We start from the raw sequence: 57,093 nt of genomic DNA on the forward strand, positions 1-57,093 counted from the left end.
AAATATAAAACACTAACCAGATACAAGTCAAGAAAAAACTCGCCCAATGGGCGAATCCCAATACCCCAAAACTTCCTGAAAACCCTACAGTTTCTGAAACCCGCGTGGGCTTAGAGCGGAGTTATGGTGAAACCAAGCGCCGCTAGATCTAATTCTCTCTAACGAATCCGCGCCCTTCCAATTGTTTGGCGCAAAGCTCAACCGTGGTGGCCAAGGCTTCAACGTTTTTGGATGTCGGCGCTTCGCGCGCACTGCAGGTTCTAAATTCCCGTGTAATCGGGTGCACCAAAGAGATCGACAGCGGTCGACTCTGACTGCAAGCAAGCAATAACAAAGACGCGCCAAACCATCGCGCTAAGATTGCCGGCAAGCCGCTCTTGTGACACCGCGAGCGGGTAGCGCTACGCAAAATTCACCAATGAATTCATGGAGCCGCGCCAGAAGAGGTAGCAAAGATCGCCCATGTCGTGTAACTTGCCTCAGTGCGCGGGCAGGTGCAACTGCCCGCTGCAAGAAAAAAATACCATACGCCCCCGTAGCTCAGGTGGATAGAGCACAGGATTCCTAATCCTGGGGCCGTGCGTTCGAATCGCGCCGGGGGCATTTACAAGCACTGCAAAGAAAAAGGGATTGCTCAAATGGCTTTCCCTTTTCTTTTTTAGTTTGCGAAAATCACAACATTGACAACCGCAAGACCGATCAGCAGGCGTTGAGTTTTCATCGGGGTTCTCCCCCCGTGTCTCTTTGGTCTATTTGTCGTTGCAGATCACGCAACCTTCGGCGTGCAGATTGACCTGATGAATTGGGCATTGGCGAAATTCCCTCGGCGGCGCGATCCAACCAGCTCCAGCTCGTGCTGGGCTCGACAAATTTCACTACGTAGCTTTTCACCAGGCGGCGCAAGTCGCGCAGATTGGGTTATCTATTGAATCAGCATTGCGGCACCCACACCAAAAGACGGCGCTCCATGGCCGTACAGCCAACCGACGTGGGTGTTCTCGACACGTTCGCTGCCAAATATTGCCGGCGCTAACCTGAACTTTGTGCGCGGCGACGTGCGTCCGGTTCATGAGCAGATGGTTCAGGCGGCTCGAGACCGCAATGTATGGCTGGTCGGTGGCGGTGAGTTGGTTGGTCAGTTCTACGATGCCGGGTTGCTGGACGAGATCCTTGTCCAAGTGGGGTCAGTGACCCTTGGCGTCGGTAAGCCACTGCTGCCGCGCCGCATCTCCTTCCCTCCCCTATCGTCAACTGCCGTCAACGCCGTCGGCGCGGGGTTTGCCGAGCTCAGGTACGACGTTCCGCGGAAGCGAAATTTGATGAAGTAGAAGTGCGTGAGAACAGGGCAAGCGGGCTATTTTCGTTATCGAAATCGTGCAGCGCCAGGCAAGGATCGCACCACCCTTTTTTCTGCCCGTTTTCTTGACCGTCCACCACTCAGCCGATATGTTGCACCGATATGAAACAGAAGATTCGAGTGACGATTAACGGGCGGCTCTATGAAGAAGAAGTCGAGCCGCGGATTTTGCTGGCGCATTTTCTGCGCGAGCAGATCGGTTTGACCGGTACCCATGTAGGCTGCGTCATCGGCGAGTGCGGCGCTTGTTCGATTCTACTCGATGGCAAGGTCGTCAAGTCTTGCTTGCACTTTGCCGTGCAGGCGGACGGCCGCGAGATTACGACCATTGAAGGTTTGGCCAAAGACGGCGAACTGAACCCAGTGCAGGAGGCCTTCGTCAAGAACTACGCTTTTCAATGCGGCTACTGCACGCCGGGCATGGTGATGACCAGCCATGCGTTGTTAAAAACCAACCCCGATCCTTCGGAAGAAGAAATCCGCAAAGCCTTGGCCGGCAATCTCTGCATGTGCACCGGCTATGTGCAGATCGTCAACGCCGTTAAAGACGCAGCAAAGGGAATGAAGAATGGCTAAGTTCGTAGGCAGCAAGACCCGCAGTCAAGAAGGGCCGCGCCATGTCACCGGGCGCGGGCTTTATACCGACGATTTTCAATTGCCGGGCATGTTGCAGGCGATGATCCTGCGCAGCCCGCACGCGCACGCGAAGATTCTCTCCGTCGACCCCTCCGAGGCGGTCAAGCACCCCAACGTTTTCGCTGTAGTGACGCCCGACGATGTTAAAAAAATGACCAAACCCTTTAAGCCGGGACGCTACGCGGCGGGGTTGAAGAGACCAATTGACGAATACGCCGGCGCCATCGATCGGGCGCGCTATGTCGGTGAGCCGCTCGGCGCTGTCGCAGCGCGCGACCGCGGCACGGCGGAAGACGCGCTGGAATTGATCCAGGTCGAATACGACCCGCTGCGCGCCAACGTCGACGTGCGCGAAGCGATCAAGCCTTCAGCGGCGGCGCTGTTCGACGAGCTCGGCACCAACCTGGCGTGGACCGGTTCGCTGCAATACGGCGACATCGATGCGGCCTTTAAATCGGCCGACCGCGTGGTAAAGGAAAGCTTGAAGATTCACCGCTACAGCTCGACGCCGTTGGAGCCGTTCGTGATCATCGCTTCCTACGACGCTGCCAGCAAGAGGCTCACTGTCTGGGTCACCGCGCAGGTGCCGGAAGTGATTTACGACGGTCTGCGCGAAGCGCTCGGCCTGCAAGACATTCGTGTGATCATTCCCGACGTCGGCGGCGGCTTCGGTCAGAAGATTCATCTTATCCGCAAGTATGTCGTGCTGGTTTCGCTGCTCGCCATCAAATCGGGTCGGCCGGTCAAATGGGTCGAAGACCGCAGCGAACACATGATGGCCGGCGGCCATGCCTGCAATCAAGAAGTCGAAGCCGAAGCGGCGGTGAAAAACGACGGCACGGTGTTGGGCCTCAAGTTTAAAGAATACGACGACGTCGGCGGCACGATTAGCACACTGACAATTCACTTCACTAACAAGCTCAACAATCTCTCGAACACCTACAAAACGCCGGCCATCTACATGGAGGGCAACGCAGTCGTGACCAACAAGTGCCCGGTCATCCCCAACCGCGGCATCGGCAAGCCGGGCATGTGCTGGATCTGGGAACGGATGATGGACCGCGTGGCGCAGGCGCTCAATATGAGCCCGGTGGAAGTGCGGCGCAAGAATCTGATCCAAGCCAATGAAATGCCCTACCAAACCATTAGCGGCAACGTCTACGACAGCGGCGACTATCCCGGTCTGCTGAAAACCCTACTGGAGAAAATCAGCTACGAGAAGTTACTCGAAGAACAAACACAGGCGCGCGCCCAGGGCAAACTCGTCGGCGTCGGCGTCGTCATCGGCGTCGAACCCGGCGGCCGCAACGCGGCGCGCGACATGGCGATATTTCCAGAAATGCAGAACCCGCCGGGCTCCGGCGGCGTCAACGGCGCTAAAATCAAGCTGGAGAAGAACGGCACCCTGACACTGCATCTAGGCTCGCCCAACTGCGGCCAGGCCCATGAGACCACGACGGCTCAAGTAGCGGCTGAGGTTTTGGGTTCAACCCCTGACAAATTCAGCACCAGCATCCCCTTCGACAGCGATCTGTCGGCCTGGGGCGTGGCCGCCGCCAACAGCGGCAACAACTTTCATCTTTACGACATTGGCGCGGTGCATGGCGCGGCGTCAAAGCTGCGCGAGAAGATTCTCAAGCTGGCCGCGTTCAACTTGAAAGCCGATGCCGCCGAGCTGACCATCGAAGACAGCGTCGTCAAAGTGCCGGGCAACACGGCCAAGCAAATCACCTTCGCCGAGCTGGGGCGCATCGCCTACAACAACCAGCACCTGATTCCCGCGGACCTGGAAGCCGGCCTCGAAGCGACCTTCTATTACACGTTTCCCCACGCCAACCCGAACATCGTCCCTGGCGCCGATCGAAAAGTCCGCGCCCAGTTTACCTTCTCCGCCGGCGCCCATGCGGCGATTGTCGAGGTCGACAAGAACACCGGCTCGGTGCACGTCAAGCGCTACATCATCGTTGGCGACAACGGCACGATCATCAATCCGGACGTCGTCAACGGCCAGGTCTATGGCTCGGCGGCGCACGGCATCGCCGTGGCCCTCGGCGAAGGCTTCATGTACAGCCCCGAAGGCCAGCCGCTGACAATTACCTATTTGGATTATGGCAAGTGCTCGACGGCGGAGACGCCCAATGTCGAAGTGGTGCATCAACCGTCGCCCTCACCGTTCACGCCGCTCGGCCAGAAGGCTGCGGGCGAAGGCGCGGCCATCCCCTCCCCCGCGGCCATCGCCAGCGCGGTGGAAGATGCGCTGCGCGACTACAACGTCAAGGTCACCGACCTGCCGCTGACACCGGAGGCGGTGTGGCGCTTGCTCAATCACAACCCGGAGAAAGAGCGGAGGATTTTCTAGTCATGATTCCCGGTTCCTTTGAATATTACGCACCCCGCTCGTTAAGCGACGCTGTGAAATTTCTCGCCGAGCATCGCGACGATGTAAAAATACTTTCCGGCGGCCAGAGTCTTTTGCCATTGATGAAGATGCGGCTGTCGAAGCCGGCCTACATCGTCGACATCGGGCGCATTCCCGATCTCGACAAAATCACCGAGCAGGGCAGCAGCCTGGTCATCGGCGCGCTGGTGACCCACGAACAGATCGAGCATTCCGCGCTGCTCAAACAAAAATGCCCGCTGCTGCCGCAAACCGCGACGACGATTGCCGACGTGCAAGTGCGCAACCGCGGCACCCTCGGCGGCAGCGTCGCCCACGCCGACCCGGCCGGCGATTGGCCGGCGGCTGTTTTGGCGCTCGATGCGGAGGTGCAAATTGCCGGTCCGTCAGGCCAACGGTGGCTCAAGTGCAGCGACTTTTTTCTCGGTCTTTTGATGAGCGTGCTCGAGCCGGATGAAATTGTCACAGCTGTAAGAGTGCCGGTTACCGGCGGCGACAAAACCGCCTATCAAAAAGCCGCGCCACGCTCTTCCGGCTTCGCCGTTGTCGGCGTCGCCGCGCGATTCGCGGTGGACGCTGCCGGAGTTTGCACGCGCGCGGCCATCGGCATCACCGGCGTGACCGACAAAGCCTATCGTCCGCAGCGCACCGAAGAATTGCTCACGGGAAAGAAGCTTGACGCGAACGTCATTCAGCAAGCCGCCGCCGAAGCGACCCGCAACATCGATGTCATCGAGGACATCAACGGCTCGAGCGAATACCGCGGCCATTTGACGCAGGTCTACGTGACCCGCGCGATAGAAGCGGCACTGCACGGCTAACATGTTTCGGACGTGCTGCGCCAAGCAGCGTAGGTGGTGAGATTATGGACTCTTAGGAGCCCTTCGACCAAGCTCAGGGCGAACGGACCGGAGGTCAAAACCCGTCGAGAGCAATCCGTTAAAGCGAGTTTTGCTGACCACCAGGTTGTCCCAGCACGCTTACGATTGTTTGGCCGCCTGCCAAGTATGGCTACTGTCCGCGCGGGTGGCTCGCGAAAAACTCCCAGATTTTTTCATTGACCGCGATCTTATTCGCCCAGATGTGCCCAAGACCGGGAACCTCGACATATTCGACTTCGTGACCTTCGCGTCGATACTTTTCAACATTTTCACGGGCGAAGCTCACCGGGAAGATTTTGTCCGCGGTGCCATGCACAATGAAAACGGGAAATTTTCGCGCCGCTTTCACACCGCCTAAGGTTTGCAGCCCCAAAGGCCCTGAGTGCGATGCGACCGCGGCAATCGTGGTCGAACGCTCGCGGGCCAATAAATGAGCGAAGTACCCGCCGTTCGACATCCCCAGCGCATAGATGCGCTCCGAATCGATGCGGTGGAGCTGCGCCAGGTGTTGCCGCAGGGCGTCGAAGAACGCGATGTCTGCGACTGCCTTGCGCACCGACAGGCCCCAACTACCGCCCACCGCATTGGGATACACGACGATAAACCGGTGGCGCTCAGCCGTTTCATTCAGCTTGCTGTATTTTGGCATCAGGTCTTTGCTGTCGATGGCCATGCCATGGAACGCGAAAACCAGCGGCGCCGGATGCGTGAGATCTACCGATCTCGGGACCACTAGGCGAAATATCCGAGTTGCGCCGCGCACGGTGAGCGACTCATTGGCGAACTCACCGTGCGCGCCGATTTTTAACCCAGCAACACCTAACGCTGGAGGCGTGACAGCAGCGACGAGAAATGCGACTGCCGCAATGGTTGGCAAGCGGTTGCCCAACATCAGCGCGCTTCGATCGGTTCTAAGCCGCTCTTGGCGATCGCCGCGCGCGCATCGGATGAAGCGAAAAAACCCAGCGCTCTGCGGGCGACGGCGGGGTCTTTGCTACTCGCCGCCACACCACCGGAAAACAGCGAGACCTTCTGCACTTCTGCGGGCAGCGGCGTAATATGCGCAATGCCGGGCACCGGCATCAACTCGCTCATTTGCTGAAAGCCGAGCTCTGCTTCCCCGCGTGCCACCACAGCACCGACTCGCTCGCCACCGCCGATTAACTTGCTCTTGCGTAGAACCTGATCGGCGATGCCTAAGCGTTGATACAATTCGGTCGTAAGGTATTCGCCGCTAACGCTCGCCGAGTAGGCGATGGATTGGGCGTTCACGAGCGTGCGTTTGAGCGCCTCAACCGAGCTGAGATCCGGCTTCGCCGTACCGGCGCGCACGGCCATGCCGATGGACGAGCGCGCCAGCGGCGTGTAGCTATCGGCAACAATCAAACCATCGGCGATGAATTGCTTGATCACGCCGTCGGCGACGATGACGACGTCGACGACTTCGCCGCGCTTGAGGCGGTTGGGAATCGACGTCTCGCCCGTGCCGATGGAGGTTGCGGCCGTGACCAGCTTTTTCTGGGTCAAAGCCTCCACCTTGGGGATCAATTCAAGATAGGCTGCGGTAAACGCGCCCGAGGTCATAACAATGAGATCAGCATTCATGGTGACTTATTCTATTCGCCGCTGTCAGGAAGGCAATCGACGAGCGTAAAGATTTCGTCAATGCCTAAGCGAAGGTTTAGTATCGTCGCAAGAAATTTCATCGCAAGGTTCGCCGGTTTCGTGAGCTATCGAAATTCAGCCACTCAACGGATATAAAGAATTGCTTCAACAAACAATCGCATGCATCTCCGCGAACAAATCCCCGGCATTCTCCGCGCCTTGATCGTCGGCATAACTGCCGGCTTTCTGTTCGCCTACCTGCACACGCCAATTCCCTGGATGATTGGGCCGATGATTGCCGTCGCGGCGCTAAACCTCATGGGCGTGCGCATGCATTCACCGCCCTACGCGCGGCAGATGGGCCAGGTGATTCTTGGCTGCGGCGTGGCGCTTTACTTCACGCCGCCGGTGGTCGCCGCCTTGGCGGCCAACTTGCCGGCGATCTTAGCGGCCACCGTGGCGGTTTTCATCGTTGCCATCGTCGGCGCTTTGTCGTTAAGCAAAGCCTCCGGCGTCGATTGGAAATCGACCTACTTCGCCTCGATCCCGGGCGGCGCCATGGCGATGGCAGAGCTGGCCCATCATTACGGCGCGCAGATCTCCCCTGTCGCCATCGCCCACAGCCTGCGCGTATCGGTGGTCGTCATCGTCATTCCGTTCTTGTTGACTTACAGCGGCATCCCACTCGAAGCGGCGGCGTACAAGCCGAACCTGCCGCTAATACCCATGGTCTTGGTAGTATGGTTGCTAGCAAGCGGAATTCTCGGTGAAGTCTCCGAGCGGCTGCACTTTCACAACGGCTGCCTGCTCGTGCCGATATTTTTCGGCGCCGCGTTGAATATGAGCAACGTGACACTCTCCGCCGTGCCGCATTGGCTCACCGATTTCGCTCAGCTCATGTTCGGCTTGGTTCTCGGCGCGCGTTACGAACGGGCGTTTTTCGCGCGGCACAAGATGTTTATTCCGTTTGCGCTGATCAATTCTTTCTTCATGCTGATCGCCTCGGCCATTGCCGGCGCAGCGCTGGCGTGGCTCTTCGGCCTACCGATCGCAACGATGCTCATCGCCACCTCGCCGGGCGGGCTCGCCGAGATGACAATCACCGCGCAAGCGCTGCACATCAGCGTGCCGTTGGTGGTGGCGTTTCACCTATTTCGTGTGGTGGTGGTGAATATGGGAACCCAGCATCTCTACGTCGCCACGGCCTGGGCGATGAACCGCAGCCGCCGCGGCTTAAAAGCAAAAGATTTGTAGGGGCGACCGGCTGGTCGCCGTTTGCCTTTGCCGAACAAAAATCTCGATTCTAATCTCTTCTAAGAGCGGCAACGAGTTTCTCCTTGCGTTTCGCAAATGCTTTGACTCGTTTTATCGCTTCCTCGCCCGCTTTGGACGTTCGATTTTAACCTTCGTCTTTGTGTTTTTCATTTGATTTCCTTTCCCCATAGTATGTAGCAATCCGATCAATCGTCGCAAGAAACATCGATATCCGTTGCGATGTTATTTCAGCAACTCCCGCAACTTATTCACCACCTGGGGATCGGCTTTAAAAAATCCGTTGACGATCCGTTCCAAGTCTTCGCCGGCAACCGGCGTCAACTCAAAGTTGCCTTTCTTGGCCTCCGCGACGAAATCCGGGTCCTTCATCGTATCTTGAAATGCGCGGCGCAAGATTTGCGTGCGATCCTTCGGTGTGGCTGGAGGAAACGAGTAGATGTAGGTGATGGCACCAACGTCGTGAAGCCCCAATTGTAATAACTTCTTGCCCATGTCGGTTTTCGCTAGACTTATCGCCGTGGTCACATCCGGCAACTCCGCGTGCGGCGCGGCAGCATTCTGCAAGACTACTTTGATATCGCCCGCTTCGAGCTCCTTGCGCCAGGTTACTTTCGTCGATGCCCAGGCGAGGCCGCAAATCCCTGACACTTCGTTGGCCGCGACCGCAAGGCGAATCTCCGCCGTACCCTTATAACCGGACACGATCTGCACCGGCACGCCGATCGCTTCTTTGAGTATCGCTACGTTGTCGTAGGCGCTCGACCCTGGCGGCGTTGCGCCCATTTTTACCAGCGTCGGCGAGCTTAGCCATTTCTGCGCGCTGTCGATGCCGCTGGCTTTCGACATCACGCAGGTGTCGTGATTTTTTACCGGCGCGCCGATGTACTCGAACTTGCGCGCGTCAAACTCGACGCCGGGTTTGCCGATCACTTGATGAACGACCAGGTTGCCGATCCAGTTGCCCATGGTCAATCCATCCGGCTTGGCCTGGCGGTACAGATAATTGGTGCCAATCATGAAGGCCGCGCCCGGCATGTTCTCGACGACGAGAGTTGGATTACCCGGAATATGCTTGCCCATATGGCGCGCGATCATTCTCGAATAGGCATCGAAACCGCCGCCCGGCGTGGTCGCGACAACGATGCGAATGGTCTTCCCACGGTAAAAGTCTTGAGCCTGGGCTTGCGCCGTCAGTCCCAGGACCCAAACCAGCCCAATGAGTTTCAAATTCAGAAGTGTCTTGCGTGCCATGGTTCGCTGTTTCTCCTTTGCTAATTTCCTGCCTCTTTTAATGCCTCTTGGATCTGCTGCAACGCACCGGGATCCTCAATGGTAGTAAGATCGCCCGGATCGCGGCCCTCGGCAAGTGCCTGGATCGAGCGCCGCAAGGTTTTGCCGGAGCGTGTTTTCGGCAGCAAGTTGACGAAGTGCACCGCTTTCGGGCGCGCTATGGCGCCCAATTGACGGTCGACAGTTTCTAGTACTTCCATTTCCAGGGCGCGGCGTGCCGTCACGTCGACGAGATGCGAACTGTCTTTCGCGACAGCAAACGCCAACGGCATTTGGCCTTTGAGCGAATCGGCGACGCCGACAACGGCGCACTCCGCGATGTTAGCGTGCCTGTTGACTGCCTCTTCGATCTCGCGCGTGCCAAGCCGGTGGCCGGCGACATTGATCACGTCATCGGTGCGGCCGAGGATGTAGTAGTAGCCATCGCTGTCGCGAATGCCCCAGTCGGACGTGGAGTAAACCTGATACTTTGAAAAAGTCGAAAAGTAAGTTCTGACAAACCGGTCGTCATCGCCCCATACGGTCGAGAGACAACCCGGCGGCAGCGGCGGCACGATGGCAACAACGGCTTTCTCGTTATCAGCCGCGTCGCTGGCGTCACTTTCACGCAGCAGGCGGAGGTCGTAGCCGTAAACCGGGAAACTCGGGCTGCCAAACTTGATCGGCGTTCTTTCTACCCCCGGCATCGCCGACAAGATCGGCCAGCCGGTTTCGGTCTGCCAATAATGATCGATCACCGGCATGTTGAGCGCTTGGGAGATCCAAGCATGAGTCGGCTCATCGAGCGGTTCGCCGGCGAGAAACAAATGGCGCAGTGAGCTCAAATCGTATTTCGTCAGGAACGCTGGATCCTGTTTCTTGAGAACCCGGATCGCCGTCGGCGCAGAGAACATGACGTTGACCTGGTGGTCTTGAACGATCTTCCACCAAATACCGGCATCGGGACGGATCGGCACGCCTTCGTATATGATCGTCGTCAGGCCGGCGATCAGCGGCCCGTAGATAATGTAGGAGTGGCCGACCACCCAGCCAATGTCAGAGGTCGTGAACATGGTCTCCCCTGGGCGACCGTCGTAGATGTGCTGCATCGACGCCGCCAGCGCGACGGCGTAGCCGCCAACGTCGCGCTGCACGCCCTTTGGTTTTCCCGTCGTTCCCGAGGTGTAGAGGATATACGACGGCAGGTTCGATTCGAGCCACGCGCAGGGGACATTGGCGGTGGCATGCTTGGTTGCTAATTCTTGCCAGTCGACATCGCGCTCGGGGTTCATCCTCAGCGCCGTATCCAACCCACGCCGAAAGATAAGAACTTTTTTCGGCGGTTTTTGCGCCAACCTGACGGCTTCGTCCACGAGCGCTTTATAGAGGGTTATCTTGCCCAGGCGGCTGCCGCCATCCGCCGTGATCATGAGTTTGGGCTGCGCGTCATCGATGCGCGCTGCTAGACTCGCCGCGGCAAAGCCGCCGAAGACAACCGAATGGATCGCGCCGATGCGAGCACAGGCGAGCATTGCGAAGCAGGCCTCGGGAACCATCGGCATGTAGATAATCACCCGATCGCCCCGCCTCACGCCCAGCGATAGCATCATTGCCGCCACACGCTGAACTTCGGCGTGCAGTTCTCGATAGGTGAAAGACTTTTCGACATCCAGCTCCGTGGAAATGTAGACCAGCGCCTTTTGCTCGCCGCGCTCAGCTAGGTGACGGTCAATAGAGTTGTAGCAAAGATTGGTTTCGCCGCCGACCAACCATTTTGCGAAAGGCGGGCGAGAGTAGTCTAAGACTTGCGAAAATGGTTTCTGCCAATGGATTAACTTGGCCTGTTCCGCCCAGAACCCTTCGCGATCTTCGACGGAGCGGCGATGAAAGTCTCGAAAACTCGTCATAGCTGCCTCCCAGAAAACATCAGTGTCTCAACTTGAAGCTTTCTTTACCACGTGCAAAGGGAGCGATGAAACGATTTTTTTAACAAAGGGGCACTATGCCCATTGGAGAGGGATAAGCATTGACAGCCAAGAAATCGCCGAGTTATAGGTGCGCATGAAACACAACGCGCCAAATCCTGTTGGCATTGCTCTTACGCACTAGATCGCTGCTTCGCCATGATCGAGGGTTTATGGATACCGTGCCGCGCAAAGGTCCGTTGGCAAGTTATCGGGTCTTGGATTTAGCCGGTCCGCCCGGGCTGCATTGCACCAAGCTGCTCGCTGACATGGGGGCGGACGTTATCAAGATCGAACCGCCCGGCGGTGAAGAATCGCGGCGCATCCCGCCGTTCAAAGACGCCGTGCCCCATGCGGAAACCAGCCTTTATTTTTTGCACTACAACACCAATAAGCGCGGCATCACGCTCGATATCGAAAAGCCTGACGGCATGGCGATCTTGCTCGAGCTTGTGCGCACGGCGGATGTGTTGATTGAAACTTATCCAGCGGCGCAGAGTGAGAAGCTCGGGCTGACTTATGATAATTTAAGCGCGATCAATCCCCGCTTGGTCGTCACCTCCATCACGCCGTTTGGCCGCACCGGTCCGTGGCGTGATTACCAAGGCGACGATCTGACCAGCATCGCCCCGGGCAATTTGCTCTACATCGCTGGCGAACAGGGCAAGGAACCGATTCAACCGGCCGGCGAGCTTGGCTATGGAATGGCCGGGACCTACACGGCGTTTGCTATCGCCACGGCGCTCTACCACCGCGTAAAGAGCGACCGCGGCCAACAGATCGACACGTCGATACACGAATGCGCTGCGCACATCGCCGGCTACGCGATTCCGCACTACAGCGCCAGCGGCATCAAACCCAAGCGCGCCAACCGTGCAAGCCGGGAGGCCGATCTTTACGATCCGTTTGCAGTCAAAGACGGCTACGTGCGGTTTTTCATCGTCGCCCGGGAGCAATGGCGCCGGCTGGTCGATTGGATGGGACGGCCGCCGTCGATCTCCGGTCCGGAGTTCGAGAAGACGGCTTATCGGCGCGCTAACCCGGCGGTCGTACAGGCAGCCATCGCCGAGTTCTGCCGGGGCTTTACCAAAGAAGAAATCTACGAGGAAGGCCAGAAGCGGCGCATCAGCGTCACGCCGATCAATACGGCGGGCGAGTTCGTCGAATGCTCGCAGACCAAGGCCCGTGAGCTCTTCGTTGAAATGGATCATCCCGTGGTCGGCAAATATCCAGAATATGCCGGTGTGCCACGGCTGACGGAATGCCCCGGCGCAATCGCGCGCAGGGCGCCGCTGTTAGGCGAGCACAATCGGGAGATCTATTGTGATGAGCTGGGATTGGCGTGCGACGACCTCGCAGCACTGCGCGCCAGCGGGGTGATTTAGATAAGCATTGCCCACCACGAAGGACACGAAGATCACGAAGGATTAACCGTTTCATACTCTACTCCGAGCTTCGTGTCCTTCGTGCCCTCCTTCGTGGTGAATAAGCATTTAGAGGAAGCACTCATGCACAAATTACCGCTCGACGGCATCCGCGTTATTGAACTCACCACCGGCGCCGCCGGCCCCACCGTGGGGCGCATGCTTTGTGAATTTGGCGCGGAAGTCATCCGCTGCGAGACCCGGCTGCGCGGCGATGGGCATCGCGGCGAAGATCCCAAGCTGTGGAACAAGAAGCCGGACTTTATGAAGCTGCAGCGCGGTAAGAAGTCTTTTACGGTCAACATGCAGACCGACAAGGGCCGCGAGCTGGTCACGCAACTGATTAAAAGGTCGGACGTGCTGATCGAGAACTTTGGTCTTGGCATTCTGGAAAAATGGGGGCTCGCTTATCCGCAGCTCCAGGAGATCAATCCCGCCTGTATTCTGATTCGCGTCAAAGGCATGGGCTGCACCGGGCCCCACGCGACGGATCTGAGCTATGGCCCCAACGTGATCAACAACATGGGCGCGACTTATCTGTGGAACTATCCTGACACCGATACGCCTACGGCAGAAGCCAGAACCCAGCATCCCGATTTCATGGGCGGCATCGCCGGCGCCTTCGGCGTCGTCTGCGCTTTGTTGCAGCGCACGCAGACTGGCCGCGGCGACATGATCGACAACGCGCAGTTGGAAATCGGCGCTTCGCTGCTCGGGCCGAAGTACATGGAATACTCAGTGAACAAACACGACCCCGAGCCGCTTGGAAATCTCAGCCTGGTCGCAGCGCCCTACGGCGCCTATCGGTGCCAGGGCAACGACCGCTGGTGCGCGATTTCGGTTCGCACTGAAGAAGAGTGGAAAAGTTTTGCCGCGCTATTGGCGAGATCCGGCATGGAGTCGAATGACAACTTCGCAACCCACTTGGGGCGCATCCGCAATCGCAAGGAACTCAACGAGTGGGTCACGCGCTGGACCAAAGAGCGCGATGCCTACGAAGTCATGGAGACTCTGCAAGCTGCCGGCGTCCGTGCCGCGGTGGTGCAAGACGTCGAAGACCAGTTCAAGCGCGACAAGCAATACGCCGCCACGGGATTTTTGGTCGAACTGAACGAACCCGAGGCCGGCCCCATCGCCACCGAGAATGTCCCGGTGCGCATGTCGGAGACTCCAGGTGAAGTGCGCGGACTAGCGCCATTGATGGGCGAGCACACCTACGAAATCGCGAGAACGCTGTTGGGGTTGAGTGACTCTGAAATCAAACAACTCGATGAAGAAAAGGTGCTTTACTGATGGCCTCGCTCAACATCGCAAGAATTATCGGCACAGTATTGCTAGTGATAGCCATCCTCGATTTCGCCGCTGCCCAACCAAAAACCTTGAATGACCTGGCGCGCTACACCGGCGCCGACCGCGAGCGCCTGCTCTATCAAGGCGCGCAGAAGGAAGGCAAGCTGGTCTGGTACACCACGCTGACCGTTCACAAAGAGCTGGCCAAAGTTTTTCAGGCCAAGTACAGAGGTGTTGCGGTCGAGGTCTATCGTGGACCGGGCACCACCGTCGCGACCAAGCTCCTGCAGGAGAGCCAAGCCAAGCGCTTCATCGCCGACACGATTGAAACTCCCTTTCCGACGCTGCTTTTCTTGCGCGAGAACAACCTGCTCTTTCCATTCACCTCGCCCCATCTCGCGAAGTACCCCGAGAACGCCAAAGACAACGCATCTAGCGGCATGGTCTACACCGCGCTCTATCGCGAGTCCTACACTGGCGTTGTTTACAATACCAAGCTAATTCGCGACGCCGACGTGCCGAAAAAGTTCGACGACCTGCTAAAGCCGGCGCTCAAGGGCAAAATGGGCCTGCCCAACGCCGAGTCAGCGCTGCGCGGTGTCGGCGCCATCGTTACAGCAAAGGGCGAAAATTTCTTGAAGAGTCTTGCCGGTCAAGGTATCAAGCAATACTCCATGGGTGCGCTTGGCTTGACCGACTTGATCGTCACCGGCGAGCTGCCGCTGATGCTCACCGGCTTCAAAAGCAACGCCGACCTCGCAGCGTCCAAGGGCGCGCCGATTGCCTGGGCACCGATGGAATTAGTCGCCACCAACGCCGGCGGCGCGGCGGTGGTCGCCAACGCGCCGCACCCTCACGCAGCACTGTTGTTTGTCGATGTTCTGATCAGCCCGGAGGGGCAAAAAGTCATGGCCGAACAGTTCGGTTATGGCAGCGCCGCGAAGGAATACGGTTTTAAGAAGTGGTACCCCGAGCAAGGCCTGTCCTATCAGAAATACGAAGAACTGACCGAAAAATGGCAGAAGCAGTTGGCCGAGCTAGTGCGCAAGTAAGGCAAGCGCGCAAAGCGCAGCGCCAGAGAATCGACCAGCGGAAGTCTTACGTAGGCTGAGGATTGACCAGGCCTGCGGCATCATCGAGCGCCCTATGATCGCCGATCAGGACCAGCCTGTCGCCGGCAGCCAAAGTAAACTCCGGGGCGACGCTGACGAACGATTTCCCTTTTCGAACGATCGCGACGAGATTTACGCCGCAGCGGCCCGGGAGATCGACCTCGGCGATGGATTTGCCTGCGGCCGCTGAGCCTTCTTGAACTGATAGAATGTCGCTAGTGGCGCCGACGAGAAACCGGTTGAGCTCGTCTAGTTGGCGCCCTTCCAACCGCTGGCCGCGCAGCGTGCCGTAGTGCTCGCGCCGGATCAAATCCACTTGCAGCGAGATGACATTGCGCGGGATGTGAAACTCTTGCAGCACACGGGCGAAAATCTCGACGGAAGTCTCGAACTCCTCCGGAATGACTTGATTGGCGCCGAGCCGATAGAGCGACTCGATTTCCGTGACGTAGCGGGTGCGCACGATGATGAAAATTTCCCGGCGCATGCGCCGGGCTTGAGCGACGATGCGCGCGGTGGCTTCGCGGTCCGAGATTGCAGTCACGACGACGCGGGCGCTGTGAATGCCGGCCTGCTCCAAGATTTCCGGGCGCGTGCCGTCACCAAACAACATCGGCTCGCCTTCCCGTTTGGCCTGTTGCGCCACGTCCGGATTCATCTCCAAGAGCCGATAAGGAATCGCCACTTCTTTTAGCACCCGGGACAGGTTTTGGCCGTTGAGGCCGTAGCCAATGACGATCACGTGAGCGCTGACCGCGGATGTTCCTGCGCCCCTATCGGCCTGTTTGGTCCCTTTCGCCAGCGAATCCATGCCGTAGCTCCAGCGCTGCGCCGCCTGAACCATGAACGGCGTCGCGACCATCGTTAGAATGGACGCCGCCAGAAAGGTCTGTTCTTCGACCGAGGTGAGGAGCTTATGGCCGATGCCGGCTTTGGCAAGAATGAACGAGAACTCGCCGATCTGCGCCAGACTGAGCGCGACAATCATGGCAATACGCAGCGAGCGATAAAACCACCACACGATGGCAAAAATCACCAACGCTTTGAGGCTGACAATCAGCAAAAACTCGAGCAGTGCCGGCGTGAAATCCCGCGATAGCAAGTCGACATTGAGCAGCATGCCGATGGAGATAAAAAAGATGCCGCTGAAGCAGTCGCGCAGAGGGAGCACATCGGCGACGATCTGATGGCTCAATTCCGACTCGGAGATCACCAACCCGGCGATTAGCGCGCCCAGCGCCAGAGACAACCCGGCCGAAGCAGTGGCCCAAGCGGTCCCCAGGCAGACCAGCACGATAAAAAGCAAAAAGATTTCCCGGTTGCGCAGGAGCGCGACTCGATGAAGCAGCCAGGGGAAAAGCTTGCGCGCGGTCCAGGCGATGACAGCGAGACCAATGATCGAGCGCAACAGGGTCCAGGCGACATCGGTCCAAGAACTGCCGCCATTCTGGGCCAACAACGGCACCAACAGCATCAGCGGCACGATGCACAGATCTTGCAGCAGTAGCACACCGGTCACTAACTGCCCCTGCATGGAGCTGATTTCGCGCCGGTCGTTATAAATGCGCAGGACGATTGCCGTGCTGCTCATGGCGACCAAAAAACCGTAGAAAAACGCCACCGGTGTGGCGACCCCAAGCGCAACCGCCACCAGGGCTACGATTGCGATCGTCAGCGCCACCTGCAGAATGCCGGCGACGACCAGGCGGCGCTGCACGGAACGGAGCGAGTCGAGCGACAGCTCCACACCGATAATAAAAAGCAGCAGCACTACGCCCAGCTCGGCCAAGAACTCAACCTCCGATGCATTGCCGATAAGACGGAGTCCCCCGGGCCCGATGATAATGCCGGCGAGCAAAAACCCGACAATGCTCGGCAAGCGCAGCTTTTGGAAAACCAGAACAATGGCAATCGTCACCGCGAGGATAATGACGAGCTCAGCAAGAAAATGAGTATCGATCATGGAAACGTCCGGAGCGATCAGCGTCCCCTACTTTCTCATAATTTCGCAACCGAGGCGAGATTGTCTTAGCAATCTGCTTTTCGATTTTCTTCCCGGTTTCCGGATTGGCGCCGCTCGGGAATTGAGTGCGGCCGTTTCTTATGCAAATAATGACCAATGCGCACCAAACGGCGTCTCACGCGTGTCTCAACTGGACTCATGGCGGTCGTCGGGCTCTCCTTTGCGCTTAGCGCGAAGGCAGCATCCCAGGACTTTTATAACGATAAAACCATTCGTTTCATCGTTGGCCTGGCCGTCGGCGGGGGTTATGATACTTATACGCGCACCATCGCGCGCCATATCGCCAAGCATATCCCTGGCAACCCGAATACGTCAGTCGACAACATGACCGGCGCTGGCAGTCTGGTTGCCGCGAATTATCTTTACAACAGTACTAAGCCGGACGGCCTCACCATTGCGAACTGGAACAGCGCTCTGGTGTTCAATCAGGCAATGGGCGATCCCAACGTCAGATTTGACGCCCGCAAGATGAGTTGGATCGGCGCGCCGAGCCGCAGTGTGCCGGTTTGTTTGATCATGGGCTTTACCGGCTTGAAGAGCTGGGACGAGATCGTGAAATCGGGAAAAGCGTTCCGCATGGGCGGCACTGGTCCAGGCTCCCACAGCATCGATATGCCGCTGATGCTGAACAAGATGACCGGCACCAAGTTTGCCGTGGTCACCGGGTATCAAGGCACGGCGCAGATCAAGATCGCCCTGCAACGCCGCGAGATCGACGGTCACTGCACCAACTGGGACTCGGTGGTCGCGACCCAGAAAGACTTGCTCGAGGGCAAAGGCGACGAGCGCATGATTCCGTTTATAATTCACGCGCGCATCAACGACCCCGACGCGAAGAGCGTCACGCTGGTCAGCGAAGCGATCAAGGACGAAGCAAACATGAAACTCTACCGTGTCTACATGGCGCAAATGGAGTATTCGCGGCCGCTGACGACGACGCCGGGGGTACCGAAAGAACGGCTGGAGATATTGCGCCGGGCGTTCAAAGCGACCCTGTCTGACCCCGAGTACGTAGCACAGGCAAAAAAGCTGCGGCTCGATGTCGAACATGTTTCGGGCGAAGAAGCGGAAAAGCTCGTCGCCGAAGTGTTATCGATCTCGCCCAAGACCAGAGAAGAGCTGAAATACTTATCGCCGTTGAGATAAAACGAAACACTCCTAAGGAGAAGCACATGGCCAAGCAAGGTTACAAAGCGATGGATTCCGACATGCACGTCTACGAACCCGCGGACCTCTGGCAGCGCTACATCGACAAGAAATATCTCGATCGCGCGCCGAAAGGGCTCAATCGTTCATTTCGCGATCTCGGCATCGAAGTCGAAGGGAAAATCTTGCCGAAGCCGCGCACGCCGGAGAATCCGGCCCTGGCTAAATACCGCCAGGATTTCTTTGAAGAAAAATATGGCGAAGCCGGCAAGCGCAACTTCGATGGCGTGTCGCAACTGCAAGCAATGGACAAAGAAGGGCTGGATCTTGCGGTCATGTTTCCGACCCGGGCGCTAACCGCCCTGGGCATCGACGGCCTCGACCCCGACTTCGCCACCGCGATCGCGCGCGCCTATAACGATTGGCTCCATGATTTCGTGCAGGCCGATCCCAAACGGATGTTCGGCGTCACCATGGTCGCGCCACATGACATCAGCGGGTCGATCGAAGAGATTCGCCGAACCGTGAAAGAATATCGCTTCCGCGGCATTTTCATGCGCCCCAACCACGTCAATGATAAAAAATGGAGCGACCCCTATTACGATCCGCTTTGGGCGGAATGCGAGAAACTAAATCTACCGGTGGGCTTCCACGAAGCCGGCCGCGTCTATCTGCCACAGCCGGCGTTCTTTCATATCTGCTCGACCTTTTCTATGTTCAACACTTTCGGCTTCCCGTTCGCCAACATGCTCGCCTGCGGCGACATGATTTTTGGCGGGGTCATGGAGCGCTTTCCGAAATTGAAAGTCGCTTTCCTGGAAGGCAACTGCTCCTGGGTGCCATGGCTGCTCTGGCGCATGGGCGAGTACGCCGAGACGACCGGCCAGGCGGAATATCCCGAGTTGAAACTCACGCCGCTGGAATACTTCCAGCGCAACTGCTACGGCGCCGTCGAATGCGACGAACACGTCGCCAAACACATCCCCGAGTACGGCTTAGAAGACAACATGGTCTTCTCCACCGACTACCCACATCTAGATGTAAAATACCCGCACGCCATCGAGACGTTCTTAAAGCAGCCGTTCACGGATCAAATGAAACGCAAGTGGCTGTGGGACAACTGCGCCAGAATGTATAACTTTGAGTAACGGAAGAAGAATGGCCGGTGGAGTAGGTGAGCGAGCGATGTTTAGTTAGTGCAACACGACTCGCGCACCTACTCTACCGGCCGTTCCTATTCTGAGATTTCAACGATCACCGGCGCGTGGTCTGACGGGCGCTCTTTTGCGCGCGGGCCTTTATCGATGACGCAGCTTTTGCACCTATTCGCCAGCTCCTGCGACAGGAGGATGTGGTCGATGCGCAAGCCCAGGTTGCGTTTGAAGCCGTTCAAGCGATAGTCCCACCAACTATAGGACTTCTCCGGCTGCTCGAATAAGCGAAAGCTATCCATTAGCCCGAGGCCGATAAGCTCACGAAAGGCCGTTTTCTCGGGTTCGCTGAACAGCACTTTGTCGGTCCAATACTTTGCATCGAAGACGTCCCGGTCTTCCGGCGCGATATTGTAATCGCCAAGCACTGCCAGCTTTGGATGACTGGCGAGCTCTTCTTTTAGCCAGCTAGTCAGCCTGCCGAGCCAGTCGAGTTTGTACTTGTACTTTTCTGAGTCGACGGCCTCGCCGTTGGGGATGTAAAGACAAATCAGCCGCACGCCGTCGACCGTTGCCGCCAGAACCCTTTTCTGCACGTCGTCATGGTGCGGCATGCCGGCGTTCACCGACTGCGCCTCGCTGCGCGACAGAATCGCCACGCCGTTGTAGGTCTTCTGGCCCGAGAACACCACGCGGTAACCGGCTGTCGTGATTTCTTCGACCGGAAATTTGTCGTCTTCGGTTTTGGTCTCTTGCAAACAGAGCGCTTCGGGTTTGTGCTCTGAAAGAAATTCTAAAACATGCGGCAGACGCACTTTAAGCGAATTCACATTCCAGGTGGCAAGTTTCATGAAATCTCCTAGGGCCCAGAGTTCGTCGTTGTTTACCACGAGCGGCAAAGGCCCGCAAAGTTTTGCCATGGACAGTCGGATTTCAACCCGAAATTTACTTCATTGAAGGAAACATGGAGCCCGCCATCGCCGAGCAATCCTTCGACCGCGCCATGCCCGCCTGGACAGCCAACGGCATCTCACCGGAAAAAGGCATCCTCATGAACATCGAACTTGCCATGCGGGCGGGCGGCGTCAAGCAGCCGGTGCCGACCAGCCAGGTGGTCGACTGGAGCTTTGTCGAGGCGGAGCTGAAGGCGGGCGCAGCCAAATGATAAAACCATCGAGATTCTCCTGAAAAATCCATCCGGGCTCCTGCGACACCCTAGAGCGCAAGCGCCTGCCTTATCGATTGGATGATCTCATCGGTTGGCAAGGCCGCATCGACGACGATAGCCGTCTTGGGCTCTTCGAGTATGGCGAACTGGCTGTCGACCAGCGCAGGATTCATGAAGTGGCCTTTGCGTCGACGCAAGCGCTCGCGAATGACACTTCGGTCCGCCTGCAGATGGACAAAGGTCACGTCACCAGCACCGCGCAGTTGCGCGCGATAGGATCGTTTTAGCGCCGAGCAGGCCAAGACCCCGTTGTTGCCGAGCTTGCTTTCCCTGGCGATGATCTCGGCAAGCGCCCCCAGCCACGCCTTTCTATCGTCGTCGGTCAGCGCGACACCGGCTGCCATTTTTTCGATGTTGGCGACCGGGTGGTAGTCATCGCCTTCGAAAAACGGCCAGGCTAGCTCCTTGGCCAATTTTCGGCCAACTGTGCTTTTGCCGGCGTCGGTGACGCCAATAATGACGATAAACATAACGGTCTGGAGTTGTTCCTGCGCTAGCGCCGGTTTACAATTTGTACCATGTTTAAAAGCGCAACACTCGCGGTGATCGCAGCCGTGCTATTTCTGGCTGCCGCTGCCAGCGCCAGGGAAATCGACCCATCGGTGAACTTGTGCGAAGCCATTGGGCAGACTCAAGCCGGCGGCGAGTTGATCTTGAAACCGGGCGACTATCAGGGCGGCTGCAAGATTCGCCGCTCGATGGTCATTCGCGCCGCGGACCTGCAGCGGCGCCCGCGCATCGTCTATCAGGCGCGCGCCTCCAATGTACTGGAAATCTACGCCAATCAAGTGACGATCTCCGGCCTTGAGATAGGCTCGACGCTGCCGCACGTCGACGCTGTCAGGATTTTTGGTGGCAACGACATCGTTGTCGAGGACAATGTGTTTCAGCGCTTAGGTGGCATCGCCGTCGTCGCCAACCATCAGAGCGTGCGCGGTCTCGTCGTGCGGCGCAATCAAATCTTCGACTCTCGAGCCACCGGTATGTATTTCGGCTGCCACGACGGTGGCCATTGCATCCTTTCTGATGTTCTCATGGAGCGCAACGTCATCGAGCGCGTGGACGCGCCGCCCGGCGAAGTGGGTTACGGTGTACAGTTCAAGCTGAATTCAACGGGCGTTATCCGCGACAATGTCATCGTCAACACCAAGGGACCGCCAATCATGGTGTACGGCGCTACAGACACAGGGAAGACCAGTATAGTGGAAAGAAATTATGTCGCAGGCTCGCGGACATCTTCGGGCATCGTCGTCGGTGGCGGCCCGGCAATCGTGCGCCATAATGTCGCTAAGCACAACGCCGAAGCCTGCATCGCTCTGTTGGACTATGGCAAACGCGGCCTCTTACGCGGTTTGGTGGTTGCCGAAAACCTCGCCGATGGCAACGGCAAAGCCGCTCTATTGGCGCCCCACGGAGTCAGTTACCAAACTGAGCTAGCGCCTAATCGCGCACCAGTAAAGTAACCTCGGATTCCACCGGTGCGTCTTGGCTGAGCGATGACACGCCCAACGCGGCGCGCGTATGGCGGCCGTTCTCGCCGAACACTTGCACTAGCAAGTCCGACTCGCCGTTCATGACTTTAGGCATGTCGGTAAACCCCGGTGCCGTATTCACCCAGCCGATGACCTTGATAATGCGCTCGACCTTGTCCAAATCGCCGAGCGCGGCTTTCATCGTCGCGATGTGATTCAAGCCGCAGTTGCGCGCCGCTTCGTAGGCTTGTTCCAACGTCACCTCGGCACCGACCTTGCCGCGGTACTTAATCAAGCCGTTGACGCGGCCGATGTTGCCGCCGATGAAAAGAATATTGCCCGCCCGCACGTAGCCAATATAATTGGCCGCCGGCGTCGGCGGGTTTGGCAGCTCGATGCCGAGTTCTTTTAAGCGCGCTTCGATTTTCATAAGTCCTCCGACATTAGAATGGATGCGGCGACTTTATGCGATGACCCGGTGTCTCAGCAAGCAAACCAGCGCTCGCTTGAAGAACGCGGCGGAGCACCTTAATCTTCTGCTTGCCCGCATGATTACCACCATCATCTTCGACCTCGACGGCCTGCTCGCCGACACCGAACGGCTGCACTGCCAGGCCTATCGTGACGCACTTGGCGCCGAGAACATCGCGCTTAGCGAAGCCGAATATGCCGAGCATTGGGTGCGCTGCGGCAAGGGCATCGCGGAATGGCTCGCCGCGCGCGGCCACACCCAGGATCCGCTCGCCGTGCGTGCGGTCAAAAGCAAACGCTACCTCGATTTGCTCGCCTGCGAGTTAAAGCCGATGGCCGGCGCGCTGGAATTGCTCGACGCCCTACATGGGCGCAAGAAAGTCGGCCTCGCCTCGTCTTCCTATCGCGACGCCGTCGACGGCGTGCTCGGCGGGCTCAAGATCGGCCATTACTTTCAGGCGATTGTCAGCGGTCTCGACGTCGAGCGGGTCAAGCCGGCGCCGGATATTTTTCTCGCCGCCGCCAAACAGCTTGACGCCGCGCCGGCCGAATGTCTGGTGCTGGAAGATGCCGAGAAAGGCATCATCGCGGCCCATGCGGCCGGCATGCGCTCCGTCGCCGTGCCCAACGATTACACGCGCCACCATGACTTTTCCAAAGCCACCGCTGTGTGCGCATCGCTCAGCGAGATCTCCATCGACTCTCTCGAAACCCTTGACAGATTGGCGCCAAAGCAAGTTTTGTAGGCTGCGCCCCGCCCCGCTCGATCGCTGAGATCTGGGGAAACTCGTGTGAACTTTTTTCCATCGCCACCGTCTAACCCTGCAGAGTCCGCAAAGACGGACAAAATATTTTCAAAGGGGGAATAGATGAATAACAAAGTAACGGTTTTAGCATTGGGCGGCGCCATCGCGGTGCTGTCGGCGGCGAGTTTACACGCCGTGGCCGATGATCGCGGCCCGGGCCGAATGGCCCATCGCGCCCAGTTTCAGCCGGGTAACCATGTGGGCGGCGATGCGCCCTGGATCAGCATCGCTCTACGCCACAAGTCTGAGCTGAATCTCACCAACGACCAGGTTGCCAACCTGGAGAAGATCAAGACCAATTTCCAAAATCAGGTAGGCCCGATTGCGCAACAACTAAAAGCCGTGGAGGGCGAGCTGCGGGCGATTCTCGACGCGTCGCCTGCCAATTTGGTCTTGGCCCGCACCAAGATCGATCAGGCTGAGAAGCTACGTTCCGACCTGCGCTATCTCCGCGTCGAGTCGATAGAGAACGGCAAATCGGTTTTGACGTCAGCCCAGCGCGACCAATTGAAGACTCTGTTCGCCGCCCGCCACCATGGCGGCCCCAAAGCGCAAAAGGGTTAATACGGCTTAACCTCAGCGCCACCCTTCTGAAAAGCCCGGTCTCCTTCGCTGGAACCGGGATTTTCTTTTTCGGGTGTCAGCGGTTCGCAGCAGTCGGCAAGCGGATCGGCCGGAGTCGTCGCTGGGCGGCGGACTTTTGCGACGCGCAGCCGGTTCAGCACCGTGAAAGTCCCGGCGACGGCCTCCACCTTCGCGTGGGCCGTCTGTCGCACCCCTTCGGTTGCCACCTCCCCTTCCAAAACGATATTGCGTCCGTCGGCGGAAACGTGAAGGTTTTCGATCTTGAGACTCTGCAACGATTTCTCGGTGCGGGCGATCAAATCGTCCTCGATGGCGTCGACACTGAACTCGGCACACATCCACGCTAGCGCCAAACAGCTCCCCAACCCTATCAGCAATGCCCCCCACGGTTTCATGGTTGCGTTGGAACTCTCCCCGTATGTCGCGCCTAGGGCGCTACCTCGATCGTTAGTATCTGCGTCGTTGCCATCTTGCCACTCACTGCCCAGATGGGCACCTGGTGCAAGCCAAGCGGCGTGTTGCTGGTTGTATATAAACCAAAAGAAACCTCCTCGCTCATCTTTTTAGGCCCAAGCTTGGCGTGGGAGTCGGCAACCTGCCAGACCGCCCCGTTCAAGCTATTGTTGGGCGTGACGGTGACCTCGCCGGCGAAGCGGAACCTGCCTTTTACTAGCGCCTTCAGGCTCACCTCCCTGCCGCGCTGCACACGGATGGTGTTTTGCGTCAACTCCAATGAAAAGCAAGTGCTCGCGGCGTCAAGCGGATTGGCGCCGCAGCGCTTCTCGTCCTCGTCGGGAAAACCGTCGCCGTCCTTGTCGGTGGATGAAACCGCTTGGATTGTTGCCGCTTCGATGGTCTGCGCGCAATTATCAACGCCGTTCTCTAACATTGCGTGGTTGTTGACGAGCAGAATCGTCTCCGCTTCAAGCTGCCCCACCCGCGCCACCACGCTGCGGGTGCCCCGTGCTCCCGGCGCCAAGTCGCCCAAGTGCCAGTAGGCCGAGTTGTCGCTGGCCGCCACGCCGCGATCGCTGGCGCTCACAAACGTCATCTCCTTGGGTAAAAAGCTGTGCAGCGCCACATCGCGCATGGTGTCGAGCGTGCTGAGGTTGATGTAGTTGAACGTGTACGTCACCGTAGCGCCGCTAAAAGCAGGCTGCGGGCTGTGCGAGCCTGACAGCGACAACATGGTCGAGCAGCGCGGCTGGCCAAAATTGGGCTGGGTAAAATTTGGCGCCTGATTGGGCGGCATCAATGGAGTGGTCGGCGCGCGCGGCGTCACCAGCGCCGGTGCGGGAGCTTGGAGCGGCACGCTACCGGGCGCCATTTCCGCCGGCGCGGCCACGGAAAATCCCGAGCTGCTTGCCGGCGTTGTGTCGGCGCCGACGCTCGCCGACTCTGCGTTGGTCGTCGCATAATTATTCGGCACGAAACCGCCGCCACCGGTGTAGGCAACCGTGGTGTTGGCTTGCGCCGACGCGCTCTGGCCTTGGCCGTTGCCAATGGTGGCGATGTTGGCGACCAAAGTGCCGCCGAGAACGGTCGAGCCGAGCTTAACAACCAGGGTCCGAGTTACGCTTGTTCCCGGAGCCAGACTGGCAATCGTCCAGGTAACGATGCCGTTGGCGAAGACGCCGCCGTCGCTTGCCGAAACAAAGGTCGCGTTGGCGGGAATCGTATCGGTCAAAGTCACGCCTGTGGCGGTCTGATTGGCCGCGCTCGCGTTGCTAACCGTGAACGTATACGTGACCTCGCCACCCGGCAGCACCGGGTCGGGGCTATCGATCACAGTCAACGCCAGCAACGGTGAGCTGTTTACCGTGCTCGACTGGCTCGCCGCGGCGCTGTTGCCAATCGTATCTTGCAAGCTTACTTGCGCGTTGAGGATCGTGCCATTGGGCAGAGGCGAATTCACCTGGACCACCAAGGTGCGCGTGCCGCTGGTGCCGGGCGGCACATCGCCAAGACTCCAAGTCGCAATCCCGCCGACCAGCGCACCGGCATTGCTCGCGGAAACGAAAGTCGCGTTCGCTGGTAGCGGCACACCGAGCGTCGCCGATGGGGCGGTTTGATTGGCGTTGCCGGCATTGCTGTAGTTCACGGTATAGGCGAGCTGACCGCCTGCCTGCACCGGGTCGGGACTGTCGGTCATCGACAGCGCGAGAATCGGCGCGCTCTGCACCGTTGTATTCTGGCTGGCATTGATGCTCGTGCTGGCGTTGTCTTGCAGGGTCGCCTGAGCGGTAAGAATCGTACCGTTGGGCAACGGCGTGTTCACTTGAACCACTAACGTGCGCGTGCCGCTGGCACCCGGCGCCAGATCGCCGAGCGTCCAGGTCACCAAGCCCGCCGCAAACGCGCCGCCGTTACTCGCCGAGACAAACGTCGTGTCGGCTGGAATCGTGTTGCGCAGCGTGACTTGCGAAGCGGTTTGATTGGCCGTCGTGGCGTTGCCGTAGGTAAGCGTGTAGGCAATCTCGGCGCCGGGCTGCACCGGATCGGGCGTGTCATCGATGGCCAGGTTGAAAGCAACGTTCGGCCCATCGTCATCGATGATCGTCGCCGTGACCTGTTGCAGGCCGGCCGCCGTGGCGTTGGAAACTAAGCCCATTGTGACAGCGATAGTTTCGTTGGGTTCGTCGATCGTATCTGAAATCGCGGCCAAGGTAATACTGCCGCTTAAACTTCCCGCAGGAATGACAATACTTGTGCTCGACGGCGAGTAATCCACGTTGAAAGTAGCGCTGCCGGAAAACGCCAAACCCACCGTGACTGCTTGACCGGAGATCGCGGACAGAGTCGCCGTCACTGTCGCAATACCGCCGGTTTCGGCGATGGAAGTGCCGGCAATCGAAAGACTCACCGTCGGCATGGCATCGTCGTCGACAATGGTCGCCGTCGCTTGCTGCGTGCCGAGCTCGGTTGCGTTGGTGATCGAGCCGATGCCGACCACAATCGTTTCGTTCGCTTCGTTGAGCGTATCTTGAATCGCGGTAAGTGTGATTCCGCCCGTGAGACCACCGCCGGGAATAGTTATGACTGCCGACGACGCAGAATAGTCGGTATTGAACGTCGCTGTGCCCGAAAAAGTCAGATTGATCGTTACATCCAAGCTCGAGACGGCCGAAAGCGCCGCCGTCACCGTGGCCACGCCGCTGGCTTCGGCCATGCTCGCGTTGGCAATCGACAGCGTCACCGTCGGCATGGCGTCGTCGTCGATAATGGTCGCAGTCACCTGTTGCGGCGTTAACGTGGTCGCATTGGTAGCCGATATTATATCGACAACAATCGTCTCGCTCGGCTCGTCGATGGCATCTTGAATCGCAGTTAAAGTGATACTTCCAGTTGTTGCGCCGGCGAGGATGGTGATCACCGAGGCCGAGGCGGTGTAGTCGTTGTTCAATGTCGCCGTGCCGGAAAATCCGAAGTTGACCGTCACGTCCTGTCCTGATACCGCTGACAGCGTCGCCGTGATCGTGGCCGCAGCCGCGGCTTCCGCCATGGCTGCACCGCTAATCGATAGCGTCACCGTCGGCGCCGCGTCGTCATCGGTAATGGTGTAAGTGTGCACGGTGGGCGCGCCCAGCGTTGCATTGACCGGATTGGATAGAGTGATTTGAATAGTTTCGTCCAATTCGTCGAGGCTGTCGTTGTTGATGGTGACCGCAATATTTCGTGTCGTTTGACCGGTAGCGAACGTCAGCGTGCCGCTCGCAAGCGTGTAGTCGGTGCCGCTGCCGGTGGCGGTCCCGCCCGTCACCGCGAAGTCGATAGTCACCGTCGGCTCGGTAGCCACCGACAAAGAAACCGGGATGTTCACGGTCGTTACCGATTCGACGCCGCTCGAGCTCACCGCGTTGAAAGCTACTGTGGGAACGGGATAGAGCGAGTATTTTTCGTTCAAGTATTGTTCGGTCTGTTGTCGCTCCGCGGCGGACAATGCGCGGTCGTAAACCAGCACCTCGACGATATCGCCGTTAAAAAAAGTATTGTTGTTCCAGCCCCGGGCGATGTTGCCGGTGGGCTGAGTCTGGGCGATGTTGGCCAACTTGCCGGATTCGCTGTGAACCTGGGCGCCATTGACGAACAAGGTGTCCGTGCCGCTGGCGCCATCGTGGCGCGACACGGTCATTGAAAATTGGTTGCCGATGTTTGACGGCCGCGTGTAAACCGGCTGATTCCCTACCTGTGTGGTGCCAAACCGATAGGCGACTTCGTCCTGGAAGGGACCCAGATAAACGGTGCCCCCGCTCGCTGTCTCGTTCCAAAAAATCGCCGTGTTGTTGGCGTTGCTCGGCGCCGCAGGCGTGTGGTCGACGCTGTTCTTGGAAATCAAGAAAATGGTCATGCCCGACAAGCCGCTCACCGGCAAATTGTAGGCAAGAAAATCGTCGGAACCGTCGAACCGCAGCACCGGCAGCGTGTTCAGAGTATTGGCGACCACACTGGGGCGGGAACCGCTCGATCCTTGAGACCGTCGCGCCCATTACCGGACTGATCCGCCCATTGATCGACCACGCCGCCGTTCAAACTCACACCACGGTCGGCGCGCAACCAGAGCGCCTGGCTTGCCGCCGGGCCCGCGGAGCCCTCGTTGTCGGTGTTTGTCATCGAGAGATCAGCCGGATCGAGGTTGTGATAGTTGCCATCCGAGCTGCTGGCTGGCCCGATGACGACAGTGTAAGCGATGTGGCCGTCATCGATGACGTCATCGACGCCCGTGACGGTGACCGTTTGTGCGGCGTTCCAATTGCTGGCGTCAAACGAGAGACTGGGCACCGAAACCGTGCCCTCGGCGGTGTTGCTCGATGAGATCGGAATCGTGACCGTCGCGGTCGGCGCTGAGTCAAGCACCACGGTAAACGTCGCCGTGCCTCCCTCTTCCGTCGTCGTTGGCCCGCTGGTGCGCGTAACCGTGATGCCAGCGGTATCGTCGTCGGCGATGGTTGCAGTCACCTGCTGGGTGCCCGATTCCGTGCCGTTGATGACGGTATCGATATCGACGACGATCGTCTCATCCGGTTCATCGATATTGTCTTGAACCGCCGTCAGCGTGATACTCCCTGTCGTGTCGCCAGCTGTAATGGTGATCGCTGTCCCTGAGCGTGTGTAATCGCTTGTCAGTGTCGCCGTACCCGAGAAAGCCAAGTTGACTGTGACATCCTGCCCAGAAACCGCCGATAGTGTTGCAGTGACCGTTGCGACTCCAGCTGCTTCGGCCATCGGACTGCCGCTGATGCTCAGTGTCACCGTCGGCGCCGCATCATCGTCGGTGATTGTGGCCGTGACTTGTTGGGTACCAGACTCCGTACCATTGGTCACAGTGTCGATGTCGACGATGATTGTTTCGTTCGGCTCATCGATAGTGTCTTGAACGGCAGTCAGCGTGATGTTGCCCGTTGTGCTGCCGGCTGGAATCGTAATTGAAGTGCCAGAGCGAGTGTAGTCCGCAGTCAATGTCGCTGTGCCGGAGAACGTTAAGTTGACGCTCACATCCTGCCCAGAAACCGCCGATAGTGTTGCAGTGACCGTCGCCACACCAGCCGCTTCTGCCATCGGACTGCCGCTGATGCTCAGTGTTACCGTCGGCGCCGCATCATCGTCGGTGATCGTCGCGGTCACCTGCTGAGTACCGGATTCAGTTCCGTTGGTTACAGTATCGATGTCGACAATGATCGTTTCATTGGGCTCGTCGATAGAGTCCTGAACGGCAGTCAACGTGATGTTTCCCGTCGTGCTGCCGGCGGGAATTGTGATTGAAGTCCCCGAGCGCGTGTAGTCGGAAGTGAGCGTCGCCGTGCCGGAGAAAGTCAAATTGACGGTTACGTCCTGTCCAGAGACGGCAGACAGTGTCGCGGTCACGGTGGCCACGCCACCGGCCTCGGCCATTGGCGTACCCGAGATGCTCAACGTCACTGTCGGCGCCGCATCGTCGTCGGTGATCGTCGCGGTCACCTGCTGCGTGCCCGACTCCGTACCATTGGTCACAGTGTCGATGTCGACGATGATCGTTTCATTGGGCTCGTCGATAGAGTCCTGAACGGCAGTCAGCGTGATGTTGCCCGTTGTGCTGCCGGCTGGAATCGTAATTGAAGTGCCAGAGCGAGTGTAGTCCGCAGTCAATGTCGCTGTGCCGGAGAACGTTAAGTTGACGCTCACATCCTGCCCAGAAACCGCCGATAGTGTTGCAGTGACCGTTGCGACTCCAGCTGCTTCCGCCATTGGTGTGCCGCTGATGCTCAACGTGACCGTCGGCGCGGCATCGTCGTCGGTGATCGTCGCGGTCACCTGCTGAGTACCGGATTCAGTTCCGTTGGTTACAGTATCGATGTCGACAATGATCGTCTCGTCCGGTTCGTCGATAGCATCTTGAACCGCAGTTAAGGTAATACTTCCAGTCGTGCTGCCCGCCGCAATTGTGATCGCCGTTCCCGAGCGCGTGTAGTCGCTGGTCAGCGTTGCCGTGCCCGAAAATGTCAGATTCACCGTCACGGCTTGCGTCGACGTGTGTGACAGTGTGGCGGTGACCGTGGCCACTCCTCCAGCTTCAGCCATCGGTGTCCCGCTAATGCTGAGGGTCACGGAGGGTGCCGCATCGTCGTCGGTGATCGTCACGGTCACCTGCTGGGTACCCGACTCGCTGCCGTTAGTCACCGTCGTGATGTCGACGACGATCGTCTCATTGGGCTCATCAATCGTGTCCTGCGTCGCCGTCAGTATGATGCTGCCGGTCAGATTCCCCGGAGAAATCGTGATCGACGATGCTGAAGTCGTGTAGTCTGTGTTGGTTGTTGCTGTTCCGGAAAACGCCAGATTCACGGTCACCGGTTGACCATAAGCTTGCGACAGAGTTGCCGTAACTGTCGCCGTCCCGCCGGCCTCCGCAATCGAACTGTTGTCGACGCTCAAAGTGACCGTGGGCGCGGTCGCCGGTGTCAACGCTACGCTCTGGGCGACACCGTCACTATCATTGTGCCCCACAATCGTCGCGCCTTTCGTACCGCTACTGCCCGCCGCCGACAAAGCGACATAGTTCATCTCCATGGATTCGCCGCCGGTACCTGTGCTCGATGATCCCTCTCCCCCCTCAGTCATATCCAAAGGAGGTGACCAGGCGGATCCCGGCGTGCCCGAGGAAGGAACAGCGTACGCCGTGACTAGCATGGTGTTCGCTACGGTAGTCGTCACGCTGGGTGCTGTGACCACAAACGCCGAGATGTCCCCAGATCCCGCTACCTGTCCGCCAGAAACATTTATCGGCGTCGTCGTATCGACTCCATAAAAGGTCATGATTCCGCCGACTGCGCCGGTCGGCGCTCCGCTGAAAGTCCAGGTATAGTTTGCCGGCTCGCTGTTACTGGCGACGCGTCGATAGGTTGCAAGATTTTGGGTTATATTGGTGTTGTCGGGCTGCAATCGGATCAGAGTCCATCCGGCCGGCTCGGTGATTGCGGATGCGCTTGGTCTTACGGCGACCACGGCGATCATGACGTCGTTCTGCACGGTGCCGGCGGGAACGTTAAGCGTGAGTGTCGCGACTCCCGTACCCACACTCGCTTGCGTTGCGGAACGAAACCGGATTGTCGGATCGATGACCGTGTAGGTGTGCACCGTGTTGGCACCGAGCGACGCGTTGGTTGGATTCGCAAGTGTGATCTCAATCGTCTCGCCGCTGTCCGCTACGGTATCGTCGACTACCGTAATCGGCACATATTTAATGGTCTCTCCCGGGTTGAACGTCAGCGTGCCGCTGTTCAGCGTGAAATCGACGCCGCCAGGTGTGGCGCTTCCACCGGTGCGGGAGTAGTCCACCGCAACGGTCTGCCCAGACGCTGCTGATAGCGATACCGGTATCGAGACGGACGTGGTCGACTCTGCTCCGCTGGAACTGCTAGCGCCGAAGGATACCGTCGGTGCCGCATCGTCATCTGTTATCGTTGCCGTCACTTGTTGGGTGCCCGACTCCGTGCCGTTGGTCACAGAGCTGATATCGACGATGATGGTCTCGTTCGGCTCGTCGATGCTGTCTTGAACCGCAGTCAGTGTGATATTGCCCGTGGTGCTGCCCGCTGGAATCGTGATCGACGTTCCCGAGCGCGTGTAGTCGCTGGTCAACGTCGCGGTTCCTGAAAAGGCCAAGTTGACCGTAACGTCCTGACTATGAGTATTGGACAGAGTGGCCGTCACCGTCGCGGTCCCGCCTGCTTCTGCCAACGGGCTACCGCTAAGAGACAAAGTCACCGTGGGCGGGACGGGTTTGATCGGCACTGCGCCGATGGCGGCTTCAGCTACCCCCGACCACGACATGGTCACGCTCGCTGCTCCCGGTTCTGTGCTGCCGCCCCCGTAGGCGGTACCGCCGGAGCCGGCTCGACTCAAATTCCACCGTTGAGTTTGACCGCCGCCGACCGAAATCGCGGAATCTTTGGAAACCACAGTATCGAAAACTAGCTCTCCTACCGCCGAACTCACGGTGACACTTCCGCTAGCGCTGGTTGAGCAGGTGCCCAGGGGTGTAGTCTGATCGACACCGGTGAACGTTGTCACTCCAACTACTTTTCCATGCCCCGAGGCGCCGGAGAAACTCACGACCACGTTCGCGGTAACGGCGCCAGGATTTACCAGGCTCCATATCTCCGTGCGGGTGTCGGTGCCAAATGATTGTTCACAAACCTTTGTCAGACCGACTGAGTTATACGTGATGCCGCTTACGTCTACGCTGCTGCTCTCGACAATAAACGAAACGCCGACTAACATTAGCCGATCTGTTCCTGAAGTCGTATGGGAGATGGTAACGGTATTTGTCGTCGCGGTACCGCTGGAGACTGCGTCGACGGCAACGGCTCCCGACGCCGGCTTTGTCACGCAAAATACAGCCACAGCAATCAGCAATGCGGTCCAAACAGGCCATACCCTGCGAAGCTTCGCAATTCTCTGTTGCGTGAATTTGTATTCCATTTTTGCGGGCGCTATTTTCCGCGGTCGATATAAGCCAGAGCCGTGCCATAGAGATCTTTCGTTTCATCCTTGTGCCGCGGAAAATAACTGCACCTACCGTTTGCTGGGAAAATACTTTCTGATCGATGAGTTAACGCCCTAACACTGCGGACAGCGACGAGCTCAGAGGGGAAAACAGGCAAAACTTGCAGTCGAAGAAGCTATCGACCAAAGGGCGAGGGGCAACGTTTACAGGACTGCTAACCGCCACGTCAAAGTGCTGACGAGATTATTATGCGATTGACACGCACAATGACCGTCGACCACTGTCTGGCATTATTTTGACGGGAGACAATTTGCTCCCGCGCGGAGGTTTCGGAGAATGAAAGCTATCGTGCTCGCCATCTTGTTTAGCTTGACTCAAGCCGCACAGCTCAACGCTCAAACCTCTTTCTTTGAAGGCAAGACCATCCGCATCGTCGTCGGCCTGCCCGCCGGCGACGCCTACGATCTCTACCCGCGCATGCTCGCCAACTACATGGGCAAATACATTCCCGGCAATCCAACGATCATGGTGCAAAACATGCCTGGCGCATCGAGCAATCGGCGGCTTCAGCAGATCATCGACCAGCTTTGAGTTGAGGGAACCGAAGTGGACTGTTTCTCGCGAGCGAAGGCGGCCGATTACTGAGATTTCTTCCAGATTCGTAAGAATCGGCTCGGTGTCAGGATGGGGATGTTCTCGTATTGTTTCAGGACTAAAATATCATCGTCGCCGGAGACAAGCCATTTCGCCTGCGCCGCAACTACACAGGCGATCACTTTATCATCGTCCGGATCTCACTCTACGACTGGCTCTATTTTGATGAAGGGACGATCTCAACCAGGCTCAAGAGCGATTCTATGACTTCAGCGACCGTTGTTTGCAGGAACTTCCGCGACTCGTTCGGCAATCATCGACGGTTTGAGTGGACGCACTCGTTTGAGAACAATCATGTCTCCCTCCGTCCATACCGCCAGTTCACTCGATGTCGGGAAGAGCCTGAGCATTTCTTTAGGCAGCTTTATGTAACCGTTCGATTCTACTCTGATTGCTTTCATACGTTTCTCCGCGATCGCGGCCAGTGTCGAGCCCTTTGATCGTTCTTAATATACACCATCCGACAGATAGGTTGTACCGCCCATGAATGATCGGCTCGAAGAAAAATCGGCTGGTGGCTCCCGCGCCGGTGAAAGCAACCGTGCGGGGATCACAGCACTTATGCCATTTGACAGCTGCGCAAATATTCGACTAGTGTCAGTCGCGCAATAGCGAGACGGAACTGGTATGCTTAAGAAAGTCTTGACGCTGGTGCTTTCACTTTTCCTGGCTCAAACCGCAGAGCTTGCGGCTCAGCCCCCTTTCTTCGAGGGCAAAACCATTCGCATCGTCGTTGGCCTGCCGGCCGGCGACGCTTACGATCTCTACCCGCGCATGTTGGCCAACTACATGGGGAAGTACATTCCCGGCAATCCGACGATCATGGTGCAGAACATGCCCGGTGCGTCGAGCATGATCGCCGCGAACTACGTCGCCAACGTCGCCAAGCCCGACGGGTTAACGCTCGGCGCGACCCTGCCGTCGCTTTATTTCGATCAGTTGCTCGGGCGCAAGGAAGTGAGATTCGACTGGCGCAAGTACGGCTGGCTCGGCAGCTTCGAAGCATCGAACAATCTGCTCTACATGCGCACGGACACGCCTTTCAAAACCATTCACGACGTGACTAAAGCGGCGCTGCCGCCCAAGTGTGGCTCGACGGGCACCGGGTCATCGTCTTATTTTCTGGTGAAATTTCTCAACGAAGCGATCGGCACCAAGTTTGAAATCGTCACCGGCTACCAGGGCGGCCAAGAGATCGACCTCGCGGTGGAGAAAAACGAAGTGGTCTGCCGCGGCTTCACCGTGACGACGTTCTTCGCGCGCGAGCCGTTTCACACCTGGCGCAAGAAAAATTTCGTCCGGGTGCTGTTTCAAACTGGCAAGAAGCGCGATCCGCGCCTGCCCGAGACTCCGACCGTGAACGAGCTGATGGACGAGTACAAAACCCCGGAAGCGACCCGCAAGCTCGGTCATTTAGCGATGGCCTCCAGCGAGTTCGGCCGGCCGATCATGGCCACGCCCGGCACGCCGGCGGATCGTGTCAAGATATTGCGCGATGCCTTCGCGAAGTCTCTGAAAGATCCCGACTTGCTGGCCGAAGCGGCGAAGAAACGGTTGGAGATCGACCCGGCAAGCGGAGAAGAGCTCGACAATCTCGCCAAGGAAGTGATGTCGGTGAGCAAAGACATCATCGAGCGCTTGCGCCGGCTGTTGGAGAAATAGATCGAAGGAGCTACCTGCGGTGAAGCGACAACAAGTCGAGGGTCGTCATTATTGTTGGGGCAATTTCCAACAGAGCGCTACAGACAGGCCTCGGCCACCGATTTTTCCGCACTCGCCAACGGCAAGGTAAATCTAAAATCGGTGCCCTGCCCGGGCATCGATTCGATCCAGATGCGACCGCCGTGGCGCTCGACGATCTTCTTGCAAATAGCCAACCCAATGCCAGTGCCTTCGTATTCGGACTTGCCGTGAAGCCGCTGAAACAAAACAAAGACCTTCTCCGCATGCTCCGGCGCAATGCCTATGCCGTTGTCTTTCACAGAAAAGTGGCACTGCCCTTGGTCGAGCCAACCGCTCACTTGAACGACCGGCCGAACATCCTTTTTGCGGTATTTGATCGCGTTGCCGATCAGGTTTTGGAAAAGCTGCGCCAACTGGGTCTCGTCGCCCATGACCACCGGCAGCGCTGCGACCGCGACGTTCGCGTTGGCGTCCTTGATCGAAGCCGATAGACTGCGGCACGCGACGTTGACGAGCGCCGTCGCATCCACTGGCACCATCTCTTTGCCGCGGGTTCCGACTCGGGAATACTCCAGCAGGTCCTTAATCAGGGTTTGCATGCGCTTGACGCCATCGACGGCAAAGTCGATGAATTCCAAAGCGTCGCCGTCGAGCTTGTCTTTGTAGCGCTTGGACAATAGCTGTGTATAGCTGGAGACCATGCGCAGCGGTTCTTGCAGATCGTGCGATGCGACGTAGGCGAACTGCTGCAGATCATTATTGGATCGCGGCAGCTCGACCGTCTGTTTGGCCAACTCCGCCTCGGCCCGTTGGCGTTCGGTCACCTCGCGCTGAAGATCGTAGACCTTCTGCTCCAGCACCGCGTCGCGCGCTTCAATCTGACCCAACATGGTATTGAAACCGTCGACCAACTCGCCGATTTCATCGCTCGCCGCCTTGGTCGCGCGGACAGAATAAGTCTTGCTGCGCGACACCTGCTTGGCAACGCTCGCTAAATCGACCAAGGGCTTCGACACGAACCGCTGCAGTTGCCTGGCGATGACGTAAGCAACCCCCAGTGACAGGACCAATACGATGAAGACGATCTGACCGTAGCTCCACATCCGCTCGCTAATCTCTCTAAGGTCGGCGTTGAGGGTCACCGAGCCCACCACTTCCCCACGAAACCTGATCGTTTGCGACAGCTCGACGCGGTCATCGTAAGTGCGAACTTCATCGCCACGCCTGGCGCAGCCCGAGGGAAAATTACCGCGACCGTCGCGGTCGTAGCTGGCGAAGCCGTCGCCGTCGCTGCGACAAACCACCCCCCAGACCACATTGGGAGTGACCGTAAACGCGGCCAGCGCTTCGGCGGCCATCTTTCGGTCCTGAAAGACTAGAGCGGCCGCGACGTTGTTACCGGTAACCGCGGCGAGCGACTTAAGGTCGCGCGCGACGTTGCGCGGCACGGTGACATATTCGTAAACCAGAAAACTGGCACAGGCCAAGAACAGTGCGATGGTGGTCGTGCCCATCATTATCATGGACAACTTTTTCGGAATCGATAAGTCGTGAAAGTTTAGACGGTGCATGTTATCCCTTTTTTTCGTGCAGCGTCTTGGCCAGTCTCAACAACCGGGCGCTCAATTTGATGCCGCCGCGGTCGGCGGCTTCGAGATTGACGTTGAAGCGAATTTGATTGTCTTCTTTCAACAGTAGAATGATGCTGCCTGGATCGCCGGCGCTGGAACGTTTGGTGGTTTACCAAAAGCACATCAACATCGATTTCGCTGCCAAGTTAAAAGCCGATCTAGGTCCCAGACCCAATCTTGAAGAAGTATTTCGCCTGGCGCTTCCCTATCATCATCCGGAACCACCCGCTCGTTGGATGAAAACCCATGGCGATGGCTATGTTTTCATGTCGCCATCGAACGATATGAGATACCTTGGTTCGGTCGTGTTGAAGCCTTCGGAACTAACAACCCGGCGATTTCATGGCTCTGTGGTCGGCATCGTGGGATTGCTGGTAGGTTTCGGCTCGAATTTTTTGAACGTCGTGCAATCCAAGAATCGGCTAGTCCTGCGCAACGGCAGCCACCGCGCCTACGCGCTGCGCGATCTCGGCGTCACCCACGCGCCGGCCATCGTACAAACGATAGAATCGCCTGATGATCTGCGCGTTGCCGATGGCGGCGCGCTGCGCGACAATCCCGAACTCTACCTCGACAACCCGCGCCCGTCGATGTTAAAAGACTACTTTAACCCCAGGCTCAGAAAGGTTATCACCGTGCCACGCCAGCTGCGCCAGATCAGGATTGAATACGAAACCCAAGAAGTGTTTGTGCCGGCATTGTAAAAGGGCAAGGCATCCTGAAAGTAAAATACCTTACCCCGAACAAATTGGACAGGGCGCTACAGTTAGCGTTCTTCCATCATGCGGTCCTGCAAACCTTTGAACAGGCGAATGATGTCTGTGGAGGTGATCAGGCCGGCTAGTTTGCCGTCGCCGCTAACCACGGGCAAACAGTTCACGCGGCGCGACAACATCTGCTCGGCAGCGTCCGAGAGCGTCGTTTCGGGCGAGACCGTCAATGCATTGGTGATCATGATCTCACCGACTTTTTTGGCGCTCCAGTCGCTGACGCGACCCAACTGGCGATAGACGTCGCGGTCGGAAAGCACGCCCATCAAGTAGCCATCGACCGCAATAATGATGTGATGAAAACTGTTGCTCGCCAACAGGCTTACAACATCGCCAAAGGACTGGTCGGGACCCAGGGTTTTGATGTCGCGGGTCATGACTTCACCGACAAATTTCGGAACTGGGGTCGCCGACGTTTTGGTTTCTTTCGCACCGTCGTTCAAGTTAAACATTACTTCTGCCTCCCTAGGAAACACATCCGACCTTGTTACTAGCCTGATCGGCCAATCGCGCGGGTGCTTTAGAGTAGAGCGGCGTCACTTTGGTAGCTCTAAGACAACTCCGTCGCGGCACGTTCGCTTGAACGCTCCCACAGAGTGACGTAATTTAGCAAAAATCCGCCCGTTGGTCTTAGCAAAGGAGACTGGGGAGCTATGGCTGCCGAAGAATTCATCGTCGACGTGCATCACCACTACATGCCCGCAAAACTGTTCGACCGGCTGGCGGCGCAGGCCGGCGGCAAACGCATCGTCACCAACGAGATTAGCCTGACGCTGCATCCGTCGCGCAAAGATTTAGACGCCCATCTTAAAGCGATGGATCAAGCCGGCGTCACCTATTCGATCATCACCGACCAGGTGCAGGTGATGGGCGTCGACGTCGCCAAAGATTTGAACGACGGGGTCGCCGAATTGCAGCACAAACACCCCGACCGATTTCGCAGCGCGATTCATCTGCCGCTGCAAGATCCCGCGGCGGCCCAGCGCGAATTGCAGCGCGGCATCGACGAGTTGGGCTTGCGGGCGGTGGCACTGCTCGCCTGTCATTTGGATATTCAGCTTGACAACCCGATCATGTTTCCGCTCTACGAGATTATTCAAAAGAACCGCCTGCCGATTATCATTCATCCGCAATCCAAGCCCACCGGCTCGGAGACGACTTATAGCCTGGACCGCTGTGTCTTTCGGCCGCTGGAAACGACCCAGTGTATCGTGCGGGTCATGAACGCGGTCTTGCCGCGCTATCCCGAGCTGAAATTCATTATGCCCCATCTGGGGGGCGCGGCGTCGTCCCTGTTGGGCCGCATGATGGCGTTCTTCGAAACCGACGACGCACCGATTCCGCCGGACATGCGCGGCTATTTGAAAACTCAAAACGAGCAGAAAAAATTTGGCGTCACCGAGCGCTTCAACAAACTCTTTAAGCAGCTTTATTTCGACACCGCCGGTACCGGCGCCTGGCTGCCGGCGATGGCGGCGGCGCTCAACATCACGACCTACGATCGCATCATGTTCGGCAGCGACTACCCGCTCGAATGCAAAACCGCGGCGAACATCGTCGAGTCGCTGGAAATGATCAACCAAGCGCCCTGCTCCGCAGCGGAGAAAACCGCCATGCTCGGCACCACGGCTAAAGGGATGTTTAACCTCAAGTAATGCTTCAATGGCGATGCGACGTTTGATCATACTCTGCACTGCCTTGCTCTCGGTGGCACAGGTATGGGCCCAGAGCCCAGCAAGCGACCGCGCGCGCCTCGACCGCATCGAACAATCGCTCAAGGCTGACGTGCCGCGCGTGCGGTGTCTGAACGAGTCGATCACCACCGGGGCGCAGCCAACCGAGAAAGCTTATGCGACCGCGGCCGCCAACGGCTTTCGCTCGGTGCTGAGCTTGCGCACCGCCGGCGAGGGCTTCGATTTGGTCAAAGAACGCAGCGCCGTGGGAAACAGCGGTCTGCGCTACCACAACATCCCGGTGATTTCGGCGGCACCGCAACCTGAGCAGGCCGACCAATTTGTCCGGCTGGTTAAGGAGCCGGCCAATCATCCCATGCTAATCACCTGCGCCAGCGCCAACCGCGTCGGCGCTTTCATGATGATTTATCGCGTCGCGGTGCAAGGCTGGAGCGAAGAACGCGCACTCAGCGAAGCGCAGACCATTGGCTTGCGCAGCGACAACCTAAGAGAGTTTGCCCGCCACTACATAGCGCGCCACAAACAATAATCGAGAGTCCCTCGTACCAAATTGTGCGAGGTGACGCAGCGCGGCAACGCGGCTTGCCGTCTCGGCTGTCCACCTTTCTTCCCAAAACTTCACGAGGAGTTCCAGGCGCGTCACGCGGTCGCACTGGCATTTGCCTTGCTCTAGAGTCCGCCGGCTGAAGCAAAAAAAAAACTAAGGAGGAACCTGATCAATGCTAAAGCTAAACATTAAACCATTTATTTTTCGGCGGCACTGGCCCTATCGCTGGCGGCAGGCATGCCGCAAGCGAATGCGGAGGAGATGGGCATCATGGCCGACCTCGAAAATGGCATCGTCTTCAAAGAAGTTTCTGATGTGGATTCCAACTACTGCCACATCAAATACATGGCGTTCACCGAGCGCGGTTTGAAGAGCGGCGATCTGGAGTTTCACCCAAGCGAAGTGATCGACCGTTACGGCAGCTGCTCTTTTGATCCGAAGGGGTCGGAGGAGGTGAAAAAACAACTGGCCATGATAAACCAAGTGAGCGGTGACGGCAGCGACGAAAGCGGCAGCGGCGACTAATAGTTAACCCATCGACCCTCGTTCGCGGTAAACGAGCACAGACGGCAAGGCCGAGGGCTCCTTAACGGAGGACTCTCGGCCTTCCAGTTTCTAACGCTAACTTGGTGTTGTTTGGCGGCTGATTTCCGAACCGCCCATCGCCTATTGCGAATTTAAAGCAGACAAACAGCGCTCCGCGAGGGTCTCTGGATCGCTTGCGAAAAACACAGTTCCCGTCGCCTTTTTGCAAAACGCCAATACTTCTCGAATGTGATCCGCGATACCGCCGCTGCCCTCCAGCACGCCGATGATCTTGCCTTCGTCGTAGGCGATGGTGAATTCGTTCAACGTGCCAGTGGCGCCGCCAAAAATGATGACAATATCCGACGACCGAATGTTGATGACGTTACGGCCTTTGTAACCGAAGCCAGTGAAGACGATGGCGTCGGCGGCCTCTTCTGGCAAGCCGTAGCTGTGCACATGTTCTGCTCGATTGGTCGCCGGCGATATGCCCAACGCAAACCCTCCGGCTTGACGGAAGGCTTGGGCGACCATGTCTGGCAACCCGGTGGTCGCACCTGTGATCAGAATACAACCTCGCCGCGCCAGCGTCGCGCCGAGCGTCTGTGCCAGCTCGGTCAAGCGGTTACGTTCCGCATTGCTCAACGCATCGTTGACCGATGCGCCCATGACGCCGACGGTCGGTTTGGCCATCTAGATGACTTTGTCCTGCACGAGCTTCGCGATGCCGGCGCCGTCGTAGCCCAACTCACGCAAGATTGCTTCGTTGTTTTCACCCAACGCGGGAATCCGGTCGTAGCGCGCCTCGCTCTTCGACATTTTGAGCGCATTGGCGATCACCGGCACGGTGCCCACCGGCGAGTCGGCTTCGCGGATCAGTTTGCGGGCGATCACCTGAGGATGGGCCAATACCTGGGCGACGCCGCGCACGATCCCGTGCGGCAGCTGGGCTTTCTTGAGCTGCGCGAGCCAATGGGTATGTTCGCGCGCCGCGAAAATATTTTCGATGGTCTCTTCCAGTGCGTTGCGATTCTTGCGGCGATCCTGCACCGAGACAAAACGGGGGTCGGTCAACATTTCCGGTTTTTCCACGACAACTTTACAGAAGACTTCCCAATCGGCCGGGCTCGCCACGGCGAGGTTCACATACTGCCCATCGCCGGCCAAATACGGGCCATAGGGGCAGACATAGTGATGGCGCATGCCGACGCGCCCAGGCTCTTCGCCCGCGTGCCAATAGTGATGGGGAAAATAGCCGAGCCACGAAACGATCGAGTCGAGCATCGAGACGTCAACTAGCTGTCCTTCTCCAGTTTTTTCGCGCTGATAGAGCGCCAGCAAGATACCAATCGCCGCGTACATGCCGGAGGCGATATCGGCGATGGCGATGCCGGCTTTGGCCGGTTTGTCCTCGTAACCTGTCGTCGCGATGATGCCGCCCTCGCCTTGAATCAACAGATCGTAGGCTTTCACGTCGCGATACGGCCCGTCTTGGCCGTAGCCTGATAACGAACAGTAGATCAAGCGCGGATTCAGTTCGTTCAATTTTTCGTAGCCCAAACCCAATCGGCCGGCCACACCGGGCGCATAGTTTTCGAAAAAAACGTCCGACTTCTGCGCTAGTCGCCGCAGAATCTCTCGGCCTTTTTCGTGTTTGACATCGACGGTCAAACTGCGCTTGTTGCGATTCAGCCAGACATAGCCTGACGACAATCCTTTCACCACCGAATCCCAGCCGCGAATCACGTCGCCGACACCGGGACGCTCGACTTTGATGACTTCGGCGCCCATGTCGGCGAGCAAGCAGGTCGCAAACGGGCCGGACAAGACTTGCTCGAAGGCGAGAATCTTGACGCCCTCCAAAGCGCGCGTCGGTTTGGAATTGTCTGCCACTTAAACCTCGGCTTTCAGTTTCGATTATTCTTTGATGGTCGGAAAAGTATCGTTATTCGGCGCATGTGCCTTCTTCCACACCATCACGCTGCGCGCATAATCGATGACGATCTTGCCTTCTTGTTGAATGCCGCGGGTGCGCACCTTGATGATGCCCCACTGCGGTTTGGACTTGGACGCGCGCTTTTCGAGCACTTCGGATTCCGAATACAATGTATCGCCGGCAAACAGCGGATTGGGCAGCGTGATCTGGTCCCAGCCCAAAGCAAAACCGTTCTCACTCACGTCCGCAACGCCCATGCCGGCGACGATGGCGAGCGTCAGCGCGCCGTTGATCAGACATTTGCCGAACTCGGTCTTCTTGCCATATTCGTTGTTGAAATGAATCTGATTGGTGTTGTTGGTCAGCAAGGTGAACCAGATGTTGTCGGCTTCGGTAACCGTTCTGCCGAGTCGGCAGCGATAGATGTCGCCGACTTCGAAGTCTTCGAAATAACGGCCCTGCCAACCTTCTTTAACCGCCATAAGCGTCTCCCCTTTTTGCTCTCGTAAGAATTCCGCTGTAGTCTAACGGCTAATTATAGGAGGCATGGATGGATTTCAACCTGACGACCGAGCAGCTGCAGATCCGCGATGAGATCAAGAAAGTCTGCAAAGAATTTCCCGACGCCTACTGGCGCAAGGTTGACAGCGAGAAGGCTTATCCGGAAGCGTTTGTCAAAAAATTGGGCGATCTCGGCTGGCTCGCGGCGCTGATTCCCGAAGAGTTCGGCGGCACTGGCCTCGGCATCACCGAAGCCAGCATCATTTTAGAAGAGATCAACCACTCCGGCGGCGTCGCCACCGCCTGCCACGCCCAGATGTACACCATGGGCACGCTGTTGCGCCACGGCAACGCCGAGCAAAAAAAACGCTACTTGCCGAAGATCGCCACCGGCGAATTGCGCCTGCAGGCCTTCGGCGTCACTGAACCCAACGCCGGCTCGGAGTCGACGCGCATCCAAACCAACGCGATAAAAAAAGGCGATCGCTATTTAGTCAACGGGCAAAAGATCTTCATCTCCCGCGTGCTGCAATCCGACCTGATGCTGCTGCTCGCACGCACGACGCCCTACGACGAACTCAAAGACAAAACCCGCGGCCTATCGGTCTTCATCGTCGACTTGAAAGCCAATCAAGGAAAACTTGAAGTTAAGCCGCTCGACTTGATGATCAATCATCACACCAACGCGCTGTTTTTCGACAACGTGGAAGTGCCGGTGGAGAATTTGATCGGCGATGAAGGCATGGGCTTTCGCTACATCATCGACGGCTGGAACGCCGAGCGGATTCTTGTCGCCGCCGAAGCCATCGGCGACGGCCGTTGGTTCGTCGAGCGCGCGTCGAAGTACGCCAGCGAACGCCACGTTTTCGGCAAAGCCATCGGCGCCAACCAAGGCATCCAGTTTCCCATCGCCAAGGCCTACGCCAACATCGAAGCCGCCGATTTGGTGCGCTACCAAGCCGCGACGAAATTCGACCGCAAGGAAAAATGCGGCGCCGAAGCCAATCTAGCGAAATACTTGGCATCGGAGGCCGCCTGGGAAGCCGCCAACGCTTGCTTGACCACACATGGCGGCTACGGCTTCGCGGCCGAATATGACGTGGAAAGAAAATTTCGCGAGACGCGCCTGCTCACAGTCGCGCCGGTAAGCAACAATTTGGTGCTGGCTTATCTTGGGCAGCATGTGTTGGGGATGCCGAAGTCGTACTAGCGTTTGGCGTCTAGCGTCTAGCGTTAGCGGAGTCCGACAACGCCAAACCCTAGACGCTAGACGCCAAACGAACGTCTTCCCGTTGCTTTATCCGCCGCACCAACCACACGCCAGTAAAGAACAACACCGTCGAACCGATCGAGCCGATCACGAACACACTGGCGATACCGGTCGCGTGCGCAATCAAGCCGCCAATCGATGGGCCGAGGATGTTGCCGAGATCGCCGGCGGCATTGTAGACGCCGGAGGCCAAGCCGCGCCGGACGCGTGATTCGGGCACGTCCTGCACTAATCCCACCGCGTTGGCGACGATGACAATGGCGCGCATCAAGCCCGAGGCGACATAGACAAACATAATCATGCCAAAGCCCGTAAATAGCGGGATGATCATTAGGATCAACGATTGCAGCGGCAGACCCAAGTACGAAAGGTTACGATGGCCGATCTTGTTGACAACATGGCCGCTGACCGGCCGGGTGACGGCGTTGATGCCGGCGTAGCCGGCGCGGATAATGCCGATCTGTGTCAGGCTCATGCCCACCGACAACCCGTAGAGGGAAATAAACGTGCCGCCCATCTGATGCAGCAGGTTCAAAAACAACGCGACCAACACAACCGTGGCCAGGCCCGGCTCCAGCAAAGCTTTGAAAGATTCTTTCGAAGTGAGCTTGGCAGCTTCTTTTTCTTTGCCCTTGGCGGCGCCCGCTCCAGCCGGCGCGCGCATCAACCACAGAAGCCTAACTGCCACCAGCGACAACAGCGCGCCCAGTTTGAAGCTCCAGTGGTAACCCCAATGATCGGCGATCCAGCCGCCGAAAAAGTTTCCCGTCGAGTAGCCCACCGCCAAGACGCCGACATAGTAACCCATGGCATGATTGCGATTTTCATCCGGCGCCAGGGAGTCGACATAGAACGCCATGTAAAGCGTCGTCACCGCGCTGTAAGCGAAACCGTTCAAACAGTGCACGACCGCAAACGAAAGCGCGTCATAGGAAAAGCCGTAAAGATAGTTGGTCACACCCATGGCCAAGATCGCCAGCGACACCAGCCAGCGGGCGCTTTCTCGTTTGTAAAGCATCCCCACCGGCAACCGCGCCATTAATGCAAAGATCGGCGCCAGGGAAATCAACGTGCCGATCAACGCCACGGAAATTTTCATATGGCTGAGATAAGGCGGAATGACAGTCGAAGACGAATTGCTTTGAATGGTTACGGCGACAATCGGCACTAGAAGCTTAGCGGTGCTGAGTTTCATATCCCTTCAATTATTGGCCAAAAGCGCGCGAGGTTCAACCGGCCGCAGAACCCAAGACTCACCACGAAGACACGAAGAGCACGAAGTTCGGAATAAGGAGGTCTTTCTCCGGCCTTCGCGGGCTTCGTGGCTTCGTGGTGCAAATTGAATTCTGGTTAGACATTTTCCCGGCCATCAGGTAGAAATCTCCGCGAAGGAGAAAGCGGAATGGACTTGATTCGGTCGTGGATGTTCGTGCCTGGCCATCGGCAGAAGATGATCGACAAGGCGCTCGGCTTAACTGCCGATGCCATCATGCTCGACATCGAAGACGGCGTGGCGCCCAACGAGAAAGACGCGGCGCGCAAAAACATCGCCGATTCTTTAGGCCGCGGCAAAGCCGCCGGCACGCCGGCGCGCTACGTGCGCATCAATGCCATCGGCCATCCGCGCATGAACGCCGACCTTGCCGCGGTCATCCGCCCGGGGCTCGAAGGGTTGGTTTGCCCCAAGGTCGACACGGTCGACGAAGTGCGCAAAGTCGACGGGATTCTAAGCGAGCAAGAGCCAAAGAATCAGCTGGCCAAAGGCAGCGTCAAGCTTTTGATCGCCATCGAAAGCCCCAAAGGTCTTTACAACGCCCCGGCCATCGCCGCGGCATCGCCGCGGGTTACCGGCTTATTGTTCGGCGCCGAAGATTTCGGCCGCGAGATCAATCTGCCGGCGATTCGCGAAGGCGAGGCGCGCGACTTGATCTACGCCCGCTCTTCCATGGTCATCGCCGCCGCCAGCGCCCACGTGCAAGCCATCGACGGCGTCTGGGTCGATTTGAACGATACCCAGGGATTGTTCGGTTTCGCCAAACAGTCCCGCCAACTCGGCTTCTCCGGCATGTCGTGCATTCATCCGTCCCAGGTCGACGCCATCAATACGACTTTCAGCCCGACGCCCGCGGAGATCGATTACTGCCAAAAAGTCCTGCAAGCCTTCGACGAAGCCAACGCGCGCGGCGACGGCTCCATCGCCTTCGGCGGCCAACTGATCGACCGCCCGATCGTCGAGCGCGCGCGCCGCACCATCGAGATGGCCAAATCCCTCGGCCAGATAAAATGACACGCCGGAAGCGGCGTGTCATCCCGAGCGCAGCGCGAGGGATCTCGCCTACGGCACGATAAAAAATAGGAGAATTATCCATGAAGGCAAAACTCATCGCGATTGTCTCGTTGATTGGGTGTATGACCACCGGGGCAGCGGCGCCGGTGAAAATGACGGCGGTCAAAGTGACCGACGGCGTCTACATGTTGGAGCACTCCCAAGGCTCCGGCAACTCGACAGTTGTCTTCACCAACGAAGGCGTGGTCGTGTTCGACTGCCACATCGACAACTCGGATCAAACCCTTGCCTTCATTCGTTCTATGACCGACAAAAAAGTTCGCTACCTAATCACTTCGCACAGCGCCGGCGATCATGCCACCGGCTCGTGGCATTTCCGCGAAGACAAACCGATCTGGATCGCCACCAAGAACCAGATACACGACTTACAGATGCAGGAGCTCGAAGAGTTCAACGAGCGCAAGAACTCCAACGATCCGCGCAATATCGCCTACAAGGGCAAGGAGCTCGGCCAACCCGACGTAGGCTTCGACGGTAGTATGACGCTTTATTTCGGCGGTCTGACCTTCGTCATCACCGCCGAAGGACGCGGCCATAGCACCGGCGATTTGACCGTCTACATTCCGCAGAAGCGCGTCTTCTTGATGGGCGATCTGCTCGACACCGAAATTCATCCGGGCCAGGGTGAGTCGGGCGGCATCTTTTTTTCCAACGTCGCCGGTTGGATCAGAATTTTAGACAACATCATGGCGCGCAGCCTGGCTGTCGACACCTACGTCCCCGGCCACGGCCCCGTGCACGTCGGCCGCGGCGTCAAAGATTTGGAAGAGCAGAAGCGCTATTTCGTGGTCATGCGCAACGAAGTGGCCAAGATGGTGCAAGCCGGCAAGACCCTCGAACAGATCACCAAAGAGTTCAGGGTTCCGGAGGAGTTCGCGCATTACAAGCGGCCCGAGCGGCTGCGCCAATTCTTCCGGCTGTTCTATCATCAGCTGGCCGAAACAGGTTATTAGTATTCTTGTGTCGACAAGGAGGAACTTGATGAAACGTTTTCTGACCGCAGTGGCGATCACGCTGGCGCTGGCATCCGCTGGCTGGGCGCAGGGCAAGATGTCGATGGAGCAACTCGCCGCCTACAACAAGCCGGACCGTGAGAATGTGCTTTACAACGGCGCCAAAGCTGAAGGCAAAGTGACCTGGTACACTTCGCTCGCCGGCGATTCCTACAAACAGCTCGCCGCCGCCTTCGAAGCCAAGTATCCCGGCGTCAGCGTAGAATCCTACCGCGCCACGCGCCAGGAGATGAGCGCGCGCATCATGGCCGAGTCGCAATCGAGGCGCTACATCGTCGACACCCTGGAAACCACCATCCCGCTGTTGAAGCTACTCAAAGATCAAAAGATGCTCGTGCCCTATTACTTTCCGACCCAGGGAAAATATCCCGACCATGTCAAAGAGAAAGCGCCCCGTGGTCTGGTGTACTGGGCGATTGACCGCGAGTCGCACATCGGCCTTTCCTACAACAAGAACCAGATCCCGGCCAATGCCGTGCCGAGAAATTATGAAGGGCTGTTGCGTCCCGATCTCAAGGGCAAGATCGCCTTTGCCGGCAGCGACACTGGCGTCACGGTCATGGGCGCCATGCTCAAATTCAAAGGCGAAGAGTTCGTCAAGAAACTGCGCGCCCAAGCGCCGATCACCCATAACGTCTCGGGCCGCGCCCTCCTCGACATGGTGATCTCGGGCGAAGTGGGCGCCTCGCCGACGACCTTTCGCAACCACGTCGAAGTTTCGCTCAAGGCCGGTGCGCCGATCGAGTGGATACCGATGGACGTCGTGCCGTCAAACTCCGGCTCCACCGGTGTTTCGGTGCAGGCGCCTCATCCGCACGCGGCGCTGCTATTGGCCGATTTCATCCTTGGCGAAGGCGGCCAAGCGGTCTTGGAAAAATATGAATACGGCAACCCGGTCAAAGACTATGGCTTCAAGCGCTGGTACCCGGAACAGGGCTTGAGCGCCGAGCAGATCGACAAGCTCGAAGAAAAATGGCGCACCACGCTGCGCGATTTGACCAAGCGTTCGTCCTTCTAATTTTTCATCTCACCCGCTGAACATCAGAGCATGGCGCTATGCTCTGGTGTTCTTTTATGCGCCCGTTGTATGATCGATAAAAAATTACCCGTGAGGAATTTCAATGAACACCGGCTCTTATATCGACGGCAAGTGGTTCCATCCTAAATCACCGCGCCTGGTGCGCAACTTAAATCCGGCCAATCCCGACGAAGTGATCGCCGAATTTCCGGCAGCGACCGTTGAGGACGTGCAGCGCGCCATCGACGTCGCGCAGGCGGCCTTTCGCAATTGGAAAAAAACTCCCGGCCCGGAGCGCGGCCGGGTGCTCTGGCGCGCCGCCGACATTGCGCGCCAGCGCGCCGACGAGATCGCCCGCGCGCTCACACGCGAAGAGGGCAAAGTCCTGAAAGAAGCCAAGGGCGAAGTGATGAAAGGCATCTCACTGTTGGAGTTCTACGCCGGCGAGGGCTTTCGCATGCACGGCAAGACGCTGCCTTCCGAAGCGCGCGATACTTTTACGTACACCGTGCGCCAGCCCTTGGGCGTCGTCGGCCTGATCGCGCCATGGAATTTTCCCTGGGCGATTCCGGTCTGGAAATCGGCGCCGGCGCTGGCCGCCGGCAACTGTGTCATCTTCAAGCCGGCGGAGCTGACGCCGGCGACGGCGACGCTGCTCACCGAGATCTACGCCGAAGCGGGCTTGCCGCCCGGCGTTTTCAACATGATCGTCGGCTCGGGCTCCGTCGTTGGTGAAGCGATGGTCCATTCGCCGGTGCTGCGGGCGATTTCGTTTACCGGCTCCAACGAGATCGGCGGCGGGCTCTACGTCAAAGCAGCGCAGCGCGGCGCCAAGGTCACCTGCGAGATGGGCGGCAAAAACGCGGTTATCGTTATGGCGGATGCGGACCTGGACAAAGCCGCCATCGCCATCCACGGCGGCGCCTTCGGCTCCACCGGCCAGCGCTGCACGGCGACTTCGCGCGTGATCGCCCATCCCGAGGTAAAAAATAGTCTGCTCGACCGCCTCGTCGCAGCCGCCGGCAAAATCAAAGTCGGCCCCGGTCTCGATGAGAGCGTCGATATGGGACCAGCCGTCGACGAGAAGCAGTGGCGCACCGATTTCGACTACATCAAAATCGGCCAGGAGGAAGGCGCCCAATTGGTTCTCGGCGGCAGAAAGCCGGAACATCTCGGCAAAGGCTACTTCGTCGAGCCGACGATTTTCGATAACGTCGCGCCGACCATGCGGATTTTCAAAGAAGAGATCTTCGGCCCGGTGCTGTCGGTGACCAGCGCGAAAACTCTCGACGAAGCGCTCACCTACGCCAACGGTGTCGAGTACGGTTTGACGACATCGATTTTCACCGAAAACATCGACACCATCATGCGCTTCGTCGACGAGGTCGAGACCGGCATGGTGCACGTCAACGAGCCGACCATCGGCGGCGAAGCGCAGCTCCCCTTCGGCGGCACCAAATCGACCGGCGTCGGCGAGCGCGAGATGGCGGAGGAAGGTCTCAACTTTTTTACAGAATTAAAAACTGTGTTTATCAACTACTCCGGCAAGGCGGAAAGATCGATGACGCGCTAAGCGCGCTGACGAGCCGCTGCGGCAGAGAATGATCGCCTTCTCATCAGCCGGGACGGTCAGTGGGCAAATTATACTTTCTTCTTCTGATGCGACAGATAGTCGACTAGCAGGTATTCGCCCAAGCGATCCGGCCGGGTGTAGAAGGCGCGGCCTTTGTTGATGCGCGTCAGGTCGTCGACGAAGCCACGCAAGACCGGGCTGTCGTCGAGCATAAACGTGTTAATGGTGATGCCTTTGCGGGTGATGCGCTCGGCTTCTTTTAAAGTTTCTTCGGCTGCCCGTTGGCTAATGCCGCCGAAGCTGAGCGGCCATTCGCAGTAGAGCCGGCCTTGGCGACAGTAAGCGGTCGGCTGGCCGTCGGTAATGACGATCATCTGCTGGTTTTGGCTCGGACGCCGCTCGAGCATTTGCGACGCCAGATGCAGGCCATCTTGTAAGTTGGTAAACGGGTCGCCCATGTTCCAAGTGGCCTGCGGCAAGTCCTTGGCTTTCAGCTCGACGGCGCGGGTAAAGAAACCGACGATGCCAAAATAGTCGCGCGGGTGGAGCGAGCGCACTAGGCTCTCCATAGCCAGGGCGACTTTTTTCGCCGCGGCAAAGCGCCCCTCCCAACTCATCGACCAACTCATGTCGAGCAGCAATACCGTCGCCGCCCGGGTGTTGTACTCGGTTTCGTAGACCGCGAAATCGCCCGGCCCGATGCGCACCGGCACGCCGCCGCCGCGCAACAGCGCGTTCTTGAGCGTCTGGATCATGTTGATATGGAGCGGCTCGCCCTGGACGTAGGGCTTGCTGGTTTCAATCAACAACTCTTGGCTGCCGCGGTTGCGCGTGTTGTGACGCCCCATGCCATCGCGCCGCAGCTGTTGATAAATATCGCGCAGCGCTAACTGGCCGACCCGGCGCACGCCTTTGGGCGTGAGCTCGAAGCGGTCGCCCCGCTCCATCACGTAGCCGCCCTCTTCGAGCAGCGACTGCATGCGCATGATGCCTTCAAAATCCTGCTTGGGGTCGCCGCCGAGAAGCTTTTCGAGCAATTCTTTGTCGACGTCTTTTAGCTGCATGCTGGAGAGCTGGCCTTCCAAACGGCGCAGCTCTTCCATGCGCTCCATCATTTCCTGCGACTGTTGGAAGTCCATCGGCGTTTGGCCGCGGAACAGACTGCCCTCGCGGCGCAGCCAATTTTCCAGCTTGCGAATCTGCTCCAGTTGCGCCAGCAGCTGCTGAAACTCTTTTTCCGAGTCGGGGTTTTCGAAGCTATAAGCAGTTAGTTTTTCGACGGCTTCGCTGGTTTTGCTCGGCAGGTCGTTTAAGAACTGCTTCTTCGACTGCATGTCCTGGCCGGACTGGTCGAGCTCTTCAAGCGTCTGCCGTTCCTGGTCGAGGGCGTGATCGAGCTGCTCCTGAACTTCGTCCATGGCGGACTGGAGCTTGTACTCGTCGTACATTTTGCGCATCTCTTTGGCGATCTGCGACAGCAAATCGTCGATGCCCTTGGTCTGCTTTTCTCCCCGCTTGATGCCTTTCTGCATCAGGCGGCGCATCGCTTGCTGCAGGTCGCCGGTGTCGTTCATGTTCTCGTTGAGCTGATCGAAGACCTCGTCGGAATTGAGCGAGTCGCGCTGTCGATCGTCCCAGCGGCTGTAGCGGATGTGCATGATAACGCCTTAAAAAACTCGGCGCGTTCTATTTGCCGTAGTGCGCCCGGCCGCCTTCCACTTCCTTGTTCAGTTTCTGGTGCAAATGCAGCCCTTCGAGAACAAACTCGGTGGCCGATGCCATCAGCGAAGGCGATTCCGGTATGCCCAGGGTGCGAATCGCCTCCTTCAGGCCCGGCACCTGCTTGATGTCCTCAAGATATTCCTGCGACGCCATGGTGTCTGACACCTCGATACCCCAGCCCTGGTTGAAATACTCGATGACTTTCTGCAGCGAATTGAGGCTCAAATATTGATCGAAGACTTTGACGATGGAACGGTTGAGCAGCTTTTCCACCAGCTCCTCTTCCTTGCGATCCTCGCCGGCATATTCCATCTCGATCTTGCCGTTGGTCGAAGCGAGCAGCGCGTGCAGATCGCTGACCCGCGGCACGATGTCGTTCTCTTTGCAGCGCAACGCGCGCTTCTCGGCGTTACTGATCAGGCTTTCGTAGTTATTGATGGTGACGCGCACGCTGACGCCGGAGGACTGGTTGATATCATTGGATTTGCGCGCCTCGAAGGTGAGATTGCCGATGATCTCCTTCATGAAACGCGGCACTTCGACCTTCTTGCTGCGGTCGTCCACGTTGGCCGCTTCCTGCTCCATGATCACCAACTCGTCTTCGACTTTTTTCGGGTAATGCGTCCGGATCTGCACGTCGAAGCGGTCCTTCAACGGCGTAATGATGCGGCCGCGGCTGGTGTAGTCTTCCGGGTTGGCGCTGGCGACGATGACGACGTCGAGGGGCAGGCGTATTTTGTAGCCTTTGATCTGCACGTCTTTTTCTTCCATCAAGTTGAACAGGCCGACCTGCACTTTTTCAGTCAGGTCAGGCAGCTCGTTGATGGCGAAGATGCCGCGGTTAGTGCGCGGCACCAAGCCGTAGTGAATCGTCTCCTCGTCGGCCAGGTAACGCCCTTCGGCGACCTTGATCGGATCGATCTCGCCGACCAGATCGGCGATCGACACGTCGGGGGTGGCAAGCTTTTCGCCGTAGCGCGTGTCGCGATCGATCCATTCGATGGGCAGCTTGTCCCCCATCTCTTCGGCCATCTTGCGGGCGGCGCGCGAGATCGGCTTGAACGGGTTATCGTTGACTTCGGAGCCTTTGACGATCGGAATGCGCTCGTCGAGCAGGCTGATCAACGTGCGGATGATGCGCGACTTGCCCTGGCCGCGCTCGCCGAGAAACACCATGTGATGGCCGGAGAGAATGGCGTTCTCGATATCCGGCACCACCGTGTCGTCGTAACCCACGATGCCCGGCAATATTCGTTCGCCTTTTTCCAAGCAACGCACCAGGTTCTTGCGCATTTCGTCGCGCACCGACAGCACCGCGATGCCGCTTTGTTTTAACTCACCTAAAATTTTTGGCTCGCTCACGGACCGGCCTCCTGTTTGAACGTTTGTTTGGATTGTCGATGGTGGGAAGTTTTGGACTTGCTTTTACTCTACCCTATCTCATAAAATTTTCGAAATAGGGCTTCAACCGATCGTAGTTTTCTAAAAGGTGCAGCGGCATCACCCGGGTCTCGCCCAGGACCGGCATAAAGTTAGTGTCCCCTTCCCAACGCGGCACGATATGCCAGTGCATGTGATCTTCGACGCCCGCGCCGGCGCATTTGCCGAGGTTCATGCCGAGGTTCATGCCGGTCGGATGAAAAACTTTGCGCACGATATCGGCGGCATGGCGCAGCGCCTCATTCATGTCATCATATTCCGCGGCTGGCAAGCCGGACAGTTGATTTTCGTGGCGCTTGGGCGCCACCAGCAAGTGGCCGTTGTTGTAGGGGTACTTATTGAGCATGACCACCGAATGCTCGGACAGTGCAACGACGAGAGCTTCCCTGAGATCCGCGGCGCGCGGCTTGGTGCAAAAAATACAACCGAGCTCTTTGGTTTCTTGCTCGATGTACGTCATGCGCCAGGGCGCCCAGAGCTGTTTCACTCCGACACCTCGTCGTCGCCGTCCTCGGGATCATAGGGCTTGCCGTCAACGCGCAGGCGCAGCTCCTTGCCGACCTTAAAAAACGGCACCCGTTTGGCAGCCACTGAAACCAGCGCACCGCTTTTGGGGTTGCGCCCTTGGCGTGCGCGCCGCTGTTTAACCACAAAACTGCCGAAGCCGCGAATCTCGATGCGATCGCCCTGCACCAGAGCGTCGACCATGGAATCGAAAATGGCGTTGATAATAACTTCCGAATCGCGGCGCGATAAAGGAGGAAAGCGTTTGTTTACCTCGTCGATCAAATCCCTTTTCGTCATTGCACCCCTCACAACACAATAGAAAACTCAAAAGCCAAACCGACTGGCAGGCCGCTCACTACAGGAACGACGGCGACCATTCATAGCGCAACCAACCGCGCTCCCGCCCCGGAAACGCTCTTCCAAACACCCCCATAAACATCCGCTCCCACCAACGTTCCTGCTCTGGGCGCGAATAGTAGACGCTCGGATGGGCGCCGACACCGCCGCGCTTAGCGGCAAGCTCAATGGCGTCTTCGAGGTTGCCTAATTGATCGACCAGACCCAGCTCTTTGGCCTGGGCGCCGGAGTAAATCCGGCCGTCGGCGAGCCGCCGGACCTGACCTTCATCGAGATTGCGTCCCTTGGCCACCGCGCTGACGAATTGGCTGTGCACGTTGTCGACCAGCGATTGCAGGATTTCGCGCCCCTCGACCGAGAGCGGCGCGAAGGGCGAACCGATATCTTTGTTGACGCCGCTTTTGATGTTGAGCCCCTTGACGCCGATCTTTTTCATCAGCTCTTCAACGTTATTGAGCTGCATGATCACGCCGATGGAGCCGGTCAGGCTGCCCGGGTTGGCGACAATTTTTTCGCACGCTGCGGCGATGTAGTAGCCGCCGGAGGCCGCGGTGCTCCCCAAGGAGGCGATCAACGGCTTGGCTTTTCTGGCTTTCAAAATTTCTTCAAAAATTTCCTGGGTCGGCGCCACCGCCCCACCCGGCGAATCGATGCGCACCACCACCGCCTTGATCCACGGCGCTTCTTTGAATCGCTTCAACTCGCGCAGCACTTCGTGGGAATCCTCGATGGCGCCTTGCACTTGCAGCACGCCAACACCGTCGCCGGAAAGCAGCGCGAGGGTGCGCGATTCGCCGCCGGTTAAATAGGCGTAAAAGAATGTCGCAGTGAAAACCACCAGGATAAAAACCGCGAGGATACCCAGCACTCTGAGGATCGGATGCTTAGACGCCATCGGTTAACGTGCCGGCAGAAGCCCTAACGCCCTTTGCGCCCCGGACCCTCTTCGTCCCGGTCCAGCCGCAGCTCATCATTGAGCAAGGTCTCGAAAGAGAAGCGGCCGCCTTCCTTTTCCCGCTTAAGATAGTTTTCCATCTCCTGGCGCTCTTCGGTGCGGCGCAGGGCGCGCACGCTGAGGGCGATTTTCCGCTCATGCAGATCGATATTCATGACCTCGGCTTCGACCTCGTCGCCGACTTTATATAACGTCGACGGCTTATCGACCCGCTCGGTGCTGAGCTGGGAGACATGGATCAACCCTTCGACGCCTTCCTCGATGCGCACAAAGACGCCGAAGTCGGGTACGCTGGTAACTTGCCCTTTGACCTTGGAGCCCGCCGGATAGCGGTCCGAAACCATTTTCCAGGGGTCCGGCGCCATCTGCTTGATGCCGAGCGAAAAACGCGCATTCTCGACGTTGATGCCCAGCACTTTGGCTTCGACGATGTCGCCTTTCTTGAACAGCTCGGAGGGGTGTTTGATTTTCTTGGTCCAATGCAAGTCGGAGATATGCACCAAGCCGTCGATGCCCTCTTCGATGCCGACGAAAATCCCGAAATCGGTGATGTTGCGCACCGGGCCTTTGATGACGGTGCCCACCGGGTATTTCTCCTTGGCTTCTTCCCACGGGTTGGCCATCACTTGCTTCAAGCCGAGCGAGATGCGCCGGTGATTGGGGTCGACGTTCAGCACCCCCACCTCGACGTTTTGGCCCACCTGCAAGAGCTTCGACGGATGGGCGACCTTTTTGGTCCAGGACATTTCTGAAACATGGATCAACCCTTCGATGCCGCTCTCCAATTCGACGAAGGCGCCGTAGTCCATCAAGCTGATGACTTTGCCCTGGATGCGCGTGCCCACCGGATATTTTTCCGCCACGGTGTGCCAAGGATCGAGGGTGAGCTGCTTCATGCCGAGCGAGATGCGTTCTTTTTCCGAGTCGAACTTGAGCACCACGACTTTGATCTTCTCGCCCACCTGGACGATCTCAGACGGATGATTGATGCGGCCCCAGGACATGTCGCTGATGTGCAGGATGCCGTCGATGCCGCCCAAGTCGACAAAGGCGCCGTAGCCGGTGATGTTCTTCACCGTGCCTTCGAGAATCACGCCCTCTTCGAGCACTTTGAGGATTTCGTGTTTGAGCGAGTCGCGCTCCTTTTCGAGCAGGGCGCGGCGCGACACCACGACGTTGCCGCGCGGCCGGTTGAACTTCACCACCGCGAACCGGTCGGTGGTGCCGATGAACTTATCGAGGTTGCGGTTGGGACGAATGTCGACATGTGACCCCGGCAGGAAGGCCGGCACGCCGACGTCGACCTTGAAACCACCCTTGACCTTACCGACGATGTGCCCTTCGATACCGCGCCCCTCGTTAAACGCCTTTTCGATGTCTTCCCAAATCTTCATGCTCTCGGCGCGCTGGCGCGACAGCACAATGCCGCCGTTCTCGGCCTCCGACGAATCGAAATAGACGTCGACTTCGTCGCCGACATGGGTTTGCACGTTGCCCTGGCGATCGCTGAACTCCTGAATGGGGATTGGCCCCTCGGACTTGTAACCGACGTCGATCAGGACGTGGGTGGAGGTGATGCCCACCACGCGGCCTTTGACCACCCCGCCGGGCTTAACCGTGCGCAAGCTTTCCTCAAAGAGTGCTTCAAACTCGTTGGCGCCGCCTGCAGTCGCGCCGGTATTGTCTTCTTGCTTTTCAGCCATGAACCAGAACTCCGATCTTGTTAGTTTGCTAGTGCCTTGTGTTGTATTGCCGCAACTACCTGACGAGCCACGCTGTCGGCATCGAGCGATGATGAATCGATGGCGAGAGCGTCGTCAGCCCGCCGCAGCGGTGCGATGTCGCGTTCAGTGTCGCGCCGGTCGCGCTCTTCC

At 58.0% G+C, this 57,093-nt stretch carries 50 protein-coding genes, 1 tRNA gene and 1 pseudogene (1 of these 52 only partly in view); 26 read left to right on the forward strand and 26 right to left on the reverse strand.

The window, feature by feature from the left end:
• Nucleotides 1-529: 529 nt before the first annotated feature.
• The 5 genes from FJ145_09300 (at nt 530) to FJ145_09320 (ending at nt 5,212) form a co-directional block, all read left to right on the forward strand.
• Nucleotides 530-603: transfer RNA gene (locus FJ145_09300), tRNA-Arg, on the forward strand.
• 326 nt (nt 604-929) lie between these two features.
• Nucleotides 930-1,328 carry a hypothetical protein gene (locus tag FJ145_09305; protein ID MBM4261614.1) on the forward strand — a complete coding sequence of 133 codons (399 nt, stop codon included), beginning with the start codon at nt 930-932 and terminating at the stop codon, nt 1,326-1,328.
• Between the two features lie 131 nt (nt 1,329-1,459).
• Nucleotides 1,460-1,933, forward strand: coding sequence for a (2Fe-2S)-binding protein (locus tag FJ145_09310; protein ID MBM4261615.1), 474 nt, complete (start codon nt 1,460-1,462; stop codon nt 1,931-1,933).
• Nucleotides 1,926-4,352 (forward strand): xanthine dehydrogenase family protein molybdopterin-binding subunit, encoded by a 2,427-nt coding sequence (locus FJ145_09315; GenBank protein MBM4261616.1) that lies wholly within the window; start codon nt 1,926-1,928, stop codon nt 4,350-4,352. Before FJ145_09310 ends, FJ145_09315 begins: the two co-directional genes overlap by 8 nt.
• 2 nt (nt 4,353-4,354) lie before the next feature.
• Entirely contained in the window at nt 4,355-5,212 is an 858-nt protein-coding gene (locus FJ145_09320; protein ID MBM4261617.1) for a xanthine dehydrogenase family protein subunit M, read from the forward strand.
• Nucleotides 5,213-5,402: 190 nt separating this feature from the next.
• Here the strand turns inward: FJ145_09320 and FJ145_09325 are convergent, their stop codons facing one another.
• Nucleotides 5,403-6,164, reverse strand: a complete 762-nt coding sequence (locus FJ145_09325; GenBank protein MBM4261618.1) for a hypothetical protein — start codon at nt 6,162-6,164, stop codon at nt 5,403-5,405.
• Nucleotides 6,164-6,968 (reverse strand): annotated as a pseudogene (locus FJ145_09330) (ABC transporter substrate-binding protein). Before FJ145_09330 ends, FJ145_09325 begins: the two are co-directional and overlap by 1 nt.
• A gap of 89 nt (nt 6,969-7,057) precedes the next feature.
• Between FJ145_09330 and FJ145_09335 the strand changes: the two are divergent.
• Nucleotides 7,058-8,131 (forward strand): AbrB family transcriptional regulator, encoded by a 1,074-nt coding sequence (locus tag FJ145_09335; protein MBM4261619.1) that lies wholly within the window; start codon nt 7,058-7,060, stop codon nt 8,129-8,131.
• A 243-nt stretch (nt 8,132-8,374) separates the two neighbouring features.
• On the opposite strand, the gene FJ145_09340 is transcribed toward FJ145_09335, so the two are convergent.
• The gene (locus FJ145_09340; GenBank protein MBM4261620.1) at nt 8,375-9,403 is read right to left on the reverse strand and encodes a hypothetical protein; all 1,029 of its coding nucleotides are present in this window, start codon (nt 9,401-9,403) and stop codon (nt 8,375-8,377) included.
• A 20-nt stretch (nt 9,404-9,423) separates the two neighbouring features.
• Nucleotides 9,424-11,328, reverse strand: coding sequence for a propionate--CoA ligase (locus FJ145_09345; protein MBM4261621.1), 1,905 nt, complete (start codon nt 11,326-11,328; stop codon nt 9,424-9,426).
• 230 nt (nt 11,329-11,558) lie between these two features.
• Between FJ145_09345 and FJ145_09350 the strand changes: the two genes are divergently transcribed.
• The 3 genes from FJ145_09350 to FJ145_09360 all read left to right on the forward strand — a co-directional run bounded on the left by FJ145_09350 (nt 11,559) and on the right by FJ145_09360 (nt 15,151).
• Nucleotides 11,559-12,770: a CoA transferase gene (locus FJ145_09350; GenBank protein ID MBM4261622.1), complete on the forward strand. Its 1,212-nt coding sequence runs from the start codon at nt 11,559-11,561 to the stop codon at nt 12,768-12,770.
• Nucleotides 12,771-12,893: 123 nt separating this feature from the next.
• Nucleotides 12,894-14,102: a CoA transferase gene (locus FJ145_09355; protein MBM4261623.1), complete on the forward strand. Its 1,209-nt coding sequence runs from the start codon at nt 12,894-12,896 to the stop codon at nt 14,100-14,102.
• Entirely contained in the window at nt 14,102-15,151 is a 1,050-nt protein-coding gene (locus FJ145_09360) for an extracellular solute-binding protein (protein MBM4261624.1), read from the forward strand. Before FJ145_09355 ends, FJ145_09360 begins: the two co-directional genes overlap by 1 nt.
• Nucleotides 15,152-15,197: 46 nt before the next feature.
• Here FJ145_09360 and FJ145_09365 read toward each other — a convergent pair whose 3' ends face one another.
• Entirely contained in the window at nt 15,198-17,174 is a 1,977-nt protein-coding gene (locus tag FJ145_09365; protein ID MBM4261625.1) for a hypothetical protein, read from the reverse strand.
• Between the two features lie 156 nt (nt 17,175-17,330).
• On the opposite strand from FJ145_09365, the gene FJ145_09370 reads away from it, so the two are divergent.
• Nucleotides 17,331-18,380 (forward strand): hypothetical protein, encoded by a 1,050-nt coding sequence (locus FJ145_09370; GenBank protein MBM4261626.1) that lies wholly within the window; start codon nt 17,331-17,333, stop codon nt 18,378-18,380.
• A gap of 26 nt (nt 18,381-18,406) precedes the next feature.
• A complete protein-coding gene (locus FJ145_09375) occupies nt 18,407-19,528 on the forward strand; it encodes an amidohydrolase (GenBank protein MBM4261627.1) in 1,122 nt (373 codons plus the stop codon).
• Between the two features lie 86 nt (nt 19,529-19,614).
• Here FJ145_09375 and xth read toward each other — a convergent pair whose 3' ends face one another.
• Complete coding sequence (gene xth / locus FJ145_09380) at nt 19,615-20,382, reverse strand: exodeoxyribonuclease III (GenBank protein MBM4261628.1); 768 nt, start codon at nt 20,380-20,382, stop codon at nt 19,615-19,617.
• Nucleotides 20,383-20,495: 113 nt separating this feature from the next.
• On the opposite strand from xth, the gene FJ145_09385 reads away from it, so the two are divergent.
• The gene (locus FJ145_09385; GenBank protein MBM4261629.1) at nt 20,496-20,696 is read left to right on the forward strand and encodes a hypothetical protein; all 201 of its coding nucleotides are present in this window, start codon (nt 20,496-20,498) and stop codon (nt 20,694-20,696) included.
• A gap of 50 nt (nt 20,697-20,746) precedes the next feature.
• Here the strand turns inward: FJ145_09385 and FJ145_09390 are convergent, their stop codons facing one another.
• Nucleotides 20,747-21,229 (reverse strand): gluconokinase, encoded by a 483-nt coding sequence (locus FJ145_09390; GenBank protein ID MBM4261630.1) that lies wholly within the window; start codon nt 21,227-21,229, stop codon nt 20,747-20,749.
• Between the two features lie 48 nt (nt 21,230-21,277).
• Between FJ145_09390 and FJ145_09395 the strand changes: the two genes are divergently transcribed.
• Nucleotides 21,278-22,222 carry a hypothetical protein gene (locus FJ145_09395; GenBank protein ID MBM4261631.1) on the forward strand — a complete coding sequence of 315 codons (945 nt, stop codon included), beginning with the start codon at nt 21,278-21,280 and terminating at the stop codon, nt 22,220-22,222.
• Here the strand turns inward: FJ145_09395 and FJ145_09400 are convergent.
• Nucleotides 22,200-22,661, reverse strand: coding sequence for a RidA family protein (locus FJ145_09400; GenBank protein ID MBM4261632.1), 462 nt, complete (start codon nt 22,659-22,661; stop codon nt 22,200-22,202). The two genes, FJ145_09395 and FJ145_09400, sit on opposite strands and share 23 nt — an antisense overlap.
• On the opposite strand from FJ145_09400, the gene FJ145_09405 reads away from it, so the two are divergent.
• Together FJ145_09405 and FJ145_09410 are read left to right on the forward strand one after the other, a co-directional pair.
• A complete protein-coding gene (locus tag FJ145_09405) occupies nt 22,627-23,448 on the forward strand; it encodes an HAD family phosphatase (GenBank protein ID MBM4261633.1) in 822 nt (273 codons plus the stop codon). The two genes, FJ145_09400 and FJ145_09405, sit on opposite strands and share 35 nt — an antisense overlap.
• A 123-nt stretch (nt 23,449-23,571) precedes the next feature.
• The gene (locus FJ145_09410; protein ID MBM4261634.1) at nt 23,572-24,072 is read left to right on the forward strand and encodes a hypothetical protein; all 501 of its coding nucleotides are present in this window, start codon (nt 23,572-23,574) and stop codon (nt 24,070-24,072) included.
• On the opposite strand, the gene FJ145_09415 is transcribed toward FJ145_09410, so the two are convergent.
• The 3 genes from FJ145_09415 to FJ145_09425 are packed head-to-tail and all read right to left on the reverse strand — an operon-like array spanning nt 24,069 to nt 33,051.
• A complete protein-coding gene (locus FJ145_09415; GenBank protein ID MBM4261635.1) occupies nt 24,069-24,488 on the reverse strand; it encodes a BON domain-containing protein in 420 nt (139 codons plus the stop codon). The two genes, FJ145_09410 and FJ145_09415, sit on opposite strands and share 4 nt — an antisense overlap.
• A gap of 32 nt (nt 24,489-24,520) precedes the next feature.
• On the reverse strand, nt 24,521-28,537 hold the full coding sequence (locus FJ145_09420) for a DUF11 domain-containing protein (protein ID MBM4261636.1): 4,017 nt from the start codon (nt 28,535-28,537) through the stop codon (nt 24,521-24,523).
• Nucleotides 28,519-33,051, reverse strand: a complete 4,533-nt coding sequence (locus FJ145_09425; protein ID MBM4261637.1) for a hypothetical protein — start codon at nt 33,049-33,051, stop codon at nt 28,519-28,521. The genes FJ145_09420 and FJ145_09425 overlap by 19 nt, the downstream gene beginning before the upstream one ends.
• 361 nt (nt 33,052-33,412) lie before the next feature.
• Between FJ145_09425 and FJ145_09430 the strand changes: the two genes are divergently transcribed.
• On the forward strand, nt 33,413-33,667 hold the full coding sequence (locus FJ145_09430; GenBank protein ID MBM4261638.1) for a hypothetical protein: 255 nt from the start codon (nt 33,413-33,415) through the stop codon (nt 33,665-33,667).
• A gap of 272 nt (nt 33,668-33,939) precedes the next feature.
• Here the strand turns inward: FJ145_09430 and FJ145_09435 are convergent, their stop codons facing one another.
• Nucleotides 33,940-34,131 (reverse strand): hypothetical protein, encoded by a 192-nt coding sequence (locus tag FJ145_09435; protein MBM4261639.1) that lies wholly within the window; start codon nt 34,129-34,131, stop codon nt 33,940-33,942.
• A gap of 226 nt (nt 34,132-34,357) precedes the next feature.
• Between FJ145_09435 and FJ145_09440 the strand changes: the two genes are divergently transcribed.
• Nucleotides 34,358-35,392: a hypothetical protein gene (locus FJ145_09440; GenBank protein ID MBM4261640.1), complete on the forward strand. Its 1,035-nt coding sequence runs from the start codon at nt 34,358-34,360 to the stop codon at nt 35,390-35,392.
• Between the two features lie 77 nt (nt 35,393-35,469).
• Here FJ145_09440 and FJ145_09445 read toward each other — a convergent pair whose 3' ends face one another.
• Entirely contained in the window at nt 35,470-36,984 is a 1,515-nt protein-coding gene (locus FJ145_09445) for a HAMP domain-containing protein (GenBank protein MBM4261641.1), read from the reverse strand.
• A 1-nt stretch (nt 36,985) separates the two neighbouring features.
• Complete coding sequence (locus tag FJ145_09450; protein MBM4261642.1) at nt 36,986-37,117, reverse strand: YfiR family protein; 132 nt, start codon at nt 37,115-37,117, stop codon at nt 36,986-36,988.
• Between FJ145_09450 and FJ145_09455 the strand changes: the two genes are divergently transcribed.
• Complete coding sequence (locus FJ145_09455; protein MBM4261643.1) at nt 37,113-37,748, forward strand: hypothetical protein; 636 nt, start codon at nt 37,113-37,115, stop codon at nt 37,746-37,748. The genes FJ145_09450 and FJ145_09455 overlap by 5 nt on opposite strands.
• Before the next feature lie 62 nt (nt 37,749-37,810).
• Here the strand turns inward: FJ145_09455 and FJ145_09460 are convergent, their stop codons facing one another.
• Nucleotides 37,811-38,266, reverse strand: a complete 456-nt coding sequence (locus FJ145_09460) for a CBS domain-containing protein (GenBank protein ID MBM4261644.1) — start codon at nt 38,264-38,266, stop codon at nt 37,811-37,813.
• A gap of 201 nt (nt 38,267-38,467) precedes the next feature.
• Between FJ145_09460 and FJ145_09465 the strand changes: the two genes are divergently transcribed.
• The 3 genes from FJ145_09465 to FJ145_09475 all read left to right on the forward strand — a co-directional run bounded on the left by FJ145_09465 (nt 38,468) and on the right by FJ145_09475 (nt 40,580).
• Complete coding sequence (locus FJ145_09465) at nt 38,468-39,469, forward strand: amidohydrolase (protein MBM4261645.1); 1,002 nt, start codon at nt 38,468-38,470, stop codon at nt 39,467-39,469.
• A gap of 7 nt (nt 39,470-39,476) precedes the next feature.
• Nucleotides 39,477-40,037 (forward strand): hypothetical protein, encoded by a 561-nt coding sequence (locus FJ145_09470; protein MBM4261646.1) that lies wholly within the window; start codon nt 39,477-39,479, stop codon nt 40,035-40,037.
• Between the two features lie 255 nt (nt 40,038-40,292).
• Nucleotides 40,293-40,580: a hypothetical protein gene (locus tag FJ145_09475; protein MBM4261647.1), complete on the forward strand. Its 288-nt coding sequence runs from the start codon at nt 40,293-40,295 to the stop codon at nt 40,578-40,580.
• Nucleotides 40,581-40,721: 141 nt separating this feature from the next.
• Here the strand turns inward: FJ145_09475 and FJ145_09480 are convergent, their stop codons facing one another.
• The 3 genes from FJ145_09480 to FJ145_09490 are packed head-to-tail and all read right to left on the reverse strand — an operon-like array spanning nt 40,722 to nt 42,998.
• A complete protein-coding gene (locus tag FJ145_09480; protein ID MBM4261648.1) occupies nt 40,722-41,273 on the reverse strand; it encodes a hypothetical protein in 552 nt (183 codons plus the stop codon).
• Nucleotides 41,274-42,473: a CoA transferase gene (locus FJ145_09485; protein ID MBM4261649.1), complete on the reverse strand. Its 1,200-nt coding sequence runs from the start codon at nt 42,471-42,473 to the stop codon at nt 41,274-41,276. It abuts the gene before it with no gap.
• 24 nt (nt 42,474-42,497) lie between these two features.
• Nucleotides 42,498-42,998 (reverse strand): MaoC family dehydratase, encoded by a 501-nt coding sequence (locus FJ145_09490; GenBank protein ID MBM4261650.1) that lies wholly within the window; start codon nt 42,996-42,998, stop codon nt 42,498-42,500.
• Nucleotides 42,999-43,066: 68 nt separating this feature from the next.
• Between FJ145_09490 and FJ145_09495 the strand changes: the two genes are divergently transcribed.
• Nucleotides 43,067-44,227 carry an acyl-CoA dehydrogenase gene (locus FJ145_09495; GenBank protein ID MBM4261651.1) on the forward strand — a complete coding sequence of 387 codons (1,161 nt, stop codon included), beginning with the start codon at nt 43,067-43,069 and terminating at the stop codon, nt 44,225-44,227.
• A gap of 49 nt (nt 44,228-44,276) precedes the next feature.
• Here FJ145_09495 and FJ145_09500 read toward each other — a convergent pair whose 3' ends face one another.
• Nucleotides 44,277-45,482 (reverse strand): MFS transporter, encoded by a 1,206-nt coding sequence (locus tag FJ145_09500; protein ID MBM4261652.1) that lies wholly within the window; start codon nt 45,480-45,482, stop codon nt 44,277-44,279.
• A 207-nt stretch (nt 45,483-45,689) separates the two neighbouring features.
• On the opposite strand from FJ145_09500, the gene FJ145_09505 reads away from it, so the two are divergent.
• The 4 genes from FJ145_09505 to FJ145_09520 all read left to right on the forward strand — a co-directional run bounded on the left by FJ145_09505 (nt 45,690) and on the right by FJ145_09520 (nt 50,238).
• Entirely contained in the window at nt 45,690-46,574 is an 885-nt protein-coding gene (locus tag FJ145_09505) for a CoA ester lyase (GenBank protein ID MBM4261653.1), read from the forward strand.
• Nucleotides 46,575-46,654: 80 nt separating this feature from the next.
• A complete protein-coding gene (locus FJ145_09510) occupies nt 46,655-47,587 on the forward strand; it encodes an MBL fold metallo-hydrolase (GenBank protein MBM4261654.1) in 933 nt (310 codons plus the stop codon).
• 28 nt (nt 47,588-47,615) lie between these two features.
• Nucleotides 47,616-48,665, forward strand: a complete 1,050-nt coding sequence (locus tag FJ145_09515) for an extracellular solute-binding protein (protein ID MBM4261655.1) — start codon at nt 47,616-47,618, stop codon at nt 48,663-48,665.
• Between the two features lie 103 nt (nt 48,666-48,768).
• Nucleotides 48,769-50,238, forward strand: coding sequence for an aldehyde dehydrogenase family protein (locus FJ145_09520; protein ID MBM4261656.1), 1,470 nt, complete (start codon nt 48,769-48,771; stop codon nt 50,236-50,238).
• A 68-nt stretch (nt 50,239-50,306) separates the two neighbouring features.
• On the opposite strand, the gene FJ145_09525 is transcribed toward FJ145_09520, so the two are convergent.
• The 7 genes from FJ145_09525 to FJ145_09555 all read right to left on the reverse strand — a co-directional run.
• The gene (locus FJ145_09525) at nt 50,307-51,896 is read right to left on the reverse strand and encodes a VWA domain-containing protein (GenBank protein ID MBM4261657.1); all 1,590 of its coding nucleotides are present in this window, start codon (nt 51,894-51,896) and stop codon (nt 50,307-50,309) included.
• 28 nt (nt 51,897-51,924) lie between these two features.
• Nucleotides 51,925-53,253 carry a magnesium chelatase gene (locus FJ145_09530; protein ID MBM4261658.1) on the reverse strand — a complete coding sequence of 443 codons (1,329 nt, stop codon included), beginning with the start codon at nt 53,251-53,253 and terminating at the stop codon, nt 51,925-51,927.
• Nucleotides 53,254-53,395: 142 nt separating this feature from the next.
• On the reverse strand, nt 53,396-53,887 hold the full coding sequence (locus FJ145_09535; protein ID MBM4261659.1) for an HIT domain-containing protein: 492 nt from the start codon (nt 53,885-53,887) through the stop codon (nt 53,396-53,398).
• The gene (locus FJ145_09540; GenBank protein ID MBM4261660.1) at nt 53,884-54,204 is read right to left on the reverse strand and encodes an integration host factor subunit beta; all 321 of its coding nucleotides are present in this window, start codon (nt 54,202-54,204) and stop codon (nt 53,884-53,886) included. Before FJ145_09540 ends, FJ145_09535 begins: the two co-directional genes overlap by 4 nt.
• Nucleotides 54,205-54,262: 58 nt before the next feature.
• On the reverse strand, nt 54,263-55,159 hold the full coding sequence (gene sppA / locus FJ145_09545; protein MBM4261661.1) for a signal peptide peptidase SppA: 897 nt from the start codon (nt 55,157-55,159) through the stop codon (nt 54,263-54,265).
• Between the two features lie 23 nt (nt 55,160-55,182).
• Nucleotides 55,183-56,922, reverse strand: coding sequence for a 30S ribosomal protein S1 (locus tag FJ145_09550; GenBank protein ID MBM4261662.1), 1,740 nt, complete (start codon nt 56,920-56,922; stop codon nt 55,183-55,185).
• A gap of 20 nt (nt 56,923-56,942) precedes the next feature.
• On the reverse strand, nt 56,943-57,093 hold the end of the coding sequence (locus FJ145_09555; protein ID MBM4261663.1) for a (d)CMP kinase. The gene runs 518 nt beyond the window's last position; the window shows 151 of its 669 coding nt (coding positions 519-669); its start codon lies off the right edge, out of view — the gene reads right to left on this strand; its stop codon occupies nt 56,943-56,945.

Source organism: Deltaproteobacteria bacterium (genome assembly GCA_016874755.1).
In the GTDB taxonomy this organism is placed as follows: Bacteria; Desulfobacterota; Binatia; order UBA9968; family UBA9968; genus DP-20.

What these genes read in the sequence shown, in the direction of transcription:
- FJ145_09405 (MBM4261633.1), top strand. Translation starts at nt 22,627, where the DNA reads ATGCCGAGTTCTTTTAAGCGCGCTTCGATTTTCATAAGTCCTCCGACA.
- FJ145_09350 (MBM4261622.1), top strand. Translation starts at nt 11,559, where the DNA reads ATGGATACCGTGCCGCGCAAAGGTCCGTTGGCAAGTTATCGGGTCTTG.
- FJ145_09390 (MBM4261630.1), bottom strand. Translation starts at nt 21,229, where the DNA reads ATGTTTATCGTCATTATTGGCGTCACCGACGCCGGCAAAAGCACAGTT.
- xth (MBM4261628.1), bottom strand. Translation starts at nt 20,382, where the DNA reads ATGAAACTTGCCACCTGGAATGTGAATTCGCTTAAAGTGCGTCTGCCG.
- sppA (MBM4261661.1), bottom strand. Translation starts at nt 55,159, where the DNA reads ATGGCGTCTAAGCATCCGATCCTCAGAGTGCTGGGTATCCTCGCGGTT.
- FJ145_09505 (MBM4261653.1), top strand. Translation starts at nt 45,690, where the DNA reads ATGGACTTGATTCGGTCGTGGATGTTCGTGCCTGGCCATCGGCAGAAG.
- FJ145_09310 (MBM4261615.1), top strand. Translation starts at nt 1,460, where the DNA reads ATGAAACAGAAGATTCGAGTGACGATTAACGGGCGGCTCTATGAAGAA.
- FJ145_09345 (MBM4261621.1), bottom strand. Translation starts at nt 11,328, where the DNA reads ATGACGAGTTTTCGAGACTTTCATCGCCGCTCCGTCGAAGATCGCGAA.
- FJ145_09435 (MBM4261639.1), bottom strand. Translation starts at nt 34,131, where the DNA reads ATGAAAGCAATCAGAGTAGAATCGAACGGTTACATAAAGCTGCCTAAA.
- FJ145_09495 (MBM4261651.1), top strand. Translation starts at nt 43,067, where the DNA reads ATGGATTTCAACCTGACGACCGAGCAGCTGCAGATCCGCGATGAGATC.
- FJ145_09510 (MBM4261654.1), top strand. Translation starts at nt 46,655, where the DNA reads ATGAAGGCAAAACTCATCGCGATTGTCTCGTTGATTGGGTGTATGACC.
- FJ145_09525 (MBM4261657.1), bottom strand. Translation starts at nt 51,896, where the DNA reads ATGCACATCCGCTACAGCCGCTGGGACGATCGACAGCGCGACTCGCTC.
- FJ145_09455 (MBM4261643.1), top strand. Translation starts at nt 37,113, where the DNA reads ATGATGCTGCCTGGATCGCCGGCGCTGGAACGTTTGGTGGTTTACCAA.
- FJ145_09340 (MBM4261620.1), bottom strand. Translation starts at nt 9,403, where the DNA reads ATGGCACGCAAGACACTTCTGAATTTGAAACTCATTGGGCTGGTTTGG.
- FJ145_09445 (MBM4261641.1), bottom strand. Translation starts at nt 36,984, where the DNA reads ATGCACCGTCTAAACTTTCACGACTTATCGATTCCGAAAAAGTTGTCC.
- FJ145_09465 (MBM4261645.1), top strand. Translation starts at nt 38,468, where the DNA reads ATGGCTGCCGAAGAATTCATCGTCGACGTGCATCACCACTACATGCCC.
- FJ145_09400 (MBM4261632.1), bottom strand. Translation starts at nt 22,661, where the DNA reads ATGAAAATCGAAGCGCGCTTAAAAGAACTCGGCATCGAGCTGCCAAAC.
- FJ145_09335 (MBM4261619.1), top strand. Translation starts at nt 7,058, where the DNA reads ATGCATCTCCGCGAACAAATCCCCGGCATTCTCCGCGCCTTGATCGTC.
- FJ145_09440 (MBM4261640.1), top strand. Translation starts at nt 34,358, where the DNA reads ATGCTTAAGAAAGTCTTGACGCTGGTGCTTTCACTTTTCCTGGCTCAA.
- FJ145_09490 (MBM4261650.1), bottom strand. Translation starts at nt 42,998, where the DNA reads ATGGCGGTTAAAGAAGGTTGGCAGGGCCGTTATTTCGAAGACTTCGAA.
- FJ145_09470 (MBM4261646.1), top strand. Translation starts at nt 39,477, where the DNA reads ATGGCGATGCGACGTTTGATCATACTCTGCACTGCCTTGCTCTCGGTG.
- FJ145_09375 (MBM4261627.1), top strand. Translation starts at nt 18,407, where the DNA reads ATGGCCAAGCAAGGTTACAAAGCGATGGATTCCGACATGCACGTCTAC.
- FJ145_09415 (MBM4261635.1), bottom strand. Translation starts at nt 24,488, where the DNA reads ATGAAACCGTGGGGGGCATTGCTGATAGGGTTGGGGAGCTGTTTGGCG.
- FJ145_09385 (MBM4261629.1), top strand. Translation starts at nt 20,496, where the DNA reads ATGGAGCCCGCCATCGCCGAGCAATCCTTCGACCGCGCCATGCCCGCC.
- FJ145_09370 (MBM4261626.1), top strand. Translation starts at nt 17,331, where the DNA reads ATGCGCACCAAACGGCGTCTCACGCGTGTCTCAACTGGACTCATGGCG.
- FJ145_09395 (MBM4261631.1), top strand. Translation starts at nt 21,278, where the DNA reads ATGTTTAAAAGCGCAACACTCGCGGTGATCGCAGCCGTGCTATTTCTG.
- FJ145_09515 (MBM4261655.1), top strand. Translation starts at nt 47,616, where the DNA reads ATGAAACGTTTTCTGACCGCAGTGGCGATCACGCTGGCGCTGGCATCC.
- FJ145_09425 (MBM4261637.1), bottom strand. Translation starts at nt 33,051, where the DNA reads ATGGAATACAAATTCACGCAACAGAGAATTGCGAAGCTTCGCAGGGTA.
- FJ145_09410 (MBM4261634.1), top strand. Translation starts at nt 23,572, where the DNA reads ATGAATAACAAAGTAACGGTTTTAGCATTGGGCGGCGCCATCGCGGTG.
- FJ145_09475 (MBM4261647.1), top strand. Translation starts at nt 40,293, where the DNA reads ATGCCGCAAGCGAATGCGGAGGAGATGGGCATCATGGCCGACCTCGAA.
- FJ145_09500 (MBM4261652.1), bottom strand. Translation starts at nt 45,482, where the DNA reads ATGAAACTCAGCACCGCTAAGCTTCTAGTGCCGATTGTCGCCGTAACC.
- FJ145_09315 (MBM4261616.1), top strand. Translation starts at nt 1,926, where the DNA reads ATGGCTAAGTTCGTAGGCAGCAAGACCCGCAGTCAAGAAGGGCCGCGC.
- FJ145_09320 (MBM4261617.1), top strand. Translation starts at nt 4,355, where the DNA reads ATGATTCCCGGTTCCTTTGAATATTACGCACCCCGCTCGTTAAGCGAC.
- FJ145_09530 (MBM4261658.1), bottom strand. Translation starts at nt 53,253, where the DNA reads ATGCGCAAGAACCTGGTGCGTTGCTTGGAAAAAGGCGAACGAATATTG.
- FJ145_09360 (MBM4261624.1), top strand. Translation starts at nt 14,102, where the DNA reads ATGGCCTCGCTCAACATCGCAAGAATTATCGGCACAGTATTGCTAGTG.
- FJ145_09550 (MBM4261662.1), bottom strand. Translation starts at nt 56,922, where the DNA reads ATGGCTGAAAAGCAAGAAGACAATACCGGCGCGACTGCAGGCGGCGCC.
- FJ145_09365 (MBM4261625.1), bottom strand. Translation starts at nt 17,174, where the DNA reads ATGATCGATACTCATTTTCTTGCTGAGCTCGTCATTATCCTCGCGGTG.
- FJ145_09460 (MBM4261644.1), bottom strand. Translation starts at nt 38,266, where the DNA reads ATGTTTAACTTGAACGACGGTGCGAAAGAAACCAAAACGTCGGCGACC.
- FJ145_09325 (MBM4261618.1), bottom strand. Translation starts at nt 6,164, where the DNA reads ATGTTGGGCAACCGCTTGCCAACCATTGCGGCAGTCGCATTTCTCGTC.
- FJ145_09540 (MBM4261660.1), bottom strand. Translation starts at nt 54,204, where the DNA reads ATGACGAAAAGGGATTTGATCGACGAGGTAAACAAACGCTTTCCTCCT.
- FJ145_09520 (MBM4261656.1), top strand. Translation starts at nt 48,769, where the DNA reads ATGAACACCGGCTCTTATATCGACGGCAAGTGGTTCCATCCTAAATCA.
- FJ145_09430 (MBM4261638.1), top strand. Translation starts at nt 33,413, where the DNA reads ATGAAAGCTATCGTGCTCGCCATCTTGTTTAGCTTGACTCAAGCCGCA.
- FJ145_09355 (MBM4261623.1), top strand. Translation starts at nt 12,894, where the DNA reads ATGCACAAATTACCGCTCGACGGCATCCGCGTTATTGAACTCACCACC.
- FJ145_09480 (MBM4261648.1), bottom strand. Translation starts at nt 41,273, where the DNA reads ATGGCCAAACCGACCGTCGGCGTCATGGGCGCATCGGTCAACGATGCG.